Origin of the sequence: Streptomyces sp. NPDC006339, assembly GCF_040612775.1 — a bacterium.
Lineage (GTDB): Bacteria > Actinomycetota > Actinomycetes > Streptomycetales > Streptomycetaceae > Streptomyces.
On sequence record NZ_JBEXQW010000051.1, the window covers coordinates 1 to 53,394 of the forward strand.

44 protein-coding genes and 1 pseudogene are annotated in these 53,394 nt (G+C 72.6%); 22 read left to right on the top strand and 23 right to left on the bottom strand.

Annotation, left to right across the window (positions count from 1 at the left end):
* Positions 1–1,564 (top strand): annotated as a pseudogene (locus ABZ135_RS31455) (AfsR family transcriptional regulator); the annotation flags it as partial.
* A gap of 72 nt (positions 1,565–1,636) precedes the next feature.
* On the opposite strand, the gene ABZ135_RS31460 reads toward ABZ135_RS31455, so the two are convergent.
* The 3 genes from ABZ135_RS31460 to panB all read right to left on the bottom strand — a co-directional run bounded on the left by ABZ135_RS31460 (position 1,637) and on the right by panB (position 4,511).
* Positions 1,637–2,491, bottom strand: coding sequence for an ABC transporter permease (locus tag ABZ135_RS31460; RefSeq protein WP_356700531.1), 855 nt, complete (start codon positions 2,489–2,491; stop codon positions 1,637–1,639).
* Complete coding sequence (locus ABZ135_RS31465; RefSeq protein WP_356700533.1) at positions 2,488–3,489, bottom strand: ATP-binding cassette domain-containing protein; 1,002 nt, start codon at positions 3,487–3,489, stop codon at positions 2,488–2,490. The genes ABZ135_RS31460 and ABZ135_RS31465 overlap by 4 nt, the downstream gene beginning before the upstream one ends.
* A gap of 158 nt (positions 3,490–3,647) precedes the next feature.
* Positions 3,648–4,511, bottom strand: a complete 864-nt coding sequence (panB, locus tag ABZ135_RS31470) for a 3-methyl-2-oxobutanoate hydroxymethyltransferase (protein ID WP_356700535.1) — start codon at positions 4,509–4,511, stop codon at positions 3,648–3,650.
* Positions 4,512–4,735: 224 nt separating this feature from the next.
* On the opposite strand from panB, the gene ABZ135_RS31475 reads away from it, so the two are divergent.
* From ABZ135_RS31475 to ABZ135_RS31485, 3 genes are all read left to right on the top strand, one after another.
* Complete coding sequence (locus tag ABZ135_RS31475; RefSeq protein ID WP_356700613.1) at positions 4,736–6,400, top strand: MFS transporter; 1,665 nt, start codon at positions 4,736–4,738, stop codon at positions 6,398–6,400.
* A 59-nt stretch (positions 6,401–6,459) separates the two neighbouring features.
* Positions 6,460–7,233: a TetR/AcrR family transcriptional regulator gene (locus tag ABZ135_RS31480; RefSeq protein ID WP_356700537.1), complete on the top strand. Its 774-nt coding sequence runs from the start codon at positions 6,460–6,462 to the stop codon at positions 7,231–7,233.
* Positions 7,234–7,413: 180 nt separating this feature from the next.
* Positions 7,414–8,580 (top strand): endonuclease/exonuclease/phosphatase family protein, encoded by a 1,167-nt coding sequence (locus ABZ135_RS31485; RefSeq protein ID WP_356700539.1) that lies wholly within the window; start codon positions 7,414–7,416, stop codon positions 8,578–8,580.
* A 26-nt stretch (positions 8,581–8,606) separates the two neighbouring features.
* Here the strand turns inward: ABZ135_RS31485 and ABZ135_RS31490 are convergent, their stop codons facing one another.
* Together ABZ135_RS31490 and ABZ135_RS31495 are read right to left on the bottom strand one after the other, a co-directional pair.
* A complete protein-coding gene (locus ABZ135_RS31490) occupies positions 8,607–10,370 on the bottom strand; it encodes an NAD+ synthase (RefSeq protein WP_356700541.1) in 1,764 nt (587 codons plus the stop codon).
* Between the two features lie 123 nt (positions 10,371–10,493).
* Positions 10,494–11,348: a DUF4190 domain-containing protein gene (locus ABZ135_RS31495; RefSeq protein ID WP_356700543.1), complete on the bottom strand. Its 855-nt coding sequence runs from the start codon at positions 11,346–11,348 to the stop codon at positions 10,494–10,496.
* A 375-nt stretch (positions 11,349–11,723) separates the two neighbouring features.
* Between ABZ135_RS31495 and ABZ135_RS31500 the strand changes: the two genes are divergently transcribed.
* Positions 11,724–12,638 carry an alpha/beta hydrolase gene (locus ABZ135_RS31500; protein ID WP_356700545.1) on the top strand — a complete coding sequence of 305 codons (915 nt, stop codon included), beginning with the start codon at positions 11,724–11,726 and terminating at the stop codon, positions 12,636–12,638.
* Here the strand turns inward: ABZ135_RS31500 and ABZ135_RS31505 are convergent.
* From ABZ135_RS31505 to ABZ135_RS31520, 4 genes are all read right to left on the bottom strand, one after another.
* On the bottom strand, positions 12,623–13,042 hold the full coding sequence (locus ABZ135_RS31505; protein ID WP_356700547.1) for a CBS domain-containing protein: 420 nt from the start codon (positions 13,040–13,042) through the stop codon (positions 12,623–12,625). The two genes, ABZ135_RS31500 and ABZ135_RS31505, sit on opposite strands and share 16 nt — an antisense overlap.
* A 126-nt stretch (positions 13,043–13,168) precedes the next feature.
* Positions 13,169–13,801, bottom strand: coding sequence for a DUF305 domain-containing protein (locus tag ABZ135_RS31510; RefSeq protein ID WP_356700549.1), 633 nt, complete (start codon positions 13,799–13,801; stop codon positions 13,169–13,171).
* Positions 13,798–14,475 carry a DUF3105 domain-containing protein gene (locus ABZ135_RS31515; protein ID WP_356700551.1) on the bottom strand — a complete coding sequence of 226 codons (678 nt, stop codon included), beginning with the start codon at positions 14,473–14,475 and terminating at the stop codon, positions 13,798–13,800. The genes ABZ135_RS31510 and ABZ135_RS31515 overlap by 4 nt, the downstream gene beginning before the upstream one ends.
* Positions 14,476–14,584: 109 nt before the next feature.
* Positions 14,585–14,923 carry a hypothetical protein gene (locus ABZ135_RS31520; RefSeq protein WP_356700553.1) on the bottom strand — a complete coding sequence of 113 codons (339 nt, stop codon included), beginning with the start codon at positions 14,921–14,923 and terminating at the stop codon, positions 14,585–14,587.
* 271 nt (positions 14,924–15,194) lie between these two features.
* Here ABZ135_RS31520 and ABZ135_RS31525 point away from each other — a divergent pair, with 271 nt between their 5' ends.
* From ABZ135_RS31525 to ABZ135_RS31535, 3 genes are all read left to right on the top strand, one after another.
* The gene (locus tag ABZ135_RS31525; protein ID WP_356700555.1) at positions 15,195–16,556 is read left to right on the top strand and encodes a glutamine synthetase family protein; all 1,362 of its coding nucleotides are present in this window, start codon (positions 15,195–15,197) and stop codon (positions 16,554–16,556) included.
* 159 nt (positions 16,557–16,715) lie between these two features.
* On the top strand, positions 16,716–18,074 hold the full coding sequence (locus tag ABZ135_RS31530; RefSeq protein WP_356700557.1) for a PQQ-binding-like beta-propeller repeat protein: 1,359 nt from the start codon (positions 16,716–16,718) through the stop codon (positions 18,072–18,074).
* Between the two features lie 129 nt (positions 18,075–18,203).
* On the top strand, positions 18,204–18,710 hold the full coding sequence (locus tag ABZ135_RS31535; RefSeq protein ID WP_356700559.1) for a GNAT family N-acetyltransferase: 507 nt from the start codon (positions 18,204–18,206) through the stop codon (positions 18,708–18,710).
* Positions 18,711–18,713: 3 nt separating this feature from the next.
* On the opposite strand, the gene ABZ135_RS31540 is transcribed toward ABZ135_RS31535, so the two are convergent.
* Both ABZ135_RS31540 and ABZ135_RS31545 read right to left on the bottom strand, forming a co-directional pair.
* Positions 18,714–19,145 (bottom strand): VOC family protein, encoded by a 432-nt coding sequence (locus tag ABZ135_RS31540; RefSeq protein ID WP_356700562.1) that lies wholly within the window; start codon positions 19,143–19,145, stop codon positions 18,714–18,716.
* A 3-nt stretch (positions 19,146–19,148) separates the two neighbouring features.
* Positions 19,149–19,673 (bottom strand): pyridoxamine 5'-phosphate oxidase family protein, encoded by a 525-nt coding sequence (locus tag ABZ135_RS31545; protein ID WP_356700564.1) that lies wholly within the window; start codon positions 19,671–19,673, stop codon positions 19,149–19,151.
* 142 nt (positions 19,674–19,815) lie between these two features.
* Between ABZ135_RS31545 and ABZ135_RS31550 the strand changes: the two genes are divergently transcribed.
* A complete protein-coding gene (locus ABZ135_RS31550; protein WP_356700566.1) occupies positions 19,816–22,803 on the top strand; it encodes a bifunctional [glutamine synthetase] adenylyltransferase/[glutamine synthetase]-adenylyl-L-tyrosine phosphorylase in 2,988 nt (995 codons plus the stop codon).
* 16 nt (positions 22,804–22,819) lie between these two features.
* Here ABZ135_RS31550 and ABZ135_RS31555 read toward each other — a convergent pair whose 3' ends face one another.
* From ABZ135_RS31555 to ABZ135_RS31570, 4 genes are all read right to left on the bottom strand, one after another.
* Complete coding sequence (locus ABZ135_RS31555; protein ID WP_356700568.1) at positions 22,820–23,641, bottom strand: DUF4344 domain-containing metallopeptidase; 822 nt, start codon at positions 23,639–23,641, stop codon at positions 22,820–22,822.
* Positions 23,642–23,673: 32 nt separating this feature from the next.
* On the bottom strand, positions 23,674–24,231 hold the full coding sequence (locus ABZ135_RS31560) for a hypothetical protein (protein WP_356700570.1): 558 nt from the start codon (positions 24,229–24,231) through the stop codon (positions 23,674–23,676).
* Positions 24,232–24,378: 147 nt separating this feature from the next.
* Positions 24,379–24,588 carry a hypothetical protein gene (locus ABZ135_RS31565; protein ID WP_356700572.1) on the bottom strand — a complete coding sequence of 70 codons (210 nt, stop codon included), beginning with the start codon at positions 24,586–24,588 and terminating at the stop codon, positions 24,379–24,381.
* A 36-nt stretch (positions 24,589–24,624) separates the two neighbouring features.
* Complete coding sequence (locus ABZ135_RS31570) at positions 24,625–25,236, bottom strand: TetR/AcrR family transcriptional regulator C-terminal domain-containing protein (protein WP_356700574.1); 612 nt, start codon at positions 25,234–25,236, stop codon at positions 24,625–24,627.
* Positions 25,237–25,362: 126 nt separating this feature from the next.
* Here ABZ135_RS31570 and ABZ135_RS31575 point away from each other — a divergent pair, with 126 nt between their 5' ends.
* Both ABZ135_RS31575 and ABZ135_RS31580 read left to right on the top strand, forming a co-directional pair.
* Entirely contained in the window at positions 25,363–26,952 is a 1,590-nt protein-coding gene (locus tag ABZ135_RS31575) for an APC family permease (RefSeq protein ID WP_356700576.1), read from the top strand.
* A complete protein-coding gene (locus ABZ135_RS31580) occupies positions 26,856–28,430 on the top strand; it encodes an amidohydrolase (RefSeq protein ID WP_356700578.1) in 1,575 nt (524 codons plus the stop codon). The genes ABZ135_RS31575 and ABZ135_RS31580 overlap by 97 nt, the downstream gene beginning before the upstream one ends.
* Before the next feature lie 15 nt (positions 28,431–28,445).
* Here the strand turns inward: ABZ135_RS31580 and ABZ135_RS31585 are convergent, their stop codons facing one another.
* Both ABZ135_RS31585 and ABZ135_RS31590 read right to left on the bottom strand, forming a co-directional pair.
* Positions 28,446–29,420, bottom strand: a complete 975-nt coding sequence (locus ABZ135_RS31585; protein WP_356700580.1) for a phosphatase PAP2 family protein — start codon at positions 29,418–29,420, stop codon at positions 28,446–28,448.
* A 75-nt stretch (positions 29,421–29,495) separates the two neighbouring features.
* A complete protein-coding gene (locus ABZ135_RS31590; protein ID WP_356700582.1) occupies positions 29,496–30,539 on the bottom strand; it encodes a LacI family DNA-binding transcriptional regulator in 1,044 nt (347 codons plus the stop codon).
* Between the two features lie 304 nt (positions 30,540–30,843).
* Here ABZ135_RS31590 and ABZ135_RS31595 point away from each other — a divergent pair, with 304 nt between their 5' ends.
* The 8 genes from ABZ135_RS31595 (at position 30,844) to ABZ135_RS31630 (ending at position 44,573) form a co-directional block, all read left to right on the top strand.
* Complete coding sequence (locus tag ABZ135_RS31595) at positions 30,844–32,118, top strand: extracellular solute-binding protein (RefSeq protein WP_356700584.1); 1,275 nt, start codon at positions 30,844–30,846, stop codon at positions 32,116–32,118.
* A gap of 31 nt (positions 32,119–32,149) precedes the next feature.
* Positions 32,150–33,163 (top strand): sugar ABC transporter permease, encoded by a 1,014-nt coding sequence (locus ABZ135_RS31600; protein WP_356700586.1) that lies wholly within the window; start codon positions 32,150–32,152, stop codon positions 33,161–33,163.
* A gap of 47 nt (positions 33,164–33,210) precedes the next feature.
* Positions 33,211–34,050 (top strand): carbohydrate ABC transporter permease, encoded by an 840-nt coding sequence (locus tag ABZ135_RS31605; RefSeq protein ID WP_356700615.1) that lies wholly within the window; start codon positions 33,211–33,213, stop codon positions 34,048–34,050.
* 61 nt (positions 34,051–34,111) lie between these two features.
* Entirely contained in the window at positions 34,112–35,797 is a 1,686-nt protein-coding gene (locus ABZ135_RS31610; RefSeq protein ID WP_356700588.1) for a glycoside hydrolase family 13 protein, read from the top strand.
* Positions 35,785–36,852: a LacI family DNA-binding transcriptional regulator gene (locus ABZ135_RS31615; RefSeq protein ID WP_356700590.1), complete on the top strand. Its 1,068-nt coding sequence runs from the start codon at positions 35,785–35,787 to the stop codon at positions 36,850–36,852. The genes ABZ135_RS31610 and ABZ135_RS31615 overlap by 13 nt, the downstream gene beginning before the upstream one ends.
* A gap of 135 nt (positions 36,853–36,987) precedes the next feature.
* A complete protein-coding gene (locus ABZ135_RS31620; protein ID WP_356700592.1) occupies positions 36,988–38,673 on the top strand; it encodes a carbohydrate-binding module family 20 domain-containing protein in 1,686 nt (561 codons plus the stop codon).
* A gap of 71 nt (positions 38,674–38,744) precedes the next feature.
* Positions 38,745–44,039, top strand: coding sequence for a pullulanase-type alpha-1,6-glucosidase (pulA, locus tag ABZ135_RS31625; protein WP_356700594.1), 5,295 nt, complete (start codon positions 38,745–38,747; stop codon positions 44,037–44,039).
* A gap of 201 nt (positions 44,040–44,240) precedes the next feature.
* Positions 44,241–44,573, top strand: coding sequence for an isomerase (locus ABZ135_RS31630; protein ID WP_356700596.1), 333 nt, complete (start codon positions 44,241–44,243; stop codon positions 44,571–44,573).
* Here the strand turns inward: ABZ135_RS31630 and ABZ135_RS31635 are convergent.
* Positions 44,558–45,271, bottom strand: a complete 714-nt coding sequence (locus tag ABZ135_RS31635; protein WP_356700597.1) for a TetR/AcrR family transcriptional regulator — start codon at positions 45,269–45,271, stop codon at positions 44,558–44,560. The genes ABZ135_RS31630 and ABZ135_RS31635 overlap by 16 nt on opposite strands.
* 38 nt (positions 45,272–45,309) lie before the next feature.
* On the opposite strand from ABZ135_RS31635, the gene ABZ135_RS31640 reads away from it, so the two are divergent.
* Positions 45,310–45,636, top strand: a complete 327-nt coding sequence (locus tag ABZ135_RS31640; protein ID WP_356700599.1) for a hypothetical protein — start codon at positions 45,310–45,312, stop codon at positions 45,634–45,636.
* A 5-nt stretch (positions 45,637–45,641) separates the two neighbouring features.
* Here the strand turns inward: ABZ135_RS31640 and ABZ135_RS31645 are convergent, their stop codons facing one another.
* The 4 genes from ABZ135_RS31645 to ABZ135_RS31660 form a co-directional block, all read right to left on the bottom strand.
* Positions 45,642–46,709 carry a PDR/VanB family oxidoreductase gene (locus ABZ135_RS31645; protein ID WP_356700600.1) on the bottom strand — a complete coding sequence of 356 codons (1,068 nt, stop codon included), beginning with the start codon at positions 46,707–46,709 and terminating at the stop codon, positions 45,642–45,644.
* Positions 46,709–47,596: a metal-dependent hydrolase gene (locus ABZ135_RS31650; RefSeq protein ID WP_356700602.1), complete on the bottom strand. Its 888-nt coding sequence runs from the start codon at positions 47,594–47,596 to the stop codon at positions 46,709–46,711. The genes ABZ135_RS31645 and ABZ135_RS31650 overlap by 1 nt, the downstream gene beginning before the upstream one ends.
* A gap of 82 nt (positions 47,597–47,678) precedes the next feature.
* Positions 47,679–49,619 (bottom strand): hypothetical protein, encoded by a 1,941-nt coding sequence (locus ABZ135_RS31655; RefSeq protein WP_356700604.1) that lies wholly within the window; start codon positions 49,617–49,619, stop codon positions 47,679–47,681.
* 135 nt (positions 49,620–49,754) lie between these two features.
* A complete protein-coding gene (locus tag ABZ135_RS31660; RefSeq protein ID WP_356700606.1) occupies positions 49,755–50,555 on the bottom strand; it encodes a tyrosine-protein phosphatase in 801 nt (266 codons plus the stop codon).
* Between the two features lie 201 nt (positions 50,556–50,756).
* On the opposite strand from ABZ135_RS31660, the gene ABZ135_RS31665 reads away from it, so the two are divergent.
* Both ABZ135_RS31665 and ABZ135_RS31670 read left to right on the top strand, forming a co-directional pair.
* Positions 50,757–51,392, top strand: coding sequence for a hypothetical protein (locus ABZ135_RS31665; RefSeq protein ID WP_356700608.1), 636 nt, complete (start codon positions 50,757–50,759; stop codon positions 51,390–51,392).
* Between the two features lie 98 nt (positions 51,393–51,490).
* Positions 51,491–53,017, top strand: a complete 1,527-nt coding sequence (locus ABZ135_RS31670) for a PepSY domain-containing protein (RefSeq protein WP_356700610.1) — start codon at positions 51,491–51,493, stop codon at positions 53,015–53,017.
* A 15-nt stretch (positions 53,018–53,032) separates the two neighbouring features.
* Here ABZ135_RS31670 and ABZ135_RS31675 read toward each other — a convergent pair.
* Positions 53,033–53,394: winged helix-turn-helix domain-containing protein (locus ABZ135_RS31675; RefSeq protein WP_356700612.1), on the bottom strand; the 362-nt coding region annotated here is incomplete at its 5' end.

Below are 53,394 nucleotides of genomic sequence, written 5' to 3' on the forward strand. Positions count from 1 at the left end.
TATGCGCTACCGGCTCCTCGAGACGGTCGCGGAGTACGCGGGAGAGCGGCTGGAGGAGGCGGGGGACCGGGAGGAGGCCGAGCGGCGGCACCTGAGGTACTACCGCGAACTCGCCCGGCTCACCGACCCCGAACTGCGCACCGGGCGCCAGGTCGCCGCCATCGCGCGGTTCACGGTCGAGTACGGGAACCTGCGGACCGCCCTGCGGCGGGCCGTCGAGGCGCGCGACGAGCACGAGGCGCTGGTCCTCGTCCACTCCCTCCTCTGGTACTGGACCATGCGGGACCTGCGGGCCGACGCGCTGTACTGGGCGGAGGCGGTCGCCGCGCTCGGCCCCGACCCGTTCGTCCCGCCCGCCGCCCCCGTCGTCCCCCTGCACGAGCCGGTCACCGCGGCGCCGCCGCCGCTGACCGAGGAGCAGATGTGGGAGGCCAGGCGCGGGGTGCGGCTGGTCGAGCTGCTCAACATGGACCACGAGACCGGGCGCTGGACGACCCCCGAAGGGGTCGCGCGGCTGCGGCGGATCCACGCCGCCTACCCGCCCGGCCTCCCGCAGACCTGCCGGCTGCCCGGCTCCTTCGCGGTCTTCGCCGTCCTCCTCATCGCCGAACCGGGCCTCATGGGCAAGGCCCTGGACGACCATGTGGCCGCCTGCCGCCGCTACGGCTACGACTGGGAGCTCGGCCACGCCCTCCAGTTGCGCGCCAACATGCTCGCCAACCGCGCCGACCTCGCCGACCGGGCCGCCGCCGACGCCGAGGAGAGCCTGGAGATCTTCGTGCGGCTCGACGACGCGTGGGGCGCCGCCGAGGCGCTCTCGTCCCGCGCCGAGGCCCGCGAGCGACGGCTCGAGTTCCTGGGAGCCGCCGAGGACTTCGAGGCCGCCATCACGTACGCGCGGCGCATCGGCGCCCAGTCGCAGATGGCACTCCTGCGCGCCCGGTACGCCGACATGCTGATCGAGACCGGCCGCCGGGAGGAGGCCGAGCACATCCTGCGCGAGATCGTGGAGGGCGAGTACGGCCGCGGCCACGAACCGATGCTCGCCGCGCGGATCTTCCTGGCCCTGCTGCTCGGCAGGACCGGGCGGACCGCCGAGGCCCGCGTCCATCTGCGCAGGCTGCTCGACGAGTTCCGCTCCGAGACCTTCTCCCTCTTCGAGGGCTTCACGCTCGGCAGTCTGGCCTGGGTGGACAACCTCGACGGGCGGTACGCCTCGGCGTTCGAGCTGGCCCGGCGGGCGTACGGCCGCGCCCTCGACGCGCTGTCCATCATGGTGGCCCCGCAGATGCCGGCGGTCCATCTCGTCACCGCCGCCTGGGCGCTGGCCGGGCTCGGCGGCCCGTCGGTCCGTACGGCGGCCGTCCTGCTCGGCGCGTACGAGGCGCTGCAGCCGCCCGGGCACCTGCCCCCGCCGATGGAGCGGGAGAACGTGGCGCGGGCGACGGAACTCGCCCGGGCCGCGCTCGCCGACGACACCGCCTTCGAGGCCGCGTACGCCGAGGGCGGCGGCCTCTCCCTGGAGGAGGCCGCCGCCCTGCTCGCACGCGCCGACGCGATCTGAGGCGCGCCGAGTATCGGACCCCCGTCCGGAGCCCCCCGTTCCGAGTCCCCGTCCCGATTCCCCGCCGCCGGATCAGGTCTTCTTGCGGAACTTGGCGACCGCGAGCGGCGCCGTGACGACGGTGATCAGTGCCGCCCAGCCGAGCGTCATCCACACCGAGTGGGCGACGGGGCCGCCGTTGATCAGGTTGCGGGCGGCGTCGGCGAGGTTGGACAGCGGGTTGTAGTCGGTGAAGGTCTCCAGCCAGCCCGGCATCGACGAGGTCGGGGCGAAGATGGAGGAGCCGAACTGGAGCGGCATGAGGACCAGCATCGCCATGCCCTGGACGGCCTGGGCGGTCTTCAGGGTGAGGCCGAGCAGGATGAAGATCCACATCAGAGACGCTCCGAAGACCATCGACAGACCGATGGCGGCGAAGAGGTGGAGGACCGAGGTGTGGATCTCCAGGCCGAGCAGGAAGCCCATGCCGAGCAGGATCGCGGTGGCGATCAGCATGCGGCCGACCTCGACGACGATCTTCGCGATGAGGACGGAGGACCGGGCGATCGGCATCGTCCGGAACCGGTCCATGACCCCCTTCTTGAAGTCGTCGTTGATGCCGACACCGACGGCCATGGCGATGTTCATGCCCATCATCGCCATCAGACCGGGGGTCACGTAGTTGACGTAGACGTCGTTGTTGCCCTTGCCGGAGATGGCGCCGCCGAACACGTACACGAACAGCAGGATGAAGATGATCGGCATCATCACGGCGTCGAACATCGACTCCGGGTCCTGCTTGATCTGGAGCGCGTTGCGGCGGGCGAGGGCGCCGATGTGGCGGAGGTTGGCCCGCAGGCCGATCCGGCCCTCACCGGTGGCGGCCCGCTCGGCGGGGGCCGGTGCGGGAGCGGACGTGCGCGTGGCCGTGGTCGTGGTCGTGCTCATGCGGCGACCTCCTCGTGGATCGCGTCGGACGGGTGGGTCTTCTCGCCCGTGAGGGCGAGGAACACCTCGTCCAGGCTGGGCAGGTGGGTGCCGATGTGGGCGATGCCGTAGCCCCGGGCGCCGAACAGCCCGACCACCGCGGTCAGTTGCTCGTCGCTGAGGATCGGCACGTACAGCGCGTCCTCGTCGGGGACGACGGTCGCGCCGCCGATCCCGTCGAGACCGGCCTCGCGCAGCGCGGAGGCCATGGCGGACAGATCGGCCGGGTCGGCGGGGCGGACCTTCAACGTGCGGCCGCCGACGCGCGCCTTGAGCTCGTCGACACCGCCCTTGGCGATGACCCGGCCCCGGTCGATGACGGTCAGCTCGCTCGCGAGCTGCTCCGCCTCCTCCATGTACTGGGTGGTGAGCAGCACCGTCGCGCCCTCGGCCACCATCCGCTGGACCTCGTCCCAGACCTCGTTGCGGGTGCGCGGGTCGAGGCCGGTGGTCGGCTCGTCCAGGTAGAGCACGGCGGGCTGCCCGATCATCGAGGCGGCCAGGTCGAGGCGGCGCCGCATGCCGCCGGAGTAGTTCATGGCGGGGCGCTTGGCGGCCTCGGTGAGGGAGAAGCGCTCCAGCATCTCGTCGGCGCGGCGGCGGGCGTCCTTGCGGGAGAGGTCGAGCAGCCGCCCGATCATGTAGAGGTTCTCCCAGCCGGACAGCTTCTCGTCGACGGAGGCGTACTGGCCGGTCAGGCCGATGGTGCGGCGCAGTTGCCGGGGCTGGCGCACCACGTCGTAACCGGCGACGGTGGCGGTCCCGGCGTCCGGGACGAGGAGGGTGGACAGGCAGCGGACGAGGGTGGTCTTGCCGGCGCCGTTGGGCCCGAGGACCCCGAGCACCGTGCCCTCGCGGACGTCCAGGTCGACCCCGTCGAGGGCCTTGGTCGCGCCGAAGTGCTTCACGAGGCCCCGGACCTCGACGGCGTGGTGGTGTGATCGCGTCATGTCCACCATGGAACAGGCCGCCACCGACAGCGCACCGACAGCCGACCGACAGCGCCGCCCCCACCGCGCCGACGGCTGTCGGGCGGCTGTCGGCGGCTGCCCCGCGGAATGCCGACAGCCCGCCGACGGGGGACGGTCGGCGGGCTGTCTCTGTCACCGAGGCGGACTCAGTGGAAGGTGTGCTCCTCGGCGGGGAACGCCCCGCCGGTGACGTCCTCCGCGAAGGCGCGGGCGGCGTCGCCCAGCGTCTCGCGCAGGTTGGCGTACTGCTTGGTGAAGCGCGGCACCTTGCCGCCGGTCAGGCCCGCCATGTCGGTCCAGACGAGGACCTGGGCGTCCGTGCCGGCGCCCGCGCCGATGCCGATGGTGGGGATGTGCAGCGAGCGGGTGACCTCGGCGGCCAGCTCGGCCGGGACGAGCTCCAGGACCACGGCGAAGGCGCCCGCGTCCTGGGCCGCCTTGGCGTCCCTGAGCAGCCGGTGGGCGGCCTCGTCGCTGCGGCCCTGCACCCGGTAGCCCATGGTGTTGACGGACTGCGGGGTCAGGCCCAGGTGGGACATGACCGGGATGCCGGCCTGGACCAGCAGCTCGGTCTGCGGCAGCGAACGCTCGCCGCCTTCCAGCTTGATCGCGCCGACCCCCGCGTCCTTCACGAGCCGGGTGGCGTTGCGCAGGGCCTGGACGGGCCCTTCCTGGTACGAGCCGAAGGGGAGGTCGCCGACGACGAGGGCGCGCTTGGTGCCCCGTACGACGGCGGCGGACAGGATCGTCATCTCGTCCATCGTGACGGGCACGGTGGTGTCGTAGCCGAGGTGACAGTTGCCCATGGAGTCGCCGACGAGGATCACCGGGATCCCGGCCTCGTCGAAGACGGAGGCGGTCATGGCGTCGTAGGCGGTGAGCATGGGCCACTTCTCGCCGCGGGTCTTGGCGGCGGCGATGTCGTGGACGGTGATGCGGCGGGTGCCCTTCCCCCCGTACAGCGCCTTGCTGCTGTCGGCGGGCGGTTTCTGGGCAGCCTGAAGCGTCATGGTGAACGGCTCCTCTTGTCATCTCGAGGCGCCCTGTGGCGTCCCCGGACCACGTCCATGGTGGCACTTCGCCGGGCGGGCGGGGAAGTCGGGCGACGCGGCGGGTCGGCGTGGCGCTGTTCACATCCCCGCAAAGAAAGGTCAGGAGTTCGTCAAGTTTTCCGATACGAGACGGTCTCGTATCGAATTGGCTCTACGGTGGAGCCATGTCAGCCACGTCAGCCATGCCTCCGTCGTCTGCGCCGTCTCCGCCGTCTCCCGGCACTCCCGCGTCCGCGTCGCACCGCCGTCGCTGGGCGATCCTCGCCGTGCTCATGCTCAGCCTGCTGATCGTCGTCCTCGACAACTCGATCCTCAACGTGGCGGTCAAGACGATCGCCAGCCCGGCCCCCACCGGAATCGGAGCCACCCAGAGCGAGCTGGAGTGGGCCATCAACTCCTACACGCTCGTCTTCGCCGGTCTCCTCTTCGCCTCCGGCCTCCTCGGCGACCGGTTCGGCCGCAAGAGGTCGCTGCTCTTCGGCATCACCGTCTTCGGCATCGGCTCCGCGCTCGCCGCGCTCTCCACCACCCCCGGCGAGCTCATCGCCTACCGCGCGGTGATGGGCCTCGGCGCCGCCTTCGTCATGCCCGCCACCCTCGCCGTGCTCATGAACGTCTTCGAGCGCGACGAGCAGCCCAAGGCCATCGGCATCTGGGCCGGCAGCGTCGGCCTCGCCATCGCCATCGGCCCCATCACCGGCGGCCTCCTCCTGGAGCACTTCTGGTGGGGCTCGATCTTCCTCGTCAACGTGCCCGTCGTGCTGCTCGCCCTCGCCCTCATGGCCTGGCTGGTCCCCGAGTCCAAGGACCCCGCGCCCGGCCGCATCGACCTGCCCGGCGTACTGCTCTCCGTCCTCGGCCTGGTCCTGCTGGTGTACGGCATCATCCGCGGCGGCGAGCTCGCCTCCTTCACCGACGTCACCGTCCTGCTCCCGTCCCTCGCCGGCCTCGCGGTCCTCGTCGGCTTCGTCCTCTACGAGAAGCGGACCCACCACCCGGCGCTCGACATCTCGTACTTCCGCAAGCCCGCCTTCTCGGCCGCCGTCGCCGCCGTCGCACTGGTCTTCTTCGCCCTGATGGGCGTGACCTTCTTCTCGGCCTTCTACCTGCAGAGCGTCCGCGGCTACACCGCGCTGGAGTCCGGCCTGCTGATCCTGCCGCTCGCCGTCGCCCAGATGGCCTTCGCGCCGCGGGCCCGGCTCGTCGTGGAGCGCTTCGGGGCGCGCGTCGTCTGCACGGCCGGCATGCTGGCCGTCGCCGTGGGCCTCGGCGCCTTCGCCCTCTTCGACGCGGACACGCCGATCTGGCTGCTGGGGGTCGTCTTCTTCCTCCAGGGCGCGGGCATGGCGCACATCATGCCGCCGGTCACCGTCGCCATCATGCAGGCGCTGCCCCGTGAGAAGGCCGGCTCCGGCTCGGCCGTGAACAACACCTTCCGGCAGGTCGGCGGCGCGCTCGGGGTGGCCGTGCTCGGCTCCGTGCTGTCCTCCACCTACCGCGGCGAGATCGAGGGCCACCTCGGCTCCGTCCCGGCGGCTCTGCGGGACACGGCCGGCGAGTCCATCGAGGCGACCCTGGCCGTCGCGGAGAAGCTCGGCCCGGCCGGTCAGGGCCTGGTCGCCCCCGCGTACGACGCCTTCGTCGACGCCATGCAGGTCACCGCCCTCGGCTCGGCCGCCGTCGCCGTCATCGGCGCGGTCGTGGTCGCCCTGTTCCTGCCGGGGCGGACCACGGCGGCCCAGGCCACGGCCACCCCGGCACCGGCACCGGCGCCGGCACCGACACAGGCTGCGGGCGCGGGCGTCCCGGGCAGTCGGACGGAAGCGGGAGAATCGGTTCCGAAGTAGGCGGTGCGGTCGGCGGCGGCCGGCGGACGGCCATGGGCAGCGGGAGAGGCGGAGCGGACGTGTCGCAGGAGAACGGCGGGCCGGGGACGGCCGGGGCGGCGGACCCCGCGGCCCCGCCCCGCCCGGAGACGGACGGTTCCGGCGGTACGGGAGGCCCGGGCGGCGCGGGTGCTACCGGCGTTACGGGCGGCGCGGGCGGCGCCGGTGGTACGGGGGACGCCGGCGGTACGGGGGGCGCGGGCGGGTGCGCCGCGCGGCGCGGGCGGCCCCGGAGCGAGGCGGCGGAGCAGGCGATCTTCGACGCGGCGATCGGGCTCCTGGAGAGCGGGATGACGCTGGCCGAGGTCTCCATCGAGAAGATCGCCCGCACCGCCGGGGTCGGCAAGGCGACGATCTACCGCCGCTGGCCCGGCAAGGAGGAGCTCTTCGTCGACCTGCTGCGCTCCGTCGAGGCCCCGGACCCGGTGCTGCCCGGGGTCTCGGTCCGCGACGACCTGGTCGCTCTCATGGACTCGATCCGGCGGCGAGGACTCGCCAAACGGAACTCGGCCCTGCTGCACAACGTGTTCTCGCAGATGCAGCAGTACCCCAAGCTGTGGGAGACCTACCACCACACCGTCATCGAGCCGCGCCGCCGCCTCGGCCTCGGCCTCGTGCTGCGCGGCATGGAGCTCGGCGAGATCCGCTCCGACCTCGACGCGGATCTCGTCAACGACCTCTTCACCGGGCCCATGATCCTGCGCACCACGATCCGCCCGGGCGCCCCCTTGGACGACGACCTGGCCGAGCGAGTCGTCGACGCCGTCCTGGAAGGCGTACGACCGCCCGGCTGACCGGCTCCGAGGGCGGTACGGGCGCCTCGTACGAATGTGCGCGTTCTGTCACAGCCGTCCGCCCCGCGCCCGCGGCAGGAACCCGCCACGCCCGGGTGTCGTCCCTCGTGGAGTACGACCGAACCGGAATCGCCTAGGGTCGACTCCGGGTCGCAGAGCAAGGCAGTGAGGACGACAGTGATGGCGCGGGTGCACATGACGGGGACCGAGAACGGCGGGACGCCGGACGACGAAGGCTCCTGGACCGCCTCGCGATTCCGCCCCGGCACCCCGGGCCCCGGCGATACCGGTTCCGCCTCCGCCGGTTCGGGTACGGGTTCGGGTTCCGGTGCGGGTACGGGTGCGGGCTCCGGTTCCGGTACGGGTTCGGGTTCCGGTTCCGGTTCCGGTCTGGGCGCCCGGCTCGGGCGGCTGCGCGGCGACCGCGGCGTCTGGCGCCGGGGCATCCTCCTCGCCCTGTGCGCCGTCCTGCTCGCCCTCCTGATGGTGCTTCACTCCGACATCCCCAACCGGATCGGCAACCTCGGCAGCCTGACCGAGACCTTCCTGCCCTGGCTCGGCCTCTTCGTGCCGGTGCTGCTCGTGCTCGCCCTGCTGCGGCGCTCGGCGACCGCGCTGGTGGCGCTGGTGCTGCCGGCCGTGGTCTGGCTCAACCTCTTCGGCGGGCTCGTCGTCGACAAGTCGCAGGCGGGCGGCGACCTCACCGTCGTGACCCACAACGTGAACGCCGACAACCCCGACCCCGAGGGCACGGCCCGTCAGATCGCCGCGTCCGGCGCGGACGTGGTGGCCCTGGAGGAGCTCAAGGGCGACATGGTCCCGGTCTACGAGAAGGCGCTGGCCGACACGTACCGCCACCACTCCACCCAGGGCACGGTCGGCCTGTGGAGCAAGTACCCGCTGCGCGACGCCCAGCCGGTCGACATCCGCATGGGCTGGACCCGCGCGATGCGCGCCACCGTCGCCGCCCCGGCGGGCGAGGTCGCCGTCTACGTCGCCCACCTGCCCTCCGTACGGGTCAAGCTGAACGCCGGCTTCACCGCCAATCAGCGCGACAACAGCGCCAACGCCCTCGGCGAGGCCATCGCCCACGACCCGCACCGGCGGATCGTCCTCCTCGGCGACCTCAACGGCACCATGAACGACCGCGCCCTCAACGCCGTCACGTCCCAGCTCCGCTCCACCCAGGGCGCGGCCGGCGACGGCTTCGGCTTCAGTTGGCCGGCCTCCTTCCCGATGGCCCGCATCGACCAGATCCTGGTCCGCAACGTCGAGCCGCTGTCCTCCTGGACCCTGCCGGAGACGAAGAGCGACCACCTCCCGGTGGCCGCCCGTCTCAAGCTCTAGGGCTCTCCCGCCCCGCGTCCGTCCCGTCAGGGGCGCGTCTCGCGCCAGTGGTTGGTGATGGGCAGGCGGCGGTCCTTGCCGAAGCCCTTCGCGGAGATCTTCGTGCCCGGCGGGTACTGGCGGCGCTTGTACTCCGCCGTGTCGACCAGGCGCAGGGTGCCGACCACCAGCTCCTCGTCGAAGCCCGCCGCCACGATCTCGTCCCGGCCGCGGTCGCGGTCGACGTAGAGCTCCAGGATGCGGTCGAGGAGGTCGTAGTCGGGCAGGGAGTCCGTGTCGACCTGGCCCGGGCGGAGTTCGGCGCTCGGCGGCTTGGTGAGGGTGTTCTCGGGGATCGGCGGGGTCTGGCCGCGTTCCTCGGCGGCGCGGTTGCGCCAGCGGGCGAGGCGGAAGACATCGGACTTGTAGACGTCCTTGATCGGGCCGTACGCGCCGACGGAGTCGCCGTACAGGGTCGAATAGCCCACCGCCAGCTCCGACTTGTTGCCGGGCGCGAGGACGATGTGGCCCTCCTGGTTGGACAGGGCCATGAGGAGGGTGCCGCGCAGGCGGGACTGGAGGTTCTCCTCGGCGAGGCCGGTGAGGCCGAGCGCCCCCATATAGGCGTCGAACATCGGCTCGATCGGCACCGTACGGAAGTGGAGGCCGGTGCGGCGGGCCAGTTCGGCGGCGTCCGCGCGCGAGTGCTCCGAGGAGTACTTCGAGGGCATCGACACGCCGTACACGTGGTCCGCGCCCAGCGCGTCGCAGGCGATCGCGGCGACGAGGGCCGAGTCGATGCCGCCGGACAGGCCGACGAGGACCGAGCGGAAGCCGTTCTTGTTCACGTACGCCCGCAGGCCGACCACCAGGGCCGAGTACACCTCCTCGTCGTCGTCGAGCCGGTCCGCCTGACCGCCCGTCACCTCGGGCTCGTAGGCGGGCAGCGGCTCCTCGGACAGCACGGCCCGGTCGATCCGCAGACCGTCCTCCAGCACCGTGCCGGGCGCCGGCGCGTCCGGGGCGGCCGCCGGAAGCTCCAGGTCGAGGACCACGCAGCCCTCGGTGAACTGCGGGGCGCGCGCGATCACCTCCCCGGACCCGTCGACGACGATCGAGTCGCCGTCGAAGACCAGTTCGTCCTGCCCGCCGGTCATCGCCAGGTACGCGGTCGTGCAGCCGGCCTCCTGGGCGCGCTTGCGGACCAGTTCCAGACGGGTGTCGTCCTTGTTCCGCTCGTACGGCGAGGCGTTGACGGACAGCAGCAGCCCCGCCCGCGCGGCGCGGGCCGCCGGGACCCGGCCGCCCTCCTGCCACAGGTCCTCGCAGATGGCGAGGGCCACGTCGACGCCGTGGACGCGCAGGACGGGCAGGGTGTCGCCCTGGACGAAGTAGCGGTACTCGTCGAAGACCCCGTAGTTGGGCAGGTGGTGCTTGGCGAAGCGCAGCACCACCTCGCCCCGGTACAGCACCGCCGCCGCGTTCTCCGGCGACCCGGCGGGCCGGCCGAGCCGGGGCGCGGCCCGCTCGGAGCGGTCCAGGTAGCCGACGACCACGGGCAGCTCGCCGAACCCCTCGTCGGCGAGCCGCCGCCCGAGCGCCCGCAGGGCGGCCCGGGAGGCATCGACGAACGAGGAGCGCAGCGCCAGGTCCTCGACGGGATAGCCGGTCAGCGCCATCTCGGGGAACGCGACGAGATGCGCGCCCTGCTCGGCGGCGTGCCGGGTCCAGTGGACGACGGCCTCGGCGTTCCCGGCGAGATCGCCGACGGTCGAGTCGATCTGATTCAGAGCGAGGCGTAGTTGAGGCACGCCCCCCAGTCTAATCGTCAATTCGACGCTATGTCCTGAGGAGCGCGCGACGGGCTCGCGCGAGGGGCCGACGCGACCGGCCCGCGCCGGGGCGACGCGACCGGCCCGCGCCGGGCGGGGCGGCTACTTCGTGGGGCCGGTCCAGATCTGCGACTCGTGCTCCAGGACCGTCGGGGAGAGCTCGATCTGCAGTTCCCCGGCCGCGGCGGCGGGCAGCGAGAAGGTGTAGTCGGCCTTGGCCTGCTTGCCGGGCAGCACCTTGCCGTCGAAGGGCTTGGTGGCATCGCTGCCGTCGAACACCGTCTCGGCGGCGCCGCCCTGGGCGTCGCTCGCGTCCGGCAGGGCGGCGGTGACGTCGAGCGTCTTCTTGCTGCCGTTGACGATGGTGATCGTCACCTGGAAGGCGCGGTTGCCCTTGGTGTGCCCCACGGCGAAGCCGTCGGGCTTGTGGGACCGGGGCTTGGAGACGGTGACCTTGATCCCGTCCTCGTACGTGAAGGTGTCGCCGAACTTCAGGGCGGCGGGAGCCTTCTCGGTCGGCTCGGCCGACGGCTCGCCGGTGCCCTCGCCGCCCGGTGCGGCGGAGGAACTCGCCGAGCCCTTGCCGCCGGTCTCCTTCTCCGGGTCGTCGGCGACGTCCTGCACCGCCATGGCGAGGACGATCACCCAGATGATCGAGGCGACCAGGCCGACGGCACCGCCCAGGACGGCCCCGGTGACGGCCATCCCCTTGTTCGTCGCGATGCCCTGGCCGGCCCGGACGGCGCCGATGATGCCGAAGATCACCGCCAGCACACCCAGGATCGCGCCGAGCCAGAAGAGGAACGGGGTGATCCCGAAGAGTGCGGCCAGGATGCCGAGGACCAGCGCGGTGACGCCGAACCCGTTGCGGGGCTGCTGGAACGGGGGTTGTGGCGCGCCCGGAACCCCCGGCGGCCCCCAGGGCTGCGGCGTGGGGGAGTGGCTGGGCATGGTCATGCGGTGTCCTTCGTCGAACGGGGGAGAGGACACCGGCACGGCCGCCGGACCCCTCAAGATCACTCCTGACCGTAAGTGAGCGGAATGTGAAGAGACCAGGGAATTCTTGGTCGGAACGCGATCGTGATCCGGCGATGGGTGGGCGACGTTCGAGCGAAGGCGATCGGCCCTGGTCCGCGGCCGTGCACCGGGAACCCCCGGCCGCGCCCTGACGTTCGACCCACTGGGTCGAGGAACGCCGGGCGGGCCGCCGTCGCGCCGCCCGCGCGGGGCGGGCGCGGAGAACGCCTCCGTCTCCGATGTGTCGCCACCCCGCCTCGGCCCGGCGGGCCCGGCCCGGGCGGTACGGGACGACGAACGGAAAGGCAGGCCCGCATGACCTTCGTACGGCTCGGAGGAGTCGCCCACCATGTCGTCGTCGACGGCACCGGACCGGTCTGCGTCCTCGCCGCCGGGCTCGGCATGAGCTGGTTCGACTGGGATCCGGTCGTCCCGCTGCTCGCCGCGCACCGCACCGTCGTCCGCTTCGACCGCCCCGGCCACGGCCTGTCCGCCCCCGCCGCCGCGCCGCACACCGCCGCCGGGGAGGCGGACCGGATCGCCGCGCTCCTCGACGCGCTGCGCCTGCCCGGGCCCGCCACGGTCGTCGGGCACTCGATCGCCGGTTTCCACGCCGAGGCGTTCGCCCGCCTCCACCCGGCCCGTACGGCCGCCCTCGTCCTCGTCGACTCCTCCGTGGAGGAACGCCCCCGCGTCTTCCGCACCGCCCCGCCGCTCGCCCGCGCGCTGGGCGCCGTACTGTCCGCCGCCGGGATCCCGGCCGCGCTGGGACCGGCCGGTCGCGGGCTCGCGGTGCGGCTGTCGGCCCGGGGACAGGACACGGCCCCGCCCGCGCTCGTCCGCCGCGTCTACCGCACCTCACGCGTCCTGCGCGGCACCCTCGACGAGAACGCCCGCTACGGCGCCGTGGCCGCCGAAGTCCTCGCCCTGCGCGAGCGCGCCCCGCTCCCGCCCGGCCTGCCCGTCACCGTGCTCGCCGCGCCCGACGGCTCCGCCCGCTGGGAGCGGCGCCAACGCGCGCTGGCCCGGCGGCTCGGCGCCCGCTACGAGGCGGCCGAACCGTCGGGCCATCTGGTCATGCTGGACCGCCCGGACCTGGTGGCCGGGGCCGTGCTGAGACGGGCTCAGGAGACCCCGGATGAGCAGACCTCGGATCGGGAGACCGCGGATCGGGAGACCCCGGATCAGGGGAGCCCGGTCCCGGAGCGGGTGGCTCAGGAAGGCGCGTAGACGCTCTCGCAGAACGACTTGAGCTGGTCGTCCGAGAGCTGCCGGGCCAGGTCCGCCTCGCTGATCATGCCGACGAGACGCTTGTTCTCGATGACCGGCAGCCGGCGGATCTGGTGGCCCTGCATCTCCCGCAGGACCTCGCCCACGTCCGCGCCGGCGTCGATCCAGCGCGGCGTGCCCTGACAGATCTCACCGCAGGTGACGCGGGCCGGGTCGTGCCCCATGGCCACACACCGGACCACGATGTCGCGGTCGGTGACGATGCCGCAGAGCCGTTCGTTCTCGTCGGCGACGGGCAGCGCGCCCACGTTGAGGTCGCGCATCAACTGGGCCGCGCGGTCGAGCGTCTCGTGAGCCGGGATCCACTGGGCCCCCGGGTGCATGATGTCCTTCGCCGTGGTCATGGGGTGCGTGCCTTTCGTAGAACGTCGTCGTACGTGCGTGCGTGCGTACGTCCCCGAGCACCCCTCATTCTGTGCGCACGGCACGGCCCCCGCGACCGCAAGGCCGCGGGGGCCGTCGAACACAGGTCAGGCGCCGCGCTGCTTCAGCATGTCCGCCATCAGCCTGATCTCGGACTCCTGCGCGTCGACCATGCCCTGCGCGAGATCCCGCTCCACCCCGGGCACACAGCGCTCCACACAGCCCTGGGCCATGTGGATGCCGCCCTTGTGGTGTTCGGTCATCAGCTTCAGGTAGAGCACCTCGGCCGCGCGGCCCGACGCCCTGGTCAACTGATCGATCTCGGCCCGGGTTGCCATGCCCGGCATCAGCTCGCCGTCCTCGCCGGCCGTCTCGTCACCGTGGCCGCCCATGCCCATCCAGGTCATCGGCGGCACGCCCGACTGCACCTTCGGCAGCCCCCACATGTCCAGCCAGCCCAGCATCATGCCGCGCTGGTTGGCCTGGGTGTTGGCGATGTCGTACGCCAGCCGGCGCACCTCCTCGTCCCGCGTGCGGTCGCGGACGATGAACGACATCTCGACGGCCTGCTGGTGATGGACGGCCATGTCCCGGGCGAAGCCCGCGTCCGCGGACTCGGCGGTGGGCGTCCTCGGGGCCTCGTCGCGGTCGGCCGACGCGACGGTGACCGCGCCCCCGGCGAAGAGCAGCGCGAGGACCACGGCCGTGACGGACGCCCACTGCGTCCGGTTCAGCCTCACTGCCCCATCCCGGCGCCGCCCATGCCCTCGGCGCCGACACCACCGGTGCAGGCGGCGCCCGGCTCCGGGGTCTGCGGACCGTTGACGTACTTGGTGAAGAAGGCGTCGACCCGCGGGTCGGTCGCGCTGTCCACGGTCACCTGCTTGCCCCAGGCGCTCAGCATGATCGCGCCGGACTGGCCGTCGACCGGGCTCATCAGCGAGTACGGGGTCTTCTTGACCTTGCTCTTCAGCTTGTCCAGGTCGGCGGCGGCGGCCTTCTTGTTGTACGTCACCCACACGGCCCCGTGCTCCAGGGAGTGCACCGCGTTGGTGTCGTTGACCGGCTTGTCGTAGACGTCGCCGTTGCAGTTCTGCCAGACCGGGTGGTGGTCGCCGCCGACCGGCGGAGTCATCTCGTACTTCACCGGCGTGTTGACGTGGTTGCGGGTCAGCTTCTTGGCGTCCCAGGACTTCTCGCCCTGGATGGGGGCCTTGGCGGCGGCCTCCTGCTGCTCCTGCTCCTTGTTCTCCTTGTTGATGACCCAGCCGCCGAAGCCGACGAGGCCGAGTACGACGACGGCGGAGATGCCGACGGTGAGGATCCGGGTGCGGCGCTCGCGGGCCTGCTCGGCGCGGCGCATCTCCTCTATTCGGGCGCGGCGGTCGGCGGTGGTGGAGCGGTTCGCGGCCATGGTGATGTCGTCCTTCTGGAAGTCTGAGGTCAGGAAGCCTGAGTCAGGAAGTCTGGAAACGGGTCGAGAGGTGCGGACGGAGACGTACGCGACGGGAAAACCGCGCCGCTCACGTCCGCAGGACTTGAAGGACGTGCAGGTCCGGCGCGCGGGGCCGGGCGCCGGAGAGGAACACCCGGCCGTCGCCGGGCGACGCCTCGGGGCGCGGCAGCCGGCCCTCCGCGTGCAGCGGCGGGTCGAGCGGCGGTGCGCTGAGGACGGCGGGGGAGAGGGCGGGGAAGAGCGAGCAGTCGCCCCCGCCGTACGGGCAGACGTACTGCGCGTGCCGGTCGCCCTGGGACAGGTGCGCGGCCACCCGCTCGTGCTCGGCCCGTTCCGCCGGGTCGGCGACCCCGAGGCAGAGGAAGAGCGCGCCGAGGAGCGTCGCCACGGCACTCGCCAGTGCCATGGGACGCGGGTCTCGGGACAGGCGTGCGAGCCGTGGGCCCCCCATGGCCGGAGATCGTAGTGGCAGAAGGAGCTCCTTGGCCCGTACGGGGTACGTCCGGGGTACTCCTGGGTAGCAGGAATCGGCCCGTCCCCCGTTACCTGTGTCACAGCGGAGCAGGCACTATGGGTGTGCAACGTGCACGAAACCATGTGGTGGGATGCTCAGGTGCCCCCCGATGTGCCCGAGGCGGTGGGAGCAGGCGGCCTGACCAGCGAGGATGGGTGTGGAAATGGACAAGCAGCAGGAATTTGTGCTCCGTACGCTCGAGGAGCGCGACATCCGCTTCGTGCGTCTGTGGTTCACCGACGTGCTCGGATTCCTGAAGTCGGTCGCCGTCGCCCCCGCCGAGCTGGAGCAGGCGTTCGACGAGGGCATCGGCTTCGACGGCTCCGCGATCGAGGGCTTCGCCCGGGTCTACGAGTCCGACATGATCGCCAAGCCGGACCCGGGCACCTTCCAGATCCTGCCGTGGCGCGCGGAGGCTCCGGGCACGGCCCGGATGTTCTGCGACATCCTGATGCCGGACGGCTCGCCGTCCTTCGCCGACCCGCGCTACGTCCTCAAGCGCGCCCTCGCGAAGACCTCGGACCTCGGCTTCACCTTCTACACCCACCCCGAGATCGAGTTCTTCCTGCTGAAGGACAAGCCGCTGGACGGCACCCGGCCCACCCCGGCCGACAACTCGGGCTACTTCGACCACACCCCGCAGAACGTGGGCATGGACTTCCGCCGCCAGGCCATCACGATGCTGGAGTCCATGGGCATCTCGGTGGAGTTCTCGCACCACGAGGGCGCGCCGGGCCAGCAGGAGATCGACCTGCGGTACGCGGACGCGCTGTCCACCGCCGACAACATCATGACCTTCCGCCTGGTCATGAAGCAGGTGGCGCTGGAGCAGGGCGTGCAGGCCACGTTCATGCCGAAGCCGTTCTCCGAGTACCCCGGCTCGGGCATGCACACCCACCTCTCCCTCTTCGAGGGCGACCGCAACGCCTTCTACGAGAGCGGCGCCGAGTACCAGCTCTCCAAGGTCGGCCGCTCCTTCATCGCGGGCCTGCTCCGGCACGCGGCGGAGACGGCGGCGGTCACCAACCAGTGGGTCAACTCCTACAAGCGCATCTGGGGCGGCTCGGGCCGCACCGCCGGCTCGGGCGGCGAGGCCCCCGCGTACATCTGCTGGGGCCACAACAACCGCTCCGCGCTGATCCGCGTCCCCATGTACAAGCCGGGCAAGATGGGCTCCTCCCGCGTCGAGGTCCGCTCCATCGACTCCGGCGCCAACCCCTACCTCACCTACGCGGTCCTCCTCGCCGCGGGCCTCAAGGGCATCGAGGAGGGCTACGAACTCCCCGCCGGCGCCGACGACGACGTCTGGGCCCTCAGCGACGCCGAACGCCGCGCCATGGGCATCGAGCCCCTCCCCCAGAACCTGGGCGAGGCGATCGCCCTGATGGAGCGCAGCGAACTCGTCGCCGAGACCCTCGGCGAGCACGTCTTCGACTTCTTCCTCCGCAACAAGAAGCAGGAGTGGGAGGAGTACCGCTCCGAGGTCACGGCCTTCGAGCTGCGCAAAAACCTTCCGGTGCTGTAGGCACAGGGCGGAATTCCCGCCGGCTGCCGCGCCGGATCGGCATGGACCGCCGCGACGCCCTGCCCTTAGCCTGACCGTCGTTCGAAGATCGACGTGTCGGGCGGGTCTTCGGACCGCCGCTCGCAGGGGGTGTGCCGTGCACGGTAGGGGGAGCGCGTGATGTCAGGCAGGGCAGGGCTCGTCAAGGCGCTGGTGGCGATCGGGGTCGTGCTGGGGGTGATCGGCTCCATCACCGCCTGGTTCCTGTCGTTCGAGGGCTATCTGCCGGGCGACGCCATGGTGCGGACCTGGGCCACCGCGAAGGACCGGCCCAGCGACGACGAGGCCAACGACAGTTGGGTCGTCGGCGACGTCGCCGTCCGTGGCCGGTTCGACGCGGTGACCGGCTTCGGCATCGCCGACGGGCAGGACGGGAAGAAGCTCTGGGAGTTCGTGCCGCCCGGCCGCGCCCAGATCTGCGGCAGCGCGCCCCGCGCGGACGAGGGGGTCCTCCTCGTCGCGTACGGCACGGAGAGCCGCGCCACCGGCGGCGAGAGCGGCAAGCCCGCCGCGCCGGGCAAGGGCAAGGGCTGCTCGACCGTCCTCGCCCTGGACACGAAGGACGGGCGGGAGCTGTGGAGCGTCCCGCGGACCGTCTCGGACGGACGCTTCCCCACGGGCGAGTTCCTGGAGGCGGCGGGCGACCTGGCCCTGGTCGAACACGAACGGACCGAGCAGGAGGCACGGGCGCCGGGTGACAACCGTTCCCTGCGCGCCCTCGACCTCCGCACGGGCAAGGCCCGTTGGACGGCGGCCGTACCCGGCGCGTGCGGGGTGTGGGACACCATCGTGGGCAAGGAACACGTCAACGCCGTCCTGGCCTGCGGCGGGGAGGACGCGGACGACTCGGGCTCCGGCGGCGGCGAGGACGTCGAGCTGATGGCGGCGGCCTTCGATCGCGGCACCGGCGCCCTGAAGTGGAACGTGCCCATCGACGCCCGCCGCCCCGTGACGACGGAATCGAGCGTGGACATCGAGTCGGCCGACCCCTTGGTGCTGAGGGTCGTGCGGTCCTCGAACAGGAACGCGGGCGAGGAGACGGGCACGTTCGTCTCCTTCGGCCAGGACGGGCGCCTTCGGCCGGGCATCGAGCTCAGCGGCGACTACGGCCAGATCGACCTGGCGGAGGTCGCCGGCGAGCGGCTGTACGCGCTGGCATGGACCTATTCCAAGGGACGGCACTACCGGCTGATCGCCTTCGACCTGAAGACCGGCGCAGAGGTGTGGAACGAGAAGCTGGACGAGCCCGCGGCCGGGCTGGCCGTGCGGGGCGACCGGATCACCGTGCTGTGCGAGTGGTCGACCCAGGCCAGCGCCATCACCGAGCTGCTCGTGTTCGACGCCGGCAACGGCGAGGAACTCGACGAGCGTCATTTCCGTGAGGAGGCGCCCAGCGGCTCCTTCTTCGAGCACGACGGTCGGATCATCGTCGCCGGGCCGGCCGGCGGCCATGCCTTCACCGCGTTCGAGCGCTGGTGACCCGACGGCCGTTCTCGTCCACGAGGTGACGCGCGAGGGACCCGCGGGGTGACCCGCGAGGTGACCCGCGAGGACTCCTGGTGCGGAAAAGCCGTTGACCGGGCCGGCCCACCCCCCGACACTTCCGCGATGGACATCGCACCGATCACCACAGCCCGGCTCCTGCTGCACCCGCTGACCGTCGACGAGGCGCGGCGGGTCGTCGAGGGCGTGCCCGGGCCGGAGGACCGGTGGGCGGAGGGGTATCCGGGGCCGGGGGACGTCCGGGGCGTGGGGAGCTTTCTGGGCGGGGTCGCCGAGCGGGGGGACCCGGGGGTCTACCGGCCGTACGAGATACGCCGGCGGGCGGACGGCGTCACCATCGGCGGGATCGGGTTCCACGGGCCGCCGGGGGAGGACGGGGTCGTCACGGTCGGGTACGGGCTCGTGCCCGGGGCGCGGAGGCAGGGGTACGCCTCGGAGGCGCTGCGCGGGCTGATCGCGCGCGCCCGCGAGGCCGGCGCCACGGCCGTACGGGGTGACGCCGACCTCGACAACGTCCCGTCCCACCACGTCATGGAGGCGGCCGGGATGGCGTACGAGGGCGAGGACGAGCGGGTGCGGAACCACCGGCTCGTGTTCGCCCCGCCCGCGTAGGGCTCAGCGCTCCGACAGCTCCGAGGGCGCCTCCTGGACCACCCAGCCGTTTCCGTCCGGGTCGGCGAAGGTCATGAAGGAGTTCCAGGTGTCGCCCTTGCCCTCCTCCCAGCCCGTCTCGCCCACGTGCATCACCGGCGACACGTCGACGCCCGCCTCCACCAGCTCGTCGCGCGCCGCCTCGATGTCGGTGACGCAGAGCTGGAGGCCGTGCAGGGTGCCCGGGGCCATCTCGCGGCTGCCGGGGAACGGCGGCATGCCGTGGAGGAGGGCGATCGAGCAGCGCGAGCCCGGCGGGGTGATCTGGATGATCCGCATGCCGGGCGCGACCTCCTGGTCGAGGTCGACCTTGAAGCCGCACGCGTCGGCGTAGAACTCCTTGGCCCGGTCCATGTCGCTCACGGGGACGGGGACCACTTCCAGTGTCCAGTTCACAGGTCAGCTCTCCTTGCCGAAGCGCCAGCGGGTCTGGCCGTACGGGGTGCCCTTGGCGAAACCGAAGGCCGTCGTCGGGGCCACCGCGAACACCAGAGCCGTACCACCGTCGCTCACGAAGCACCCGTCGCGCACCCCGAAACGCCAATCCTCTCCGTACTTGTCGACATACGCCTCCGCCAGCGCCCGCAGGGCCTCCTCATCCGCCACCCGGACCGCCTCGCCCTCGACCACCAGGTCGAAGCCCTCGGCCAGGGCGTTCGAGCCGGTGGTCACGGCCACCCGGCGGTTCACCGCGAGGTTGCGGGCCTTGCGCTCGTCCGGGCCCGTGCAGAAGTGCAGGGCGCCCTCCCGCCACACCGCGATCAGCGGGGTGACGTGCGGGCGGCCGTCGGGGCGCACCGTCGTCAGCCAGTAGACCTCGGCCGCGGCCAGCCGCCGCACCGCCTCCGCCCACGGCGTCGCCTCCGCCGCCGGTTCGCTGTACCGGGGGTCCAGCGTCGTGTCCACCGTCATGTCCGCGGCCATCGTCCGCTCCCTTCGCCTCGTCCCCCTCCCTGCAGACCCGGCCGGGGGCGCGAACTCATCGGTCCCCGCCCCGAGGCGCCCGCGCACCGCGAGCCGGATAGGCTCGACGCCGGACGGAGACGACCGGTGAGGGAGCGGCGGAATGACGGTGCCGGGACGCAGGAGCAGCACGTTCAGCCGGCTGCTGCGGCACGGGTTCACCGATCCCTCCGCCGCCGAGCGGCTGCTCGACCTGCCCGATCTCGCCGCCCTGCGCGGCGACTCCGTACTCCTGGACGCCCTCGGCGCCACCGCCGACCCCGACCTCGCCCTGCGCGGCCTGGTCCGGCTGGTCGAGGCGCAGCCCGAGGACGGGCGGCGGGCCCTCACCACCACCCTGCTCTCCGCCAAGCCGTTCCGCGACCGGCTGCTCGGCGTGCTCGGCACCTCCGAGGCGCTCGGCGACCACCTGGCCCGCCACCCCCGCGACTGGCAGGCCCTCGTCACGTACGAGGCGGCCGACCTGCACCCGGGCGTCGCCGACTTCGAGCGCGGGCTCGCCGAGGCGACCGACCCGGTCTCGCTGCGCGTCGCCTACCGCCGCTGCCTCCTCGCCATCGCCGCCCGCGACGTCTGCGGCACCATCGACGTCGCCCAGACCGCCGCCGAGCTGGCCGACCTCGCCACCGCCACCCTGCGCGCCGCGCTCGCCCTCGCCCGCGCCGCCGCGCCCGAGGACGCCGCCCTGTGCCGGCTCGCCGTCATCGCCATGGGCAAGTGCGGCGGCAACGAGCTCAACTACGTCTCCGACGTCGACGTCATCTTCGTCGGGGAGGCGACGGACGGTACGGACGAGGCCAAGGCCCTCCAGGCCGCGACCCGGCTCGCCTCCCACCTCATGCGGATCTGCTCCGAGACCACCGTCGAGGGCACCATCTGGCCCGTCGACGCCAATCTCCGCCCCGAGGGCCGCAACGGCCCCCTCGTCCGCACCCTGTCGAGCCACCTCGCCTACTACCAGCGCTGGGCCAAGACCTGGGAGTTCCAGGCCCTGTTGAAGGCCCGGCCGGTGGCCGGCGACCCCGAGCTCGGCGCCGCGTACATCGACGCCGTCTCCCCGCTCGTCTGGCAGGCCGCCGAACGCGAGAACTTCGTCTCCGACGTGCAGAAGATGCGCCGCCGGGTCGTCGACAACATCCCCGCCGGCCACGTCGACCGCGAGCTGAAGCTCGGCCCCGGCGGCCTCAGGGACGTCGAATTCGCCGTCCAGCTCCTCCAGTTGGTGCACGGCCGCAGCGACGGCACCCTGCACAGCGGCTCCACCCTCGACGCGCTCGCCGCCCTCGCCGCCGGCGGCTACGTCGGCCGCGCCGACGCCGCCCAGCTCGACGAGGCATACCGCTTCCTGCGCGCCATGGAGCACCGCATCCAGCTCTACCGGCTGCGCCGCACCCACCTCGTCCCCGAGGGCGAGGAGGACCTGCGCCGCCTCGGCCGCTCCCTCGGGCTGCGCACCGACCCGGTGGCCGAGCTCGGCCGCGAGTGGCGGCGGCACGCGGCCGTGGTGCGCCGGCTGCACGAGAAGCTGTTCTACCGGCCGCTCCTCGACGCCGTCGCCCAGCTCGCCCCCGGCGAGATCCGGCTCAGCCCCAAGGCCGCCGGCCAGCGCCTCGAAGCGCTCGGTTACGCCGATCCCGCCGCCGCCCTGCGCCACCTGGAGGCGCTGTCCTCCGGGGTCAGCCGCAAGGCCGCGATCCAGCGGACGCTGCTGCCCGTGCTGCTCGGCTGGTTCGCCGACTCCGCCGACCCGGACGCGGGGCTCCTCGGCTTCCGCAAGGTGTCCGACGCGCTCGGCAAGACGCCCTGGTACCTGCGGCTGCTCCGCGACGAGGGCGCCGCCGCCGAGAACCTCGCCCGGGTCCTGTCCGCCGGACGGCTCGCCCCCGACCTGCTGCTGCGCGCCCCCGAGGCGGTCGCGATCCTCGGCGACCCGGAGGGCCTGAAGCCGCGCGGCCGGGACCACCTGGAGCAGGAGGTGCTGGCCGCGGTCGGCCGGGCGGAGGGCGCCGAGCAGGCGGTGGTCGCGGCCCGCGGAGTGCGCCGCCGCGAGCTGTTCCGCACGGCGGCGGCCGACCTCATCGGCTCGTACGGCACGGAGGACAGCCCCCGCGCCTCCGACCCCGGCGACCTGGTCGACCGGGTCGGGCAGGCGGTCACCGACCTCAACGCGGCCACCATCGCGGGCGCGCTGCGGGCGGTCGTACGGGCGGGGTGGGGCGAGGAGCTGCCGACCCGGTTCACGGTCATCGGCATGGGCCGCTTCGGCGGGCACGAACTCGGCTACGGCTCCGACGCGGACGTGCTGTTCGTGCACGAGCCGCGCGAGGGCGTCGACGAGCAGGAGGCGGCCCGGGCCGCGAACCAGGTCGTCACCGAGATGCGCCGGCTGCTGCAACTGCCCACCGCCGACCCGCCGTTGCTCATCGACGCCGATCTGCGCCCGGAGGGCAAGAACGGGCCGCTGGCGCGCACCCTCAAGTCCTACGAGGCGTACTACCGGCGCTGGTCGCTGGTCTGGGAGAGCCAGGCGCTGCTGCGCGCCGAGCCGATGGCCGGCGACGCGGACCTCGGCGAGCGGTTCATGGAGCTCGTCGACCCGCTGCGCTACCCGACGGAGGGGCTCGGCGAGGACGCGGTGCGCGAGATCCGGCGCCTCAAGGCCCGGATGGAGACCGAGCGGCTGCCGCGCGGCGCCGACCCCACCCTGCACGCCAAGCTGGGCCGGGGCGGACTGAGCGACGTCGAGTGGACGGTGCAGCTCCTCCAGATGCGCCACGGCTGGGCCGAGCCGGGACTGCGGACCACCCGCACGCGCGAGGCCCTGGCCGCCGCCCACGCGGCCGGCCTCATCGCCACGGACGAGGCGCAGACCCTGGACGAGGCGTGGGTCCTCGCGACCCGCGTCCGCAACGCGGTGATGCTGGTCCGCGGCCGCTCCGGCGACACCTTCCCCTCCGAACCGCGCGAACTGGCCGCGGTGGGACGCTACCTGGGCTACGGCCCGGGCCACGTCGGCGAGATGGTCGACGACTACCGCCGCGTCACGCGCCGCGCCCGAGCGGTGGTGGAGGAGCTGTTCTACGGGGCGTAGGAGCGTGCGCCTTCCGTCACGCCTGCTTGAGGTACGGCTCCAGGAGCCTGCTCCATGCCTTGTCGATCTGCTCGAACTCCGACGGGCACCGCTCGGCGCGCGACTCCGGCAGGACGCCGTCCGGGTTGGCATCGGTGCGGACCACGCCCTGGTATGCCTGGGGATCGGAGCCGTACAGCCAGCAGATGGCGTTGTAGTAGCGCTGGGAGTCCAGCGAGTGCTCGCCCGCGGGGTCCTCGGGAACCTCGCCCTTCTCCGTGGCGGCGGCGAGGGCGCCCCACGCCTCGATCGCGCTCACCGCGTACTCCTGGTGGACCGAGTCGCCCGCCAGCATGAGCGTAGCGAGCTGGTCGGCGGCGTCCTCCTCCCGGCCGGTGGCCGGCAGGTCGTAGAGGTCGATGAGGGCGTGCCCGAACTCGTGGAAGACGACGCTGTTGGAGATGCCGATGACGTCGTCGTCGGTGGCGCGGGCCTGCTGGGCCGCGGTGCCTTCGGTGTTCAGCTTGTCGAACAGGCCCCGGTACTTCCCGGCCAGTTCGTAGCAGAAGACGATGCCCTTCTCCTTGGGGATCCAGAAGGCGTTGGCCTCACCGCAGCTCAGCGCCACCAGGGGGACGTCGTGAGGCAGTCCGATCAGCGCGTTCGCGTGCGCCGCCGCGCTCTCGAGGACCTCGTTCTCCTGGAGGAAGCGCTGCTCGGCCCGATCCGCCGCGGTCTTGGCCGGCTCGTAGCTCACGACGAGCACACCCGGCCCCGGCGCGGCCGCCGCGAGCGGCACGCCGAGGCCCAGCAGGGCGAGGACGGTCAGCAGAGCGGTCGCCCATCTCCGGTGGAACATCATTGCTTTCCTCCGCTCCTCCTCGGTCGGATCTACGGCATGCAGCGGTCCGCCCGGAGGGCACGCATCTGTTCCTGCCAGGGTCCGATGGCCGCCTGCACGTCGGTGAGGTGTTTCGACGCCTCCGCCACGTCGACGCGTTCCAGCCCGGTCGCCGCCGCGTTGAGCCCGTCCGTCATGTCGCTGCCCGTGTTGAGGGCCTTCTGGATGTCGTCCTTCATCGACTCGGGCTGGTCGATCGCCCGGAGGGAACCGATGAGGTACTTGAGTGTGTCGGCCGCCGACCGGGTGGCGTGGATCGTGTTCCTGGAGTCGTCCTGCGTGGCCTGGCCGGTGGACGTCTGCCGTGCCCAGTGGGCGGCCCATTCCGAGGACAGCCGCAACTTGGCGTTGACGTCGGAGAGTTGCTGTTCACACACGGCGTTCGCCTTCTCACGCCACTCTCCGGCCGAAGGGCCGTCGCTGCCGCCGAGGATCGCGTAGAGGAGGGCGACGATTCCCGCGAGCCCGGACAGCGTCCCGATCCACCAGCCGACGTGCTTCTTGACCGGGTGCTCGGCTTCCTGCTCCCTGGGAGTGTCGGAGGGCATGGATCACCTCCGGGGCGCCGTTCGTGGGGTCGGGGCGACCGAGCCGGTGAACGGACCGTACGGAACGAGCATAGGTCCTCGACGCGCGGCCGGCAGCTCGCCGCGGTGCGATGGCCCCCGTCCCGCCCGTACCGGGCCGGACACGGCCTAGTTCCCGTCGCTCGGCCCCGGCGTCTCGTTGTTTCCGTTGCCGCCCTTGCGGCTCGTCCGCTGGGCCGCGCGGGTCGCGTCCGAGGCGGCCAGGGTGGCCTTGGCCACGGCGCGGGTCCAGCGGGGGCCGCCGCGGGTGGACCAGACGACGCAGACGCAGCCCGCGACGACGAGGGCGAGGACGCCGGAGAGGATGAGCAGGGTCATGGGGGTCGCCCTTCGTTGACGGTCGGCCCCATCGTCTCAGGCCGAGGTGGCCAGGAGTCGTCGGCACCGGGCCAGGTAGCCGTCGAGGGCCAGCTCGAAGGAGGCGTCGGAGCGGCCGCCGGCGACCGCGGCCAGCGCGGCGGCCAGGCGCGGTGTGGCCGTCTCGTCGGCGAGCTCCCACATCATCTCGGGGGCCGCCATGTCGAGGGCCGACCCGAGGACCAGGTTCTCCAGGCCGATGATCACCGGCATCACGTCCGCGAGCGGGAAGCCCGCCGCGAGCAGCCGGACGACCGCCTTCTCGTACTGGAGGAGGACCTTCGGCGCGCGCACCGGCGACGTCGTCAGGAGCGGGATCGCGCGCGGATGGGCGGCGAAGGCGGCCCGGTAGGAGCGGGCCCAGGCCGCCATGGCCGCGTCCCAGGGCTCCCGGTCGAGCGCCGCGTCGTCGATGGCGTCGCACACCCGCTCCCGCAGCAGCTCCACGATGCCGTCCCGGCCGTCCACATGGTGGTACACCGACGCCGTCTGCGCCCCCAGCCTCCGCGCGATCTGCGGGACGCTGAAGTCGCCCTGCTCGTCGACGAGTCGAAGCGCCGTCGTGGTGATGCGCTCCCGGTCGAGGAGGGGCGTGCGCGGCCGGCCCATGCAGGTCTTCTCCCTTTTCAGGTCTTCCCGAATCGTCGGACCCGAGGCTACATTGCGCCACACCAGTCAACCGAAAGGCTTTAGGTTTTCGTCTCGCCCCGTCCCTCCAGAAGGGCTTCTCCCCGCATGTCCTCCAGCAGCTCCCCCGCCCCCGACGAGCCACCCGGCCTGCGCACCGGCACCCTCAGCACCGCCGACATCTCCTTCTTCGTCGTCTCGGCCGCCGCCCCGCTCACCGTCATGGCCGGCGTCGCCCCCATCGCCCTCGTCCTCGGCGGCATCGGCGCCCCCGCCGGCTATCTCCTCGCCGGCATCACCCTCGCGATCTTCGCCGTCGGCTTCACCGCCATGAGCCGGCACGTCCGCAACGCCGGCGCCTTCTACGCGTACATCACCCGCGGCCTCGGCAAGCCGCTCGGCATCGCCGCCGCCCTCATCGCGATGGTCGGCTACAACGGCATGGAGATCGGCGTCTACGGACTCCTCGGCTCCGCCACCGCCGACACCACCCACGCCCTCGTCGGCACCGACCCGCCCTGGCTGCCGATCGCCCTCGCCGGGCTGCTGCTCATCTGGTACGGCGGCTACCGCTCCATCGACTTCGGCGCCAAGGTCCTCGGCGTCCTGCTCGTCGCCGAGACCGGCGTCCTCGTGCTCCTCGCCGGAGGCGTCCTCCTCGACGGCGGCGCCGACGGACTCTCCCTGGCCTCCTTCGCGCCCGGCAACGTGCTCGTGCCCGGCACCGCCGCCGTCCTCGCCTTCGCCTTCTCGGCCTTCACCGGCTTCGAGTCGACCGTGATCTACCGCCGCGAGGCCCGCGACCCGGCCCGCACCATCCCGCGCGCCACCTACATCGCGGTCGGCTTCCTCGGGCTCTTCTACGCCTTCGTCGTCTGGACCGTCATCCAGGCGTTCGGCGACGACAAGGTCGTCGCGGCCGCGGCCGACGACACCGGCGGACTCTTCTTCGCCGCCATCACCACCTACGTGGGGGACTGGGCCGCCGACCTGATGCACGTCTTCATCGTGACCAGCATCATCGCCTCGCTCCTCGCCTTCCACAACGCCATCAACCGCTACGCCCTCGCCCTCGCCGAGGAGGGCGTCCTGCCCGCCGCCCTCGGCCGGATCCACCCCCGCCACCGCTCCCCGTACGTCGCCGGCATCGCCCAGACCGTGCTCGGCGCGGTCGTGGTCCTCGGCTTCGCGGCCGCCGGCGCCGACCCGTACACCCAGCTCCTGCTGTGGGTGAACACCCCCGGCATGCTCGGCCTGATGGCGCTCATGCTGCTCGCCGCCCTCGCCGTCATCCGCTACTTCCGGCGCGTCCCGCACCAGGAGGGCGTCCTGCGCACCCTCGTCGCGCCCGTCACCGCCGCCGTGCTGCTCGCCGTCGCGCTGTGGCTGGTCACCAGCAAGGTCGCGCTCTTCACCGGTGCCTCGCCCACCGTCAACACGGTCCTCGTCGCCGTCGTCCCCGCCGTCCTCGTCCTCGGGCTCCTGCTCGCCGCCCGGCTGCGCCGCACCCGCCCCGAGGTCTACGCCGGCTTCGCCGCCGAACCCGCCGCCACGCCCGCAGCCGACCCCGCCGCCGAACCCACGCCCTCCGGAGACACCCCGTGCCCGACCTCCCTCCCGACCTCGTCCTCGTCCACGCCCGCGTCCGCACCCCCGAGCTCTCCCGGCACACGGCCGTCGCCGTCCGCGGCGGACTGATCACCGCCCTCGGCGACGACACCGACGCCCGCGCCTGGCGCGGGCCCCGCACCGAGGTCGTCGACCTCGCCGGCGCCACCCTCACCCCCGGACTCACCGACGCCCACAGCCACCCCGTGTGGGGCCTGGAGATGTTCACCGGCACCGACCTGTCCGCCGTCACCGACCTCGACGGACTGCGCGCCGCGCTCAAGGCCGCCGAACGCCGCGACGGCTGGGTCCTCGGCTTCGGCCTCGACCACAACGTCTTCGGCGGCCGGCCCGTGCACCGCGAGCTGATCGAGGACGTCCTCGACGGCGCCCCCGCCTTCCTCCGGCTGTACGACGGGCACTCCGCCCTCGTCAGCGCCGCCGCGCTCCGGGCCGCCGGCATCGACGGGCCGCGTGCCTTCGCCCAGCGCTCCGAGGTGGTGTGCGACGCCGAGGGCCGCCCCACCGGGCACCTGAACGAGCACGCCGCCATGGACCTGATGACGCCCGTGCTCCCGGCCCAGTCCTACGCCGAGCGCCGCGACCGGCTCGTCGAGCTGCTGTCCGCCATGGCCGCCACCGGACTCACCGGCGCCCATGTCATGGACCTCGGCGGCCACGACGTCCCCGGCCTGCTCGCCGCGATCGAGGACGACGGCGACCTGCCGCTGCGGCTGCGCCTCGCGCCCTGGTGCATGCCCGGCGCGACCACCGAGGAGCTGGACGGTCTGGTCCGGCTCCAGGAGCGGGCCGGGCGGCTGTGGCGGATCGGCGGGGTCAAGTTCTTCATGGACGGCACCGTCGAGGGCGGCACCGCCTGGCTGGAGCACGCCGACTGCCACGGCCAGGGCACCGACGCCTTCTGGCCCGACCCGGCCGCGTACTCCGCCGCCGTACGCCACCTCCACCGCGCGGGTGTCGGCACCGCCACGCACGCCATCGGCGACGCCGCCGTCCGGCACGTCCTCGACACCGTGGAGGGCCTGCCCGGCGGCGGCCCCCGGCACCGGATCGAGCACATCGAGACCGTCCCCGACGACCAGCTCGGCCGCTTCGCCGCGCTCGGCGTGGTTGCCTCCATGCAGCCCCCGCACACCGCGTACACCCGCGCCGACCACACCGACGAGTGGTCGAAGCGGCTCGGCGAGGAGCGGGCGGAGCGGGCCTGGCGCTGCCGGGACCTGCGGGAGGCGGGCGCGACCCTGGCGCTCGGCTCGGACTGGCCCATCGCCCACCACGACGCCCGTCAGGTGCTCGCCACGGCGCGGTCCCCGCGCGGCGCCGCCTCGGCCCGGCCCGGTCTGACCGGTCTGATGGCCCTGGAGGGCATGACCACGCACGCGGCCCTGGCGGCGGGGGAGGAGCGCCTCGGCGGCCGGATCGCCCCGGGCCTGCGGGCGGACCTCACCGCGTTCGCCGTCGACCCGGTCGACGCCCCGGCCGACGAGACCGCCGACGCTCCGGTCCGCCTCACCGTCGCCGGCGGCCGGATCACCTGGCGGAACTGAGCGCTGCCGCCCGGATCACCTGGCGGAGCTGAGCGGCTCCGGAGCGTCCTCGGTGTCCTCGGGCTCTCCGATCCGCGCGATCTCCTCGGACGCGTCGCGGTCCGCCGCCACCCGCACCGGCGGCGGGCCGCCCGCGGGGACCCCCTGTGGGGCCGAGACGGCCGGGGCCGTGAACGGTTCCACCAGCTTGGGCAGGCGGTGCGGGCGCGAGCCGTACCAGACGTAACTGACCGCGAAGCCGAAGGCCAGGCAGATCACGCCGCCCACCGCGTCGAGCCAGAAGTGGTTGGCGGTGGCCACGATGACGACCAGGGTCGCCGCCGGGTAGACCAGGCCCAGGATCCGCGCCCAGGGCGCCTTGGCGAGCAGGAAGATGGTCACGCCGCACCACAGCGACCAGCCGATGTGCATCGACGGCATCGCCGCGTACTGGTTGGACATCTGCTTGAGGTTGCCCGAGGCCATCGAGCCCCAGGTGTGGTGCACGAGCACGGTGTCGACGAAGTTCTGCCCGTTCATGAGCCGCGGCGGGGCCAGCGGATACAGGTAATAGCCGACCAGGGCCACGCCGGTGGTGGCGAACAGGACCGTGCGGAACGCCGCGTAACGGCCCGGCTGCCATCGGTACAGCCACACCAGCACACCGATCGTCACGATGAAGTGCAGCGTCGCGTAGTAGTAGTTCATGGACACGATCAGCCATGTCACCGAGTTCACGGCGTGGTTGACGGTGTGCTCGAAGGCCAGGCCGAGCGAGTGCTCGGCCTGCCAGATCCAGTCGGCGTTCCTGAGCGCCTGGGCCTTCTGCTCGGGCACCGCGTTGCGGATGAGCGAATAGGTCCAGTAGCTGACGGCGATGAGCAGGATCTCGAACCAGATCCGCGGCCGCCGGGGCGCGCGGAGGCGAAGCCGCGCCCAGCCGCCGCCGGCCACGATGGGTGACGACGGGGTCGTCCGACGTTCCGAGGTCTTCACGGTCGTTTCACCCATAGGTCGAGAGTCTGCCAGATCCCGTCCCCTCGACCGATCATCCCTCGGTCGGGTACGGGGCGCACCCGGTCCGCCTTAAGGCGTAGGGAGTGCCGTAGGGGGTGCGCTAGGGGCCGAGGCGGTGGAGCCGCGCACGACCAGTTCGGGCATGAACACGAACTCGCTGTGCGGGGCGGGGGTGCCGCCGACCTCCTCCAGGAGGGCCCGCACCGCCGCCTGCCCCATGGCCTGCACCGGCTGCCGGATGGTGGTCAGCGGCGGATCGGTGAACGCTATGAGGGGCGAGTCGTCGAAACCGACGACCGAGACGTCCTTCGGCACCTGGAGGCCCTGCTGCCGGGCGGCCCGGATCGCGCCGAGCGCCATCATGTCGCTGGCGCAGACGATCGCGGTGCAGCCCCGGGCGATGAGCGCGGCGGCGGCGGCCTGGCCGCCCTCCAGGGTGTAGAGGGAGTGCTGGATCAGCTCCTCGGCCTCCTCGGGGGCGAGCCCGAGCCGCTCCTGCATGCCCTTGCGGAAGCCCTCGATCTTGCGCAGCACCGGCACGAAGCGCTTGGGGCCGACGGCGAGCCCGATCCGGGTGTGGCCGAGCGCCGCCAGGTGCGTCACGGCGAGCACCATCGCGGCCCGGTCGTCGGGGGAGACGAAGGGGGCCTGCACCTTGGGCGAGAAGCCGTTGATGAGGACGTACGGGACGCCCTTGCCGCGCAACTGGTCGTAGCGGGTGGTGTCGGCGGTGGTGTCGGCGTGCAGTCCGGAGACGAAGATGATCCCCGCGACGCCGCGCTCCACGAGCATGTCGGTGAGCTCGTCCTCCGTGGACCCGCCGGGGGTCTGGGTGGCGAGCACGGGGGTGTATCCCTGCCGGGTGAGGGCCTGCCCGATGACCTGCGCGAGCGCGGGGAAGATCGGGTTGTCCAGTTCGGGGGTTATGAGGCCGACGAGGCCGGCGCTGCGCTGGCGCAGCCGGACCGGGCGCTCGTAGCCGAGCACGTCGAGTGCGGCGAGCACGGATTCACGGGTGGCCGCGGCCACACCGGGCTTGCCGTTGAGCACGCGGCTGACTGTGGCTTCACTGACCCCCGCCTGGGCTGCGATGTCGGCGAGCCGCGCGGTCATGGGAGTGGACTGTACCGGTCGGGCGCCGGATTGCCCACCGTGCGCGGTTTCCGGCCGCCCGCGGGGGACCTGTGCAAGTTCTTGCAAGAGGGGACGTCGTCCCGTGACTGTCAAGCGGCTCGTCGGCAACCTTAGGGACACACGGATGTAACGATCCCCGGGTCTTGCAGAAATTTCCCGCAAGGTCTTTCGGCTCGTTTTCATCCCTGTTACGTTCCTGCCAACCCGGCGCGCCGCGAGGGAGCGGTCGCATGAGGAAGGTTCCAGCCCCTCGTTCTCACCGGGACCATTTGAAGGAGTTCACATGCGGCGTGGCATAGCGGCCACCGCGCTGGTCGCGGCCCTGGGCGTGACCCTGGCGGCGTGCGGCAGCGACAGCGGATCCACCGGCGGTACGAAGGGCTCGGGCGAGCTCTCCGGCACGGTCACCTGGTGGGACACCTCCACGGTCGGCTCCGAGGACAAGGTCTTCAAGAAGATCGCCGAGGACTTCACCAAGAAGCACCCCAAGGTGAAGATCAAGTACGTCAACGTGCCGTTCGGCGACGCCCAGAACAAGTTCAAGAACGCGGCCCAGTCGGGCTCCGGCGCCCCCGACGTGATCCGCGCCGAGGTCGCCTGGACCCCGGACTTCGCGAACCTCGGTTACCTCGCCCCGCTGGACGGCACCCCCGCCCTGAAGGACGAGGACGACTTCTTCAAGCAGGCCGCCGCCTCCACCAAGTACAACGGCAAGACCTACGCCGTGCCGCAGGTCATCGACTCCATGGGCATCTTCTACAACAAGAAGATCTTCAAGGAGGCCGGTGTCGAGGTCCCCAAGACCGTCGACGAGCTCAAGGCCGTCTCCGCCAAGATCAAGCAGAAGACCGGCAAGACCGGCCTCTACCTGCGCGGCGACGACGCCTACTGGTTCCTGTCCTTCCTGTACGGCGAGGGCGGCGACCTGGTCAACGCCGACACCAAGACGGTCACGATCGACAACGCCGCCGGCGTCAAGGCGATGAAGACCGTCAAGGACCTGGTGGACTCCAAGGCCGCGATCACCGACGCGACCAACGGCTGGGACAACATGCAGGCCGCCTTCAAGGACGGCAAGGTCGCCATGATGATCAACGGCCCGTGGGCCGTCGCCGACACCTACACCGGCAAGGAGTTCGCCGACAAGGCGAACCTGGGCATCGCCCCGGTCCCGGCCGGCTCGGCAGGCCAGGGCGCCCCGCAGGGCGGCCACAACCTCGCCGTCTACGCCGGCTCCAAGAACCTGGACGCCTCCTACGCCTTCGTCGAGTACATGAGCTCGCCCGAGGTCCAGGCCCAGTTCGCCAAGGAGCTCAGCCTGCTGCCGACCCGCACGTCGGTCTACGGCAAGACCGAGGTGGCCATGAACCCGATGATCACCTTCTTCAAGCCGGTCGTCCAGAGGGCCGTCGAGCGCCCCTGGATCCCGGAGACCGGCAGCCTCTTCGCCCCGCTGGTCACCGAATACACCAAGGTCCTCACCAACCAGACCACCCCGGAGCAGGGAGCGAAGACGGCGGGCGACTCCTACCGCAAGCTCCTGAAGGACTGGAAGTAACACGGAAGCGGGAAGGAAGGCAGACCGGCTGATGGCTGTGGACACCAGCAGCCAGTCGGTGGCGAAGGCCGCGGGCGACGACGTCGCCCGCGGCCGGAGCCGCGGAACTGGCCACCGGCGGGGACCGGTGAAGCGATCCCTCTCCACCCACTGGTACGCCTGGGCGATGGTCGCCCCGGTGGTGATCGTGATCGGCGTGATCATCGGATATCCGCTGGTCCGCGGCATCTGGTTGTCGCTCACCGACGCCAACGAACGCAACGTCGAGCGTTCCATCGGCGTCAACCACATTCCCGCGAGCTACGAGTTCGTCGGCCTCGACAACTACGCCGACGCCCTCACCGGCAGCCAGTTCCTCGGCACGCTGGGCTGGACGCTTGTGTGGACGGTCGCCTGCGTCTCGGTGACCTTCGGCCTCGGCCTGGTGCTCGCCAACATGCTCAACCGGAAGATGGCCGCCCGCTCCGTCTACCGGATGCTGCTCATCCTTCCCTGGGCCGTGCCCGGCTTCGTCTCCGTCTTCGCCTGGCGCTTCCTCTACGACGAGCGCCGCGGCATCCTCAACCAGCTCCTCGCGGGCGGCGGCATCGACGCCGTGCCGTGGCTCAACGACCCCACCTGGGCCAAGTTCTCGGTCATCGCCGTCAACGTCTGGCTCGGCGTGCCGTTCATGATGGTCGCCCTGCTCGGCGGTCTGCAGTCCATCCCCTCCGAGATGTACGAGGCCGCCGAGATGGACGGCGCGAACGCCTGGCAGCGCTTCCGGCACATCACCCTGCCCGGGCTGCGCTCGGTCTCCACGACGGTGATCCTGCTCAGCACCATCTGGACCTTCAACATGTTCCCGGTGATCTTCCTGCTCACCCGGGGCGGTCCCGGCGAGGCCACCCAGATCCTGGTGACCCAGGCGTACAAGTTCTCCTTCGAGATCAGCCCCCGCGACTACGCGCAGTCCTCCACGTGGGGCGTGCTGATCCTGATCCTCCTGATGGTCTTCGCCGCGGTCTACCGGCGGGTCCTCCGCAAGCAGGGAGAAGTCTGGTGACCACCGCAACCGCCCCCGCCCCGGCCGGGAAGCCGGCCAAGGCTCCGGTGCGCGCGCCGCGCCGCGGCCGCCGCTCCCCGCTCGCCTCCGCCGGGCTGCACCTCACCCTGATCGTCGCCTCCGTGATCGCCGTCTTCCCGGTGCTGTGGGTCCTGCTGACCTCGCTCAAGCCCGCGAAGTACGCCACCACCACGGACTTCGTGAAGGAGACGACGCTCCAGAACTACACGAACCTGCTGAGCGACACCCCGTTCCTCACCTGGTTCGGCAACTCGCTGCTCGTCGCCGCCCTCACCACCCTGCTCGGCGTCTTCGTCGCCTCCACCACCGGCTACGCCGTCAGCCGCTTCCGCTTCCCCGGCAAGCGCGGACTGATGTGGACGCTGCTCATCACCCAGATGTTCCCGGTCGCCGTCCTCATCGTGCCGATCTACAACATCATGGCGTCGATGGGCCTGCTCAACACCTCGACCGGCCTGGTCATCACCTACCTGACCATCGCCGTCCCGTTCTGCGCCTGGATGATGAAGGGCTTCTTCGACACCATCCCGAAGGAGATCGACGAGTCGGGGTACGTCGACGGCCTCACCCCGTTCGGCACCTTCTGGCGGCTGATCCTGCCGCTCGCCAAGCCGGGCATCGCGGTGACCGCCTTCTACTCCTTCATCACCGCCTGGGGCGAGGTCGCCTACGCCTCCGCCTTCATGGTCGGCGACGAGAACATGACCCTCGCCGGCGGACTGCAGAAGTTCGTCAACCAGTACGGCGCCCAGTGGGGCCCGATGACCGCGGCCTCCGTCCTCATCGCGATCCCGGCCGCCCTGGTGTTCCTCTTCGCCCAGCGCCACCTGGTGACCGGCATGTCCGCCGGCGCCGTCAAGGGCTGAGCACCCACCGGCCCCGCAGCCGAGTCCGCGTACGAATGTCCTTACGAGACACAAGGAAGACATGACCCAGCACCTCGCCGCCCCCGCCGACGCCGCTCCTCTCACCGGCACGCAGTCGGGCTGGTGGAGAGACGCGGTGATCTACCAGGTCTACCCCCGCAGCTTCGCCGACGGCAACGGCGACGGCATGGGCGACCTGGAGGGCATCCGCAGCCGGCTTCCGTACCTCAGGGAACTCGGCGTCGACGCCGTCTGGCTCTCCCCCTTCTACGCCTCCCCGCAGGCCGACGCCGGCTACGACGTCGCCGACTACCGGGCCATCGACCCCATGTTCGGCACGCTCCACGACGCCGACGCCGTCATCCGCGAGGCCCACGAACTGGGCCTGCGGATCATCGTCGACCTGGTCCCCAACCACTCCTCCGACCAGCACGAGTGGTTCCAGCGCGCCCTGCGCGAGGGCCCCGGCTCCCCGCTGCGCGAGCGCTACCACTTCCGCCCCGGCAAGGGGAAGAACGGCGAACTCCCGCCCAACGACTGGGAGTCCATCTTCGGCGGCCCGGCCTGGACCCGTACGGAGAACCCGGACGGCACCCCCGGCGACTGGTACCTCCACCTCTTCGCGCCCGAGCAGCCCGACTTCAACTGGGAGCACCCGGCCGTCCGCGACGAGTTCCGCTCGATCCTGCGCTTCTGGCTCGACATGGGCGTGGACGGCTTCCGCGTCGACGTCGCCCACGGCCTGGTCAAGGCCGAAGGACTGCCCGACATCGGCGCGCACGACCAGCTCAAGCTGCTCGGCAACGACGTCATGCCGTTCTTCGACCAGGACGGCGTCCACGAGATCTACCGTTCCTGGCGCGACGTCCTCGCCGAGTACGACGGGGAGCGCGTCCTCGTCGCCGAGGCGTGGACCCCGACCGTCGAGCGCACCGCGAACTACGTGCGCCCCGACGAGATGCACCAGGCGTTCAACTTCCAGTACCTGGGCACCCACTGGGACGCGGCCGAGCTGCGGACCGTCATCGACGCCTCGCTCGCCGCGATGCGCCCGGTCGGCGCGCCCACCACCTGGGTGCTTTCCAACCACGACGTCACCCGGCACGCCACCCGCTTCGCCAACCCGGCGGGCCTCGGAACCCAGTTGCGCACCCCCGGCGACCGCGCGCTCGGTCTGCGCCGGGCCCGCGCCGCGACCCTGCTGATGCTGGCGCTGCCCGGCTCCGCCTACGTCTACCAGGGCGAGGAGCTCGGCCTGCCGGACGTCACCGACCTGCCCGACGAGGTCCGCCAGGACCCGTCGTTCTTCCGGGCCACCGGCCAGGACGGCTTCCGCGACGGCTGCCGGGTGCCGATCCCGTGGACCGTCGAAGGCAGCTCGTACGGCTTCGGCGCCGGCGGCTCCTGGCTGCCGCAGCCGGCCACCTGGGGAGCCCTGAGCGTCGAGGCGCAGACCGGCGACCCCACCTCCACCCTGGAGCTGTACCGCAGCGCGCTCGCCGTGCGCCGCGAGCGCCCCGAACTCGGTGCGGGCGAGTCCGTGGAGTGGCTGGAGGCACCCGAGGGTGTGCTCTCCTTCCGCCGCGACGGATTCGTCTGCACCGCCAACACCACCGGCCGGGCCATCACCGTCCCGCTGCCCGGCCGGCTGCTCCTCTCCTCCAGTGAGGAGGTCCTGATCGTCGCTGCCGACGGCGAGGACACCGCCGTCGTGCCCGCCGACACCACCGCCTGGTGGGCGGTGTGACGATCCCTCTGCCGCGGGGCGCCGGAGGGGGCGCCCCGCGGCTCGCGGACATCGCGGCCCAGTCCGGGGTGAGCGAGGCCACCGTCAGCCGGGTCCTCAACGGCAAGGCGGGGGTGGCCGGCGCGACCCGGCACAAGGTGCTCGCCGCCCTCGACGTGCTGGGCTACGAGCGTCCGGTACGGCTCAAACGGCGCAGCGCGGGCCTGATCGGCCTGGTCGTGCCCGAGCTGACCAACCCCATCTTCCCGGCCTTCGCGCAGGTCATCGAGCAGGTCCTGGCCGGGCACGGCTACACGCCCGTGCTGTGCACCCAGATGCCGGGCGGCGCCACCGAGGACGAGCTGGTCGAGCAGCTCGTGGAGCGCGGGGTGTCCGGCATCCTCTTCCTGTCCGGGCTGCACGCCGACGCGAGCGCCGACCCGGTCCGCTACACGCGGCTGGCCGCCCGCGGGGTGCCCTTCGTCCTCATCAACGGCTTCAACGAGCACGTCGACGCCAACTTCGTCTCGCCGGACGACCGGGCCGCGGCCCGGATGGCCGTACGGCATCTGCTCGAACTCGGCCACGAGCGCATCGGGCTCGCCATCGGACCGACCCGCTACGTCCCCTCGCGCCGCAAGGCCGAGGGCTTCGTCGCCGAGCTGCGCGAGCAGTTGGGCGTGGAGCGGGTGTGGGCCGAACGGTTCGTGCGGCCCACCCTGTTCGGCGTGGAGGGCGGGCACGCCGCCGCCGATCTGCTGCTCGACGAGGGCTGCACCGGCATCGTCTGCGGCTCGGACCTGATGGCCCTCGGGGTGGTCAGGGCGGCCCGCGGCCGGGGCCTCGACGTGCCCCGGGACGTGTCGGTCGTCGGCTTCGACGACTCCCCGCTGATCGCGTTCACCGACCCGCCGCTGACCACCGTGCGCCAGCCGGTGCAGGCGATGGCGACGGCCGCGGTCGGCACGCTCCTGGAGGAGATCGAGGGAAACCCGGTCCAGCGCACGGAGTTCGTGTTCCAGCCGGAGCTGGTCGTGCGCGGTTCCACGGCCCAGCCGCCGTCCTCCGTTTCGTAACTCCTTGCACAACCTTTCGCGTTCGGTTGTTTGAAGTATTGACCGCACGCCTGTGCGCCCCTACGGTCGCGGCTGAAAACAGTTGCTGACGTTTTCGGCAACTTCTTGCGACAGGGACGTCGTACAGGAGGAAACATGGCAAGGAAGACCGTGGCCGCTGCACTCGCCCTTGTGGCAGGAGCCGCTGTGGCCGTCACGGCACCGCCCGCCGCCCAGGCGGCCGCGCCCGGCCCGAAGGACGTCACCGCGGTGATGTTCGAGTGGAACTTCGCCTCCGTGGCCAAGGCGTGCACCGACCAGCTCGGCCCGGCCGGCTACGGCTACGTGCAGGTCTCACCGCCCCAGGAGCGCATCCAGGGCCCCCAGTGGTGGACCGCCTACCAGCCCGTCAGCTACAAGATCGCCGGCCCGCTGGGCGACCGCGCCGCCTTCAAGAGCATGGTCGACACCTGCCACGCCGCCGGCGTGAAGGTGGTCGCCGACACCGTCATCAACCACATGGCGAACTCCTCGGGCACGGGAACGGGCGGCACCTCGTTCTCCAAGTACGCCTACCCGGGCCTCTACTCCGGCGCCGACATGGACGACTGCCGCACGGTCATCTCGAACTACCAGAACCGCGCCGACGTCCAGAACTGCGAGCTCGTCGGCCTGCCCGACCTCGACACCGGCGAGGACTGGGTGCGCGGCCGGATAGCCGCGTACATGAACGACCTGCTGAGCCTCGGCGTCGACGGCTTCCGCGTCGACGCCGCCAAGCACATGCCGGCCGCCGACCTCGCCGACATCAAGTCCCGGCTGACGAATCCTTCCGTCTACTGGAAGCAGGAGGCCATCTTCGGCGCGGGCGAGGCCGTCTCGCCGAGCGAGTACCTCGGCAACGGCGACGTCCAGGAATTCCGCTACGCCCGCGACCTCAAGCGGGTCCTGCAGAACGAGAAGCTCGCCTACCTCAAGAACTTCGGCGAGGCGTGGGGCTACATGCCCTCCGGCCAGTCCGGCGTCTTCGTCGACAACCACGACACCGAGCGCGGCGGCGACACCCTGAACTACAAGAGCGGTGCTCCGTACACCCTCGCCTCCGTCTTCATGCTGGCCTGGCCCTACGGCTCCCCGGACGTCCACTCCGGCTACGAGTGGACCGACAAGGACGCCGGCGCCCCGAACGGCCACCAGGTCTCCGCCTGCTACAGCAACGGCTGGAAGTGCCAGCACGCCTGGCGCGAGATCGCCTCCATGGTCGCCTTCCGCAACACCGCCCGCGGCCAGGGCGTCACCGACTGGTGGGACAACGGCAACAACGCGATCGCGTTCGGCCGCGGCACCAAGGCGTACGTGGCCATCAACCACGAGTCCTCCGCCCTCACCCGCACCTTCCAGACCTCGCTGCCCGCCGGCACCTACTGCGACGTGCAGAGCAACACGGCCGTGACGGTGAACGCGTCCGGCCAGTTCACGGCCACCCTCGGCGCCGACACCGCGCTCGCCCTGCACACCGGCGCCATGAACTGCGCCTCCCAGCCCGCGACGGCCGGCGCCGCCTTCCACGTGAACGCCACCACCACCGTGGGCCAGCACATCCACGTCGTCGGCAACCGCCCCGAGCTCGGCAACTGGTCCACGGCCGCCGCCCCCAAGCTCGACCCGGCCGCCTACCCCGTCTGGAAGCTCGCCGTCTCCCTGCCCGCCGGCACGGCCTTCGAGTACAAGTACATCCGCAAGGACGCCGCGGGGAACGTCACCTGGGAGTCCGGTGCCAACCGCACCGCGACCGTCCCCGCCTCCGGCCAGATCGTCCTGAACGACACCTTCCGCACCTGAGCCCCTCCCACCGCAAAGGGCCGCCCCGCCCGGGGCGGCCCTCTCTTCCCGTACCTCCTGGGAGCACCCCCGTGACACGCAAGAGAACGGCGGTCGCGCTGGCCGCCGCCCTGTGCGCCGCCCTCGTGCCCGCCGTCCCCGCGACGGCCGCGCCACGGCCCCCCGCCCCGCCCTCCGACCGGGCGCTCGCCGCCACCCCGGCCCGCCACGACCTGACCCGCGAGCAGTTCTACTTCGTGCTGCCCGACCGCTTCGCCAACGGCGACACCGGCAACGACCGCGGCGGCCTCACCGGCTCCCGCACCGCCACCGGCTTCGACCCGAGCGACAAGGGCTTCTACCAGGGCGGCGACCTCAAGGGCCTCACCGAGCGGCTCGACTACATCAAGGGCCTGGGCACCACCGCCCTCTGGATGGCGCCGATCTTCAAGAACCGGCCCGTCCAGGGCGAGGGCAAGGACGCCAGCGCGGGCTACCACGGCTACTGGATCACCGACTTCACCCAGGTCGACCCGCACTTCGGCACCAACGAGGACCTGAAGCGGCTGATCGCCGCCGCCCACGCCAAGGGCATGAAGGTCTTCTTCGACGTCATCACCAACCACACCGCCGACACCGTCGACTACGCCGAGAAGAAGTACGGCTACCGCCCCAAGGGCGCCTACCCCTACCTCGACCCCACCGGCCGCCCCTTCGACGACCGGACGGCCCCGCGGACCGAGGTGGACGCGGACTCCTTCCCGTACACGCCCGTCGAGAAGGCCGGCACCAAGGTCCCGGCCTGGCTCAACGACCCCACGATGTACCACAACCGGGGCGACTCCACCTGGGCCGGCGAGTCCGCCGAGTACGGCGACTTCGTCGGCCTCGACGACCTGTGGACCGAGCGCCCCGAGGTCGTCGAGGGCATGAAGCGGATCTACGAGAAGTGGGTCCACGACTTCGACATCGACGGCTTCCGCATCGACACCGTCAAGCACGTCGACCTCGGCTTCTGGACCCAGTGGGCCACCGCGCTCGACGCCTACGCCAAGAAGCGGGGCCGCGAGGACTTCTTCATGTTCGGCGAGGTCTACTCCGCCGACACCGCCGTCACCGCGCCCTACGTCACCCGCGGCCGGCTCGACGCCACCCTCGACTTCCCCTTCCAGGACGCCGCCCGCGCCTTCGCCTCCCAGGGCGCCGGCGCCGACAAGCTCGCCCGGGTCTTCGCCGACGACTACAAGTACATCGCTCGCCACGCCAACGCCTACGAGCAGGTCACCTTCCTCGGCAACCACGACATGGGCCGCATCGGGACCTTCCTCAAGCAGGACCACCCGGGCGCCTCCGACGCCGAACTCGTCCAGCGGGCCCGCCTCGCCAACGAGCTGATGTTCCTCTCCCGCGGCAACCCGGTGATCTACTCCGGCGACGAGCAGGGCTTCACCGGCGCCGGCGGCGACAAGGACGCCCGCCAGCCCCTCTTCGGCTCGAAGGCCGCCGACTACCTCGACGACGACCAGCTCGGCACCGACCGCACCCACGCCTCCGACGCGTACGACCCCACCCACCCGATCTACCGGTCCGTCGCCGAGCTGTCGAAGCTCACCAAGGCCCACCCGGCCCTGCGCGACGGCGTCCAGCGCGAGCGCCACGCCGAGGGCTCCGTCTACGCCTTCACCCGCACGGACCCGAAGGCCAAGGTCGAGTACCTGGTCGCCACCAACAGCGCCACCGAGGCGAAGACCGTCACGGTCCCCGTCGACTCCGCGCGCTTCCACGGCCTCTACGGGACGCGGGGCGCCGTCGCCGCCGAGGACGGCAAGGTCACCGTGACCGTCCCCGCCCTGTCCTCGCTGGTCCTCAAGGCCGACACGCCGCTCCCCGCCCCGGCCGCCGCGCCCGGCGTCACTCTCAAGGCCCCGCCCGCCGGGGCCACCGGCACCGTCGAGATCACCGCCGACGTCACCGGCGGCGGCCTCAACCGGGTCGTGTTCGCCGCCCAGGTCGGCGACGGCCGCTGGCAGACCCTCGGCACCGCCGACCACGCCCCCTACAAGGTCACCCAGCACGTGACGGCCCCCGCCGGCACCCCGCTGCGCTACAAGGCCGTCGTCGTCGACGCCGCCGGGCGCACCGCGAGCAGCCTCGCCGCCACCACGGCCGGCGCGCCCCCCGCGCCCGAGAAGCCCGTCGCCGTCGAGCGCCCGTACGCGATCGTCCACTACCGGCGCGAGGACGGGAACTACGACGGCTGGAAGCTGAAGGCCGCGGGCCAGGAGACCGCCTTCACCGGACGCGACGCCCACGGCGCCTTCGCCTGGGTCCGCGTCCCAGAGGGCGCGTCCACCGTCCCGTACACCGTCGAGAAGGACGGCACCGCCGACGGTCCGCAGCGAAGCATCACCCTCGCCCGCACCGGCGAGGTCTGGATCACGCAGGGCCGCGACGGCCAGTCCGACACCAACCCGGCGCCCGCCCCGCAGGACAAGAGCAAGGTCGTCCTCCACTACCAGCGGACGGACGGCGACTACGACGGCTGGGGCCTGCACCTGTGGACCGGCGCCGCCCAGCCCACCGACTGGTCCCGGCCCCTGATGCCCACCCGGGTCGACTCCTACGGAGCCGTCTACGAGGTGCCGCTCGCCCAGGGCGCGACCACCCTGTCGTACATCCTCCACAAGGGCGACCAGAAGGACCTGCCCACCGACCAGTCCCTCGACCTCGCCACCCACGGCAACGAGGTGTGGCTGCTCGCCGGACAGCCGACCTACCTGCTCCCGACGGCCGGCGGCACCCCGAACCTCGACCTCACCAAGGCCGAGGCCCAGTGGATCGACCGGAACACCGTCGTCTGGAAGGTGAAGGCCACCGACGCCACCAGCCAGCAGCTCGTCTACGCCGAGGACGGCGGCATCACCGTCACCGACGGCGCCCTCAGCGACGAGGGCCGCTGGCTGCGACTGAACGCCACCGCCCTGACCGACGCCCAGAAGGCGCGCTTCCCGCACCTCAGGGACTACCCCGCCTTCTCCGTCGACCCGCGCGACGCCGACCGCGTCCGCGGCGCCCTGCGCGGCCAGATCCTCGCTACCCAGCGCGCCGCCAACGGCGCCCTGCTCGCCGCCACCGGCGTCCAGACCGCCGGCGTCCTCGACGACCTCTACGCGGCGAAGGCGACCCGCGCCGACCTCGGCCCCGTCTTCCGCCACGGCCGCCCCACCCTCTCCCTGTGGGCGCCCACCGCGCAGTCCGTCGCCCTGGAGATCGACGGCAGGACCGTGCCCCTGCGCCGCGACGACGCCTCCGGCGTCTGGTCGGCCACCGGCCCGAAGTCCTGGGCGGGCAAGCCGTACCGCTACGTCGTGAAGGTCTGGGCCCCCAGCGTCGGCAAGGTCGTCGTCAACAAGGTCACCGACCCGTACTCGACCGCCCTCACCACCGACTCGGCCCGCAGCCTCGCCGTCGACCTCACCGACCCGGCCCTCGCGCCGAAGGGCTGGAAGACGCTGAGGAAGCCGGCCGCCGTGCCGCTGCGCGACGCCCAGATCCAGGAGCTGCACGTCCGCGACTTCTCGATCGCGGACCGCACGGCGAACCCCGAGCACCGCGGCACCTTCCTCGCCTTCACCGACAAGGACAGCAAGGGCTCGCGGCACCTCAAGGCCCTCGCCGACTCCGGCACCTCCTACGTCCACCTCCTCCCGGCCTTCGACATCGGCACCATCCCGGAGGACGAGGACGCGCGGACCGAACCCGCCTGCGACCTGAAGGTCTACGCCCCCGACTCCGAGGAGCAGCAGGCGTGCGTGGCGGCGGCCGCCGCCAAGGACGCCTACAACTGGGGCTACGACCCGCTGCACTACACCGTCCCCGAGGGCTCCTACGCCACCGACCCGAACGGCACCCGCCGCACGGTCGAGTTCCGGCAGATGGTCCAGGCCCTCAACGGCCAGGGCCTGCGCACCGTCATGGACGTGGTCTACAACCACACCGTCGCCGCCGGACAGTCCGACAAGTCCGTCCTCGACAGGATCGTGCCCGGCTACTACCAGCGCCTCCAGGCCGACGGCAGCGTCGCCACCTCCACCTGCTGCGCCAACACCGCGCCCGAGAACGCGATGATGGGCAAGCTGGTCGTCGACTCGGTCGTCACCTGGGCCAAGGAGTACAAGGTCGACGGCTTCCGCTTCGACCTCATGGGCCACCACCCCAAGGACAACATCCTCGCCGTGCGCAAGGCGCTGGACGCGCTGACCGTCGAGAAGGACGGCGTCGACGGCAAGGCGATCGTCCTCTACGGCGAGGGCTGGAACTTCGGCGAGATCGCCGACGACGCCCGCTTCGTCCAGGCCACCCAGAAGAACATGGCCGGCACCGGCGTCGCCACCTTCTCCGACCGGGCCCGCGACGCCGTTCGCGGCGGCGGCCCCTTCGACGAGGACCCCGGCGTCCAGGGCTTCGCCTCCGGCCTGTACACCGACCCCAACACCTCGGCGGCCAACGGCTCCCCGGAGCAGCAGAAGGCCCGGCTCCTGCACTACCAGGACCTGATCAAGGTCGGCCTCTCCGGCAACCTCGCCTCCTACACCTTCACCGACACCTCCGGGCGTACGGTCAAGGGCTCCGAGGTCGACTACAACGGCGCCCCGGCCGGCTACGCCGCCGCACCCGGCGACGCCCTCGCCTACGCCGACGCCCACGACAACGAGACCCTCTACGACGCCCTCGCCTTCAAGCTCCCGGCCGACACGTCCCCGGCCGACCGGGCCCGCATGCAGGTCCTCGCCATGGCGACCGCGACCCTCTCGCAGGGCCCGGCGCTCTCCCAGGCGGGCAGCGACCTGCTCCGCTCCAAGTCCCTCGACCGCAACTCGTACGACAGCGGCGACTGGTTCAACGCCATCCACTGGGACTGCCGCGACGGCAACGGCTTCGGCCGCGGGCTGCCCCCGGCCGCCGACAACAAGGCCAAGTGGTCCTACGGCAAGCCGCTGCTCACCGACCCGGACCTGACGGCCGGCTGCGCCGAGATCGACGGCGCCTCCGCCGCCTACCGGGACCTGCAGAAGATCCGTACGACCGAACCGGTCTTCTCCCTCGACACGGCCGCACGGGTCCAGGACGCCCTGTCCTTCCCGCTGTCCGGGCGGGACGAGACCCCCGGCGTGATCACCATGCGCCTGGGCGACCTGGTCGTCGTCTTCAACGCCACCCCGCAGGGGCAGCGGCAGACGGTCGGCGCCCTGGCCGGGAAGGGCTACCGCCTCCACCCGCTCCAGGCGAACGGCTCCGACCCGACGGTCAGGTCCGCCGCCTACGAGCCGGAGTCGGGCACCTTCACCGTCCCGGCCCGCACGGTGGCGGTCTTCACGGCCCGCTAGACCCCGCCCGACCACCAGGCCCTGGTGCGAGGAGCGCCTCCCTCCTGTGGGGGCGCCCCCCTCGCACCAGGGCCTTCTCCATGAGCGTCACCGCGTACCGCCGGCCGTCCGCGGGCGTCCGCCTGCCGGAAGGTCACTTGTGCCGTCATGACCCGCACCGTAAGGCTGTGGCCAGACATCCGGACCTCCAGGAGCGACCCCATGCCCCAGATCGTCGTCGACTACTCCGCGCCCCTCGACCGGCGCGGTTTCGCCCGCGCCCTGCACCCGCTCGTCGTCGAGACGGTCGACGCGGGACTCGACGCCTGCAAGACCCGCTTCCGCGAGGTCGAGGAGCTCGTCGTCGGCGACGGCGGCACCCACGACGTCATCGTCCACGTGGAGATCGCGCTGCTCGCCGGCCGCACCGAGGAGGCCAAGGCGCGCCTGGCCCGGGCCGTGGTCGAGCTGGTGCCCGCGTACCTCAAGGAGCGGGAGGGCGTGCACATCTCCGCCGAGGTCCGCGACCTCGACCCCTCCTACGCCAAGCGCTGACCCGGCACCTGCGGGACGAGGGCGACGAGCCGGGCCACCAGGTCGCCGAACGGGCCGTCGGCCGGCTCGTCGGCGAGGATGCGGACCAGGATCTCCGCCATCTCCGGGTCGTACGCGGCGCTCACCGCCGCCAGTGCCGCGAAGTCGTGCACGAGCTGCAACTCCAGCTCGGCGCGCGGCACCCGGCGGCCGTCCAGCCACAGCAGCGCCGTCGACTCGGCCAGCGACACCCAGGAGCGGACGACCAGTTCGAGCCGCGCGGACGGCTTCCCGATCTCCAGATGGGCCAGGATCTGCTCGTAGGCGGCCTGCCGCACCTCGTCGATCATCGCGTGGGTGGTCGAGGAGCCGACCGCGGGGCCGCCCCGCATCAGCGCGGCGAAGCCCGGGCCGTGGTCGTCGACGAAGTCGAAGAACCGGCCCATCACCCGCAGCAGGCGCGCGCCGAGCGGGCCCTGCGGCGGCTCCAGGAAACGGGCCGCCAGCTCGTCGGCCGCCCGGCGCAGCGCCGCCTCGTACAGGGACTGCTTGCCGGGGAAGTAGTGGTAGACCAGCGGCCGGGAGATGCCCGCGGCGGCGGCGATCTCGTCGATGGAGACCTCGTCGGGGGAGCGGTGGCTGAACAGCTCGAGGGCCACCCCGATCAACTGCTGTTTGCGCTCCTCGACGCCCATCCTGCGGCGTACCCCGGTCGTCATGCGAACAGCCTAACGGGAGTCCGTTACGCTCCCGGCACATGAGTGCTTCTGAGCAGGACACCCCGGAGACCGAGGCCGCGACCGAGGCCGACGAGCTGGCCGAGCGCACCGGGCTCACGCCCCGGCAGGCCCGGCTGCTGCGCGTCGTGGTCGGCGCGGTCCTGCTCGTGGTGATGGGCGTGGTCCTGGCGGTCCGCCTGGCGGCCCACACCTCGGTCCTCGTCGTCGGCGTGTACGGACTCGCCATGATCCTGTGCGGCGTCGTGATCGAGCTCTCCCGCAACGGCCGCACCCGCCTGGCCACCTGGCTCCTGGCGGGCGGCCTCCTCACGGCCCTGGCCCTGGACTGGCTGGTCCTGCCCTAGGGCCTCTAGAGGTCGAGTACGAGCCGCTCGCCCGCACACCGCGAGACGCAGATCAGCATCGAGTCCGTCCGCTCGGCGTCCGTGAGCAGCTCGTCGCGGTGGTCGATCTCGCCCGCCAGGACCCGCTGCCGGCAGGTCCCGCAGAAGCCCTGCCGGCAGGAGTGGAGGACGCCCGGCACCGCCTCGCGGACCGCCGAGAGGACCGACTGGTCGGCCGCCACCGTCACCGTCCGCCCGGTGCGCCGGAGTTCGACCTCGAAGGGCGCCCCGCCCTCGGTGCGGGCGGCCGAGAAGCGCTCCAGGCGCGGCACCCGGCCCTCCGGCAGGGCGGCGCTCACGGCGTCCATCAGCCCTTCGGGGCCGCAGCAGTAGACGGCCGTCTCGGCGGGGGTCGCGGCGAGGAAGGACAGGTCGGGCAGCCCCTCCTCGTCCTCGGTGACGACGGTCGTCCGCCCCCGCCCCAGCGTCTCCACCTCGTCGAGGAACGGCAGGGTGGCGCGGCTGCGCCCGCAGTACAGCAGCCGCCAGTCCGCCCCGGCCGCCTCGGCGGCCCGGACCATCGGCAGGACCGGCGTGATGCCGATGCCGCCGGCGACGAACACATAGGCGGGCGCGGGGGCGAGCCGGAAACGGTTGCGGGGGCCGCGGATCTCGATCTCCGTGCCCACGTGGAGCTGTTCGTGCACCTCGCGCGAGCCGCCCCGCCCGCCCGCCCCGGCCTCGATGAGCCGGGTGGCGACGGTGTACGCGTCGCGGTCGGCGGGATCGCCGCACAGCGAGTACTGCCGCACGGCCCCGGAGGGCAGGACGAGGTCGATGTGCGCCCCGGGCTGCCAGGCGGGCAGTCCGGTCCCCTCCAGGCGGAGCCGGACCACACCCTCGGCGGGCTCGGTGCGCGCGGCGACGAGGACGCGCCGGGTGACGGTGGACTGCCGGCCGCGGCCGGAGACCGGCTCGTCGAGCGCGGGCATCGGCCACAGCGGCGAGGCGCTGATGCGGCGCCGCAGGGCCCGCCTGGCGAGCAGCGCCGCCCCGGCGACGAGGACGACGGTACGGAGTCGGGTGCGGCCCATCAGATCCGGCCTCCCTTGGCGCCGGGTGAGCTCGCGAGGTAGGCGACGGCCTGCGCGGTGGAGCCCTCCTGCGAGGGGTGGTAACTCCGGCTCAGATAGCGGGGTATGGAGCGCAGCATGTCCGGCGTCGAGGGCAGCAGGCCCTCGCGGCCCTTGCGGACGAGCCGGCCGATCGACGGCTTGGCGTCGAGGAGCGTCGGGTCGTTCTCCATGAAGAAGCGGACCCCGCGCTGCCACAGGAAGACGAGCGCGGTGAACGCGGTCGCCCAGGTGCGGGCCCGCCGCCGGTAGCCGCCGTCCAGGTGCTGGAACAGCTCGAAGGCGACCGAGCGGTGCTCGACCTCCTCGGCGCCGTGCCAGCGCAGCAGGTCGAGCATGACCGGGTCGGCGCCGGCCCGGTCGAGCGCGTCGGCGTTGAGCACCCAGTTGCCGAGGAAGGCGGTGTAGTGCTCGATGGCGGCGATCAGCGCGACCCGCTCCATCAGCCACCATCGGCGCGGTCGGCCCGGCGGCAGCGTCCGGTCGCCGAGCAGCTTCTCGAAGAACCAGTCCACCTGGGCGGTGTACGGGGTGGGGTCGAGCCCCAGCTTCTTGAGGTGGGGCAGCACGTCGTCATGGGCCTGGGAGTGGACCGCCTCCTGCCCGATGAACCCGATGACGTCCGCGCGCAGCCGCTCGTCGGTGATGTACGGCAGGACCTGCTGGTAGACGTGCACGAACCAGCGTTCGCCGGCCGGGAGGAGCAGGTGCAGCACGTTGATGGTGTGGGTGGTGAACGGGTCGCCGGGAACCCAGTGGAGCGGTGTCCCCTTCCAGTCGAAGGAGACCTTGCGGGCCTTGAGCTCGATGCGCTCCGACGCCACCGGTGCGGGCTGCGTATTAGACATGGCGTCAATGTACTGAGGGGTAGGCGAGGCGACCAGGGTCGTGCACGCCCTTTTTCCGTTGCGGGCCGCTGTGGGCGGCCCGTCACCGCAGGGCCCGCACCCGCGTCCCGTCCCGCAGCGTGCCCGTCAGCTCCGCCCGGCTCCCCGGCGCCGCCTTCACGGCCAGCAGGCGCCCCTCGGCGCGCTCCTCCACGCCGCCCGTGAGCGCCAGCGACGCGAAGTCCTCCGTCCCCGCCGCCAGCACGTACCACTGCCCGCTCTTCGCCTGCCACACCGCTCCCGCCAGCACCCGCGGCTCCCGCGGCCCGCAGGCCGGCGAGCCGTCGGAGCGGGCCGCCGACGCCGCCGGGCCCGTGGCGCCCGGTGCGCGGAACAGGGCCAGCACCCGGCTGCCCGTGCCCCGCCAGGTCTCCGCCCGCGCGCACAGCCACTGCGCGCGGCCGGCGCCCTCGGGCAGCCGCTGGGACGCGTACGCCCAGGAGTTCACCGTCCGCACGCCGTGCGAGCGCACCACCGCCAACTGGCAGGCCACCCGCGCCCATTCCTCCCGCTCCGCCGCGCCCGTCACGTCCGCGGGCCGGCCGGGCGGGCCCGAGGTCAGCCGGGCCGGGGCCAGCTCGCCCAGGTCGCTCAGGAGCCGCGTCCCGGTCTCGTCCCGTACCTGGAGCACGCTCCAGCGCGTACAGCCGGGGGCCGTCGCCGGACTCGGGATCGGCTCCGTCACCCCGTACGCGTCACGCGTCAGGACCCGCGGCTCCTTGTCCGGGAGCAGCAGGTCCCGTACCGCCGCCTCCCTCACCCACGGGGCCGTCACATAGCGGACGTTGCCCGCCGCGCGGGAGACCACGAGCGCCGCCGAGCCGACCGCGTCCGCCCCGTCGGTCCGCGCGAAGTCCAGCGCCGCCCCCTTCGTGCTCCCGGCCGGCTCGGCGTACCGCACCACCCGCAGCCCGTCGAAGAACAGCACCACGTGCGCCGCGTCGACCCGGCCCGCGAACAGCAACTGCGGCGATCCCATCGGCGGTCCCGGCGGCGTCCCGGGTGTCGCCGAGGTCCGCACGGTCGGCCCCGGCCGTGCCCACACCGCCAGGGCCCGGCGCAGCAGCGCCGTGTCGCCGGTGAGGTCGCCGCGGGCCGGCCACACCGAGAAGTCCGTACGCGACGACAGCCGCCACCCGGCGGCGTCGACCCGCTTCAGGGCGTCCGGGTCGAGCGCCGCCTCCGCGGCCGGGTTACGGGCGTACGAGGGCGCCGCAGCACCGTTTCTGCCCCATCCGTCGCCCGGCGGCCCGAGCAGCGTCCCGCACACCACGACCGCGGCCGCCGCGGCGAGCGCGGCCTTGCCGTGCTGGCGCCGCCGCATCAGGTCCGTCGGCCGGGCCTGGAGCGAGCAGGGGTCGAACTCGGCCGACTCCAGGAGCACGGCCCCGCCGAATCCGCCCGGCGCCTCGACCCCGTCCGCCTCCGCGAGCGCCGCCTCCGGGTCCTCGACCCCGGCGGCCGCGAGCACCCGCAGCACCTCCGGGTCGCCCTGCCGCTCCAGACCGCGCAGCACGTACGCCGCCCGGCCCGGCCCGGAGAGCGCGGAGAGCCGCTGGTCCAGGGCCAGTTCGTCGGCGCCACCGGCCCGCGGGAACAGCCGCAGGCCCCACACCTGCGGCAGCAGCGGCGGGAACTGCGCCCGCCGCGGCAGCGCCCGGCGCCGCAGCGGCAGCCCGGCCACCAGCGCCTGCCGCAGGACCTCGCCCCGTACGTACGCGTAACCCGGGTCGACCGCGTCCTCCGCCCGGCGCGCCCCGGGGATCGCCCCGGCGGCGAGGGAGGTGCGGCGGCGCGGCAGCGAGCGCTGCGCGAGCGCGTGCGCGGTGAGCACCCGGCGGTTGCGCCCGAGGGAGGGCGGCAGCACCAGGTAGGCGATCCGGACGAGCCGCGGATAGTGCTCGACGAGCGCGGCCTCGGCCTGCTCGACGTCGACCGGGGCGGGGGAGCCGTCGGGGGCGGGGGCGAGTTCCTGGGTGCTCACGTTCAGCAGAACGAGCGAATGATGCGATGGTCACCCCGGTCGGGCGGGTCGCCCCCCGTCACGTCGTCGCCCCGGTCGCGTCGCCGCCCCGGTCGCCCCGGCCCGGCCCGCCCGCGTGGGACGACCGGTCCGGTGTCAGGCCGCGTACACCGTCAGGCGCTCGCGGATGACGTCGGTGACCTCGTCCGGCACGCCGAGCCCCTCCCGTACGTACTTCTCCATCGAGCCGTGCCGCACCGCCACCTCGTCCAGCGCCGCCTCCAGGTACTCCGGCACCACCCCGATCAGCGCGAGCGCCAGGTCCGGGTCGCCGCCCTGCGCCGTGAAGCCCTCGATCAGCGGCGCGAACGCCTGGCGCGCTCCCGGGTTGACCGCCAGGTACTCCGTCATCACCGTCTCCTCGTCCGCGCCGAGCAGGGAGAGCACGAGCGTCGCCGCCCAGCCGGTCCGGTCCTTACCGGCCGTGCAGTGGAAGAGCAGCGGACCGGTGGCCGGGTCGCCCAGCTCGGTGAGGAAGGCCCGGTAGGAGGCGCGCGCCGACTCGCTGGTCACGAAGGCGCGGTACGTCCGGGTGAAGGCATCGAGGACCCGGCCGCCGCCCAGGTGCTTCTCGGCGAGCGCCGGATCGGAGAGCAGGGTCTTCAGACGGGCGGCGGGCGGCAGACCGCTGGTCGCCAGGTAGTCGGCGAGCACGTCCGCGACGAGCAGCCGCCCGCCCGGCGGCACCCGGTCCGGCCGCTCCGCCCGCTCGCCGGCCGTGCGGAAGTCGACGACGGTACGGATCCCCAGCGCGGCCACCACGGGCTCGGCCGCGTCGAGCCGGTCGAGCTGCCCGGAGCGGAAGACCAGACCCTCGCGGACGCTGCGGCCGTCGCCGAGCGGGAGGGTGCCGAGATCGCGGAGGTTGGCGACGCTGGCTGCGGGGATGGCGGGCATACGTCGACTCCTCCGAAAACGGTATGAATCATGCTTTTTCTACGAACCGTAGCCGAAACCCCGGCAGGCGGTCTTACCGGTGCGGCGCCGGGATGAAACGATGGCGTCACCATGACGCACACCTGGTCGCCCTTGCGCGCCTTCCGGGCCGCGCTCTTCGCGGCGGTGTGCGTGACTTTGGCAGCGGTGGGGCATTCGTCCATGTCTGCCCACGCCCTCCCGCCGGGCTCCCTCCTCACCGCCTTCGGGGTGACCGCCGCCCTCGCCTGGACCGCGGCCGGCCGCCGCCGCGGCCCCCTCGCCGTCGCGACCGGCCTGGCGGCCGTCCAGGGCGTGCTGCACCTGATCTTCGGAGCGGGCGGGCGCGTCGGCGAGCGCGTCGGCGATCAGGCGGGACCGCCCGGGGCGGGGATCCCGTCCGATGTGCTCGCCGACCTCTATCCGACGCACGCGGCCCATGCCGCCGACGCCGCGTACGCGGGACACATGGCGCACGGCATGGCCCTGGGCGGCGGCGCGGACGGTGCCGGTTCCGGCGCCGGCATGCTCGCCGTCCACCTGCTCGCCGCCCTCGTCTGCGGCCTGTGGCTGGCCCGCGGCGAGGCCGCGCTCTTCGCCATCGCCCGGACCGTCGGCGCCCGCGCCGCCGCCCCGCTGCGGCTGCTCCTGGCCGCCGCCGGGGTCCTGGTCCCCGCCCCGCCGTCGCGGCGCTCCGTGCGCCCGCGCCCGTACCACCGCCGCCCGCACGGCGTCGTCCTCGCGCACTCCGTCTCCCGGCGCGGCCCGCCCCGGCCTGCCGTACCCCGCGCCACGGCCCCCGGAGTCCGGATCGCATGACCTCATGACCGTTTGACGTCATGACCTCATGGCTGTCCGTCCGTCCGACCGACCTGGGGGTCGCTTCCCCCTGTCGACACACGACTCCTAGGACCGTCATGACCATCGACGACCTCGCGCGCCCCGGAGCGGACGCCGCGACACCCGATCCGACCACCGCGCAGGACCCGGCCGACCCGACCGACTCGCCCGACGCGCCCCGCAGACCGCGCGGCTGGGCGGCCCTGCGCCCCCTCGTCCTGCGCCTCCACTTCTACGCGGGCGTCCTCGTCGCCCCGTTCCTCCTCGTGGCCGCCCTCAGCGGACTGCTCTACGCGCTCTCCTACCCGGCCGAGAAGCTGGTGTACGCCCACGAGCTCGAAGTCCCGGTGCCGGACGGCGCCACCGCCCTGCCGCTCTCGCGCCAGGTCGAGGCCGCCCGCGCCGCCAACCCCGACGGCACCGTCACCGCCGTCTGGCCCGGCGCCGAACCCGGCGCCACCACCCGGGTCCTCATGGCCGACCCGGACGCCCCCGAAGGCTCCTCCATGGCGGTCTTCGTCGACCCGTACAGCGGTGAGATACGCGGACAACTGCCCAGCTACGGCAGCAGCGGCGCGCTGCCGCTGCGCACCTGGATCTCGCACTTCCACGTCGACCTGCACCTCGGCGACCTCGGCCGCAACTACAGCGAACTCGCCGCCGCCTGGCTGTGGGTGGTCGCCCTCGGCGGTCTGCTGCTGTGGCTCGGCCGCCGCCGCAGGAACCGCCGCGCCCTCTTCCTGCCCGAGCGCGGCCCCAAGTCCCGCCGCCGCACGCTCTCCTGGCACGGCGCGGTCGGCCTGTGGGCCGTGACCGGCCTCGTGGCGCTCTCCGCCACCGGCCTGACCTGGTCGAAGTACGCGGGCGAGAACATCGGCACCGTCCAGGACCGGCTCGGCGGCGCCACGCCCACGCTGTCCTCGGGCCTCGCCGGCGGAGCCGCCGGCGGTGAGCACGCGGGCCACGGCGCGGGCCACCACCCGACGCCGCCGGCCGCCGCCCCGGGGACGGACATCGGCATCGACAAGGCCGTCGAGGCGGCCCGCGCGGCCGGGATCGACAGCCCGTCCATCTCCGTCACACCGCCCGCCGAGGGCGCCGGCTACGTGGTCAAGGAGACCGACAAGCAGTTCCCGGTCGAGCTGGACTCGGTCGCCCTGAACCCGGCCGACGGCACGGTTCTGGACGAGCTCCGCTTCGCGGACTACCCGCTGCTCGCGAAGCTGACCCGGATCGGCATCGACGCCCACATGGGCCTCTTCCTCGGCCTGGTCAACCAACTGGCGCTGGCCGCGCTCGCGCTCTCGCTGATCCTGCTGATCGTCTGGGGCTACCGCATGTGGTGGCTGCGCCGGCCGGGCCGCCCGGCCGCGCGCGGCGCGTGGCGCAAGGTCCCGCCGGCCATGCTGCTCCCGCTGCTCGCCGCGACCGCCCTGGTGGGCTGGTTCCTGCCGCTGCTCGGCATCAGCCTGGTGGCGTTCCTGGTCGTCGACCTCGCCCTCGCGGTCGTCGCGAAGGCGAGGTCGAGGTCCACGGCGCGGGCGGGGACGGGCGCGGGGACGGACGCGGGGACGGACGGAGGGCCGGGGGTGACGGCCGGGTAGCGGCCGGCCGGCCGCTCAGGGCGTGTACTTGTAGCCGACCCGCCGCACGGTCTGGATCGTGTGGCGGTGCTCGGCGCCCAGCTTGCGGCGCAGCCGGGCCACATGGACGTCGACGGTCCGGCCGTCGCCCACGTGCCCGTACCCCCACACGGTGGTGACGAGCTGGTCGCGGGTGTGCACCCGGTACGGGTGGGCGACGAGATGGGCGAGGAGCTCGAACTCCAGATACGTCAGGTCGAGCGCCCGCCCGTCGACGCGGGCGACCCGCTGCACGCCGTCGATGACGACCGGCCCCTGCGCCGGCGCCACTACGGACAGGGCTACCTCTTCGCCCGGCCCATGACCGCGCGTCAGGCGGAGACCTTCCTGCACCGAAC

Coding starts and splice junctions, on each gene's coding strand:
- ABZ135_RS31485 (WP_356700539.1), top strand. CDS start 7,414: ATGGCGCGGGTGCACATGACGGGGACCGAGAACGGCGGGACGCCGGAC.
- ABZ135_RS31610 (WP_356700588.1), top strand. CDS start 34,112: ATGACCCAGCACCTCGCCGCCCCCGCCGACGCCGCTCCTCTCACCGGC.
- ABZ135_RS31500 (WP_356700545.1), top strand. CDS start 11,724: ATGACCTTCGTACGGCTCGGAGGAGTCGCCCACCATGTCGTCGTCGAC.
- ABZ135_RS31635 (WP_356700597.1), bottom strand. CDS start 45,271: ATGACGACCGGGGTACGCCGCAGGATGGGCGTCGAGGAGCGCAAACAG.
- ABZ135_RS31460 (WP_356700531.1), bottom strand. CDS start 2,491: ATGAGCACGACCACGACCACGGCCACGCGCACGTCCGCTCCCGCACCG.
- ABZ135_RS31665 (WP_356700608.1), top strand. CDS start 50,757: ATGTCTGCCCACGCCCTCCCGCCGGGCTCCCTCCTCACCGCCTTCGGG.
- panB (WP_356700535.1), bottom strand. CDS start 4,511: ATGACGCTTCAGGCTGCCCAGAAACCGCCCGCCGACAGCAGCAAGGCG.
- ABZ135_RS31550 (WP_356700566.1), top strand. CDS start 19,816: ATGACGGTGCCGGGACGCAGGAGCAGCACGTTCAGCCGGCTGCTGCGG.
- ABZ135_RS31515 (WP_356700551.1), bottom strand. CDS start 14,475: ATGGCCGCGAACCGCTCCACCACCGCCGACCGCCGCGCCCGAATAGAG.
- ABZ135_RS31660 (WP_356700606.1), bottom strand. CDS start 50,555: ATGCCCGCCATCCCCGCAGCCAGCGTCGCCAACCTCCGCGATCTCGGC.
- ABZ135_RS31650 (WP_356700602.1), bottom strand. CDS start 47,596: ATGTCTAATACGCAGCCCGCACCGGTGGCGTCGGAGCGCATCGAGCTC.
- ABZ135_RS31600 (WP_356700586.1), top strand. CDS start 32,150: ATGGCTGTGGACACCAGCAGCCAGTCGGTGGCGAAGGCCGCGGGCGAC.
- ABZ135_RS31535 (WP_356700559.1), top strand. CDS start 18,204: ATGGACATCGCACCGATCACCACAGCCCGGCTCCTGCTGCACCCGCTG.
- ABZ135_RS31560 (WP_356700570.1), bottom strand. CDS start 24,231: ATGCCCTCCGACACTCCCAGGGAGCAGGAAGCCGAGCACCCGGTCAAG.
- ABZ135_RS31495 (WP_356700543.1), bottom strand. CDS start 11,348: ATGACCATGCCCAGCCACTCCCCCACGCCGCAGCCCTGGGGGCCGCCG.
- ABZ135_RS31520 (WP_356700553.1), bottom strand. CDS start 14,923: ATGGCACTGGCGAGTGCCGTGGCGACGCTCCTCGGCGCGCTCTTCCTC.
- ABZ135_RS31505 (WP_356700547.1), bottom strand. CDS start 13,042: ATGACCACGGCGAAGGACATCATGCACCCGGGGGCCCAGTGGATCCCG.
- ABZ135_RS31640 (WP_356700599.1), top strand. CDS start 45,310: ATGAGTGCTTCTGAGCAGGACACCCCGGAGACCGAGGCCGCGACCGAG.
- ABZ135_RS31545 (WP_356700564.1), bottom strand. CDS start 19,673: ATGGCCGCGGACATGACGGTGGACACGACGCTGGACCCCCGGTACAGC.
- ABZ135_RS31525 (WP_356700555.1), top strand. CDS start 15,195: ATGGACAAGCAGCAGGAATTTGTGCTCCGTACGCTCGAGGAGCGCGAC.
- ABZ135_RS31670 (WP_356700610.1), top strand. CDS start 51,491: ATGACCATCGACGACCTCGCGCGCCCCGGAGCGGACGCCGCGACACCC.
- ABZ135_RS31590 (WP_356700582.1), bottom strand. CDS start 30,539: ATGACCGCGCGGCTCGCCGACATCGCAGCCCAGGCGGGGGTCAGTGAA.
- ABZ135_RS31645 (WP_356700600.1), bottom strand. CDS start 46,709: ATGGGCCGCACCCGACTCCGTACCGTCGTCCTCGTCGCCGGGGCGGCG.
- ABZ135_RS31465 (WP_356700533.1), bottom strand. CDS start 3,489: ATGGTGGACATGACGCGATCACACCACCACGCCGTCGAGGTCCGGGGC.
- ABZ135_RS31530 (WP_356700557.1), top strand. CDS start 16,716: ATGTCAGGCAGGGCAGGGCTCGTCAAGGCGCTGGTGGCGATCGGGGTC.
- ABZ135_RS31555 (WP_356700568.1), bottom strand. CDS start 23,641: ATGTTCCACCGGAGATGGGCGACCGCTCTGCTGACCGTCCTCGCCCTG.
- ABZ135_RS31475 (WP_356700613.1), top strand. CDS start 4,736: ATGCCTCCGTCGTCTGCGCCGTCTCCGCCGTCTCCCGGCACTCCCGCG.
- ABZ135_RS31595 (WP_356700584.1), top strand. CDS start 30,844: ATGCGGCGTGGCATAGCGGCCACCGCGCTGGTCGCGGCCCTGGGCGTG.
- ABZ135_RS31620 (WP_356700592.1), top strand. CDS start 36,988: ATGGCAAGGAAGACCGTGGCCGCTGCACTCGCCCTTGTGGCAGGAGCC.
- ABZ135_RS31565 (WP_356700572.1), bottom strand. CDS start 24,588: ATGACCCTGCTCATCCTCTCCGGCGTCCTCGCCCTCGTCGTCGCGGGC.
- ABZ135_RS31585 (WP_356700580.1), bottom strand. CDS start 29,420: ATGGGTGAAACGACCGTGAAGACCTCGGAACGTCGGACGACCCCGTCG.
- ABZ135_RS31575 (WP_356700576.1), top strand. CDS start 25,363: ATGTCCTCCAGCAGCTCCCCCGCCCCCGACGAGCCACCCGGCCTGCGC.
- ABZ135_RS31570 (WP_356700574.1), bottom strand. CDS start 25,236: ATGGGCCGGCCGCGCACGCCCCTCCTCGACCGGGAGCGCATCACCACG.
- ABZ135_RS31630 (WP_356700596.1), top strand. CDS start 44,241: ATGCCCCAGATCGTCGTCGACTACTCCGCGCCCCTCGACCGGCGCGGT.